Raw genomic sequence first — 57,671 nt, 5'->3', positions numbered from 1 at the left:
TGACATTGTCGTCCTCCAAGTTATCGTCTTAGTCATGGTTTTCCGTTACCATGCTGCGATGCAAAGATGTGTGGTGAGCGATTTTAGTTATGCCACTAATTTACCATATTCCATAAATTACGGCGCTTATGATTGTCTTCTCTTCCTTACAATTACGACGCGGCACTCGCGTACTCCTAGACAATGCTTCAGCAACCATTAATCCGGGCCAAAAAGTTGGCTTAGTCGGTAAGAATGGCTGCGGGAAATCGACCCTATTGTCGTTACTCAAACAAGAGATTAGCGCAGAAAGCGGTAGCGTTAATTTCCCGGCTAATTGGTCCTTAGCGTGGGTGAATCAAGAAACCCCAGCACTCGCGACGTCAGCAATTGATTATGTGATTGATGGCGATAGAGAATTCAGAGAGTTAGAGACTCAACTTTCAGCGGCTAACCAAGCCAACGAGGGTAATCAGATTGCGCTCCTTCACGGTAAATTAGATGCAATCCAAGCATGGAGTATCAATGCGCGAGCGGCTAGCCTGCTCTATGGGTTAGGCTTTTCCCATACTCAACTCCAATCGCCAGTGAAAGACTTCTCCGGAGGATGGCGAATGCGCTTAAACTTGGCGCAGGCGCTAATTTGCCGTTCAGACCTTTTGCTATTGGATGAACCCACCAACCACTTAGATCTTGATGCCGTCATTTGGCTAGAGAAGTGGCTGAAAAGTTATACTGGAACCTTAATCCTCATCTCTCACGACCGGGACTTCCTCGACCCTACCGTAAGCAAGATCTTGCATATTGAGCAAGAAAAGCTTATGGATTACACTGGCAACTATAGTGATTTTGAGCGGCAGCGCGCAACTAAATTAGCGCAACAACAGTCGCTATACCAAAGCCAGCAGACTAAAGTCGCACATCTTCAGCACTATATTGACCGTTTCCGCGCCAAAGCGACCAAAGCCAAACAAGCACAAAGCCGCCTAAAAATGTTAGAGCGGATGGAAATGATTGCCCCCGCGCATGTCGATAATCCTTTTACCTTCCAGTTCCGTGCGCCTGAATCGCTACCTTCTCCACTTTTAACGATGGAAAAAGTGACTGCAGGCTATGACGATAGAGTCATTTTAGATTCAATTAAACTGAATCTGGTTCCCGGCTCACGTATAGGTCTACTCGGTAAAAATGGCGCGGGCAAATCTACCCTAATTAAATTACTCTCTGGTGAGCTTATACCGCGATCGGGAACGGTGACGCTCGCTAAAGGTGTAAAGCTCGGCTACTTCGCTCAACATCAACTTGAATACTTACGAGCAGAAGAGTCACCGTTGCAGCATCTACAACGCCAAGCCCCGAAAGAGCTAGAACAACACCTGCGCGACTACTTGGGCGGATTTGGCTTTCAAGGTGATCAAGTGAAAGCACCTACCGCTCAGTTTTCAGGCGGAGAAAAAGCGCGTTTGGTATTAGCGCTAATCGTCTGGGAGCGCCCGAACTTACTATTACTCGATGAACCGACTAACCACCTTGATCTCGACATGCGTCAAGCACTGACGGAAGCGTTGATTGACTTCGAGGGCGCCTTAGTCGTGGTATCACACGACCGTCACCTACTGCGTGCGACAACCGATGACCTTTACCTCGTTCACGGCGGTAGGGTCGAAATGTTTGCAGGCGACCTTGACGATTACCAGCAATGGCTTGCCGACCAGCAAAAAGACAGCACCGCTACACAAAAAAGCGATACTTCTCGCGATAACAGCCAAAGCGCGCAAGCGCGTAAGGATCAAAAAAGGCGTGATGCTGAACTGCGTACTAAAACGCAACCCTTACGCAAGCAAATCGAGAAACTCGAAAAACAGATGAGCGAGTGCCAGCGGAAATTAGCGGAAGATGAAGAGAAGTTAGCTGACCCTGTAATTTATGAGGCGGCGCGTAAGAACGAGCTGACCGATACCTTACAGCACCGGACAACAGTTCAGTCACAACTTAATGATATAGAGCTTGCTTGGCTCGAGGCGCAAGAAGAACTTGAGACACTGCTTGCGAGCGAAGGCTAGCGCAGGGTAAATCCTATTTTGTATCATTACAACCAGATAAGGACCACGCTCAGGGCGGTCAATAATCCCATAATAATATTGAACTGCCGCCATGCGCGTGGGCTGTGCAACCACCGACCAATCACGGTGCCAAAGGCTAGCCAAATACATCCCGCAATCAGGTTGACTAAAAACATGGCTAAACTAATGCCAGCAATCGAGGTAATATAGGCCTTACCGCTTAGACTGAAACTGGCAACCGCTCCCAGCGACATCAACCAAGCTTTAGGATTGACGAGCTGTAGTACCGCACCTTGCCACAAAGGCAATGTCTTTTCTGGATGGTCTTTCACCTCAAGAGATTCATAAGCAGCCGTCATGATTTTCCAAGCCAACCACAGTAAATAAGCACTTCCTGCGATTTTTAAGAACAGATGTAACGCGGGATAAAGGATAATAAGATTACCGACACCGAAGGCGATGAGTAACAGCATGATTTGCATGCCAAACATAATGCCTAGCATCAATGGTATAGTGCGAACGAAACCAAAATTGGCGCCAGAGGTCGTAAGTAGCATATTATTGGGGCCTGGTGTAATCGCCGCGACCCACAAAAAACCAAATAATGAGAGAAAGAGACTGAGTTCCATAAAGTTACCATTATCCAGATTAACCTTTGAAACTATACAGTGAGTTATGGATCAGACAAGCCCTGAGAACCTGAATAATTATCATAATGACGAGCATGATTTTACCCCTGTTCGTTGTTTGAGAAATGCACATATTCAGACTCTATTACCCAGAATCTTACGCCGTATGGTCCGTATCAAACCTGTTTGGCAGCGATTAGAGCTACCCGATGGGGACTTCGTCGATCTTGCATGGAGCGAAGATCCGATGTTGGCCAAGCATAAACCTCGCGCTGTCATTTTTCACGGTTTAGAGGGCAGTGTAAAAAGTCCTTATGCTCATGGCCTACTCGCCTCTTTTCAGCAGAAAGGATGGTTGGGAGTCGTTATGCACTATCGCGGGTGCAGCGGTGAACCGAATCGATTAAAACAGAGCTACCACTCGGCGGATATTGAGGATGCCAGCTATTTCCTTCGTTGGATGAAAGAGAAGCTGGGCCCAGGCTGGACCTCCGCAACCGGATTTTCTCTCGGGGGTAACATGCTTGCTTGTCTAATGGGGAGCCAAGGTGACGAATGCTTACTCGATGCGGGCGTTATTGTCTCAGCACCTCTGATGCTCGAACCCTGCAGTGTGAAAATTGAAGACGGCTTCTCGCGCTTTTATCAGCATTACTTACTCACGCGCCTGAAAAAGAGCCTCCGCCGCAAGCTGAAAGCGCATCCACATCTTTTCTCTATCGCGCCGGGTGAGCTTAAAAAAATCAAGAAACTCCGCGAATTCGACGATAAGATTACCTCTCGCATTTATCATTTTTCTGACGCGCTAGACTACTATCGACAGGCAAGTGGTATGCCGTGGCTTGCCAGTATCACTAAACCCCTCTTGATTATTCATGCGGCAGACGATCCCTTTATGACCGACGATGTGATACCTCTACCGGAACAGCTATCGCCTACCATTGACTATCAATTAAGTGAATACGGTGGACACGTCGGTTTCGTTACAGGCAGCCTATTTAAGCCAGTAATGTGGCTTGAACAGCGCATTCCTCAGTGGCTTTCTACACAATTGGATACGACTTCATGATTATCCCCTGGCAAGAGCTGCCGACTGAGACGTTACAAAGCGTCATCGAGTCCTTTGTGCTACAAGAAGGAACCGATTATGGTGAGCAAGAAAAAACCTTATCCGAGAAAGTTGCTGATATCACTCGGCAACTTCAAGCAGGTGATATCGTTATTGTTTGGTCAGAATTACATGAGTCCGTCAGCCTGCGTGCTGCACGAGATATCCGCTGAAGGATAACTGTACGCCGTAGTTGTCGCCCCTAACCCGCTAAGGAGACCATCATGTCAGCCAAACATCCTATTATCGCCGTAACAGGTTCAAGCGGTGCAGGGACGACGACAACCAGTCTCGCCTTTCGTAAAATCTTTCAACAACTGGGTATACGAGCTGCGGAGGTGGAGGGCGATAGTTACCATCGCTACACCCGTCCAGAAATGGATATTGCCATCCGTAAAGCGAGAGATCTCGGTAAACATATTAGTTATTTCGGTCCAGACGCTAACGATTTTCTACTTTTGGAACAGACATTTAAGCAATATTCTGAAACCGGAACCGGCCGTTCCCGTAAATATCTTCATACCTATGACGAAGCGGTACCTTGGAAACAAGTCCCAGGGACGTTTACACCTTGGCAGCCTCTTCCTGAACAGACTGATGTTTTGTTCTATGAAGGATTACATGGCGCGGTGGTGACTGATGAGCACAATGTGGCTGATTTAGTCGATTTATTGGTCGGTGTAGTCCCTATTGTAAACTTAGAATGGATTCAAAAACTTATACGTGACATGCAAGAGCGGAGCCATTCTCGCGAGGCGGTGATGGATTCCGTGATTCGTTCTATGGAAGATTATGTAAATTACATCACGCCGCAATTCTCTCGCACCCATATTAACTTTCAACGCGTGCCAATGGTCGATACGTCGAATCCTTTTGCAGCGCACGCAATTCCGTCGATGGATGAAAGTCTGGTGGTGATCCACCTTCGTGGTGTCGAAGAAATTAATTATCCCTATCTCTTAGCCATGATCCAAGGATCTTTCATTTCCGCCATGAACACGTTAGTAGTACCTGGCGGAAAAATGGGCTTAGCGATGGAGCTTATCTTAACGCCTGTCATTAAAAAGCTCGCGGAAAAACGACAACAAACCTTATTTACGATCTAAGACTATGCAATGACGATCTCGTGGCTATGGGTGATTTCTACCGCTTGCCCCAACATGAGTGCTACTGAGCAATATTTCTCCGCTGAGAGGGAGACTGCACGCTCAACCGCTTTATCGGTTAAGGTCTTCCCTGTCACAATAAAATGCAGGTTAATGTGAGTAAAAAGTCGTGGCGCTTCCTCACGACGTTTGGAGGTCAATTTAACCTCGCATCCTTGAACCTGATAACGGCCTTTTTCTAAGATTGATACCACATCGATTGCACTACAGGTCCCCGATGACATCAGGACCATTTCCATTGGACTAGGCCCCCTTTCGCCACGGTTGCCATCCATCACCACTTGGTGACCCGATGCCGATTCTGCGACAAAACATAGCCCATCAACCCACTTTACCTGCGCTTCCATCAACACGTCCCCAGTTTCGGAATTTATTAGTTAAGATACTCTGAGGTGTATTAATTCGCAAACCACTCATTTGGACTCATACAATACAAGACAGTGGCGCTAACCTGTGCTAAAAACAGGGAAAGGATTATTTATTTCGTTAATCCCAAGATAAAATGCCTTGGAATAGGCTAAGGTAATTTTATCGTCCAATAAAAAAAGAAATGGCACTTGATGCTTTCATAGAGTCGCAAAGGCGGCTCACCCTGGTTTTATCCAGGTTCGATTACAATAGAGGATAGAAGCGAATGGTTCTCGGTAAACCACAAACAGACCCTACATTAGAATGGTTCCTCTCCCATTGCCATATTCATAAGTATCCGTCAAAAAGCACCTTGATCCATCAGGGTGAAAAAGCAGAAACGCTTTATTACATTGTTAAAGGTTCTGTCGCGGTACTGATTAAAGATGAAGAAGGCAAAGAGATGATCCTTTCTTACCTTAATCAGGGCGATTTTATTGGTGAGCTTGGCTTATTTGAAGAAGGACAAGAGCGTAGTGCTTGGGTCAGAGCTAAGTCCGCTTGTGAAGTCGCTGAAATTTCCTACAAAAAATTTCGCCAATTGATCCAGGTAAATCCGGAAATTCTTATCCGTCTTTCAGCACAGATGGCACGACGCTTACAGGTCACCTCAGAGAAAGTCGGTAACTTAGCCTTCTTGGACGTGACCGGTCGTATTGCGCAAACTCTGCTGCATCTTGCCCACCAACCCGATGCGATGACGCACCCTGATGGGATGCAAATAAAGATTACCCGTCAAGAAATTGGGCAGATCGTCGGGTGTTCACGCGAAACGGTTGGACGTATTCTCAAGATGTTAGAAGATCAAAACCTAATTTCGGCCCATGGTAAAACTATCGTAGTGTACGGTACACGCTAATCGATGCAGAAGGCAGGGAGCTACCCTGCCTTTTACCGATCACTCTCATTCATACAACAAATTGCAGTGGCAATGCTACGTCGACTTATTTATCATCCTGAAGTAAATTATGCCTTCCGCCAAACGTTAGTGCTCTGTCTACCGATCGCACTGGGCTGGCTGTTGGGCGATCTCCACTCAGGCTTACTTTTTTCTTTAGTCCCGTCCTGCTGTAATCTGGCTGGATTAGATACTCCACACAAACGCTTTTTTAAACGTCTCGTCGTTGGGGGATTACTTTTCGCATGCAGCAGTTTTTTGCTTCTTTGGTGTTTAGCGCAGCACTATCCCTTACCGCTCTTTCTATTCGCACTACCATTAATCATTGGTGTGACGGGGGAGATTAGTCCATTACACGGCCGGCTCTTACCCGCCTCACTGGTGGCAGCTGTGCTGTCAATTAGCCTGGCTGGACGCATGCCGATATGGGGTCCTCCCTTACTCTATCTAGGCGGGACAGTTTGGTACGGCGTGTTCAATTGGGCTTGGTTTAAGTTCTCGCAAGCTCAGCAACTTCGAGAAACACTCAGTTTGCTCTATCGCGAATTGGGAAACTACTGCGAGCATAAATATCACCGGATCTTTAGCGAAAATGACTCTCCCGAAAGCTTACAGGACCTTCTCAAGCGCCAACAGAAAGTGATTGACCTGATTACTCAGTGCTATCAACAATTACATATGTTACCGGCAGCGAGAAATCGTAATGACCGGTTCCTGATTCGCTATTTTTTGATGGCTCAGGATATTCAAGAGCATGTTACAGTTAGCTTGAATCAGCCGGATGAAATCAAAAAACTTTGCCACGATAGTTTTGGCAGAGAAATTTTAAATTGGAATGCGAATACTGTCACGGCACAACTCCACCGCTTAGCTGACGATATTTTATACCACCAATTTGTGAAGCCTTTTTCTATGAGCAAGCAAATTTCAGCATTGGAAAAGCTGGCTCAACAATTTCCCCACAATCCGGTCCCCCAATTTTGCTTTTATCACTTTACGCGAATTGCTCGCGTCTTACAGAATGAGAAACCCCTCTATCAACGTGACCTGATGCGCGATAGGCAGCGCCGTTTACCTTTATTACCTGCATTGAAAAGTTATCTATCGCTGAAATCGACTGCCTTGCGTTCCGCTACACGTTTTTCGATCATGTTGATGTGTGGTGGAATCGTCGGTATAGCGCTCAATATACCCAAACCTTATTGGATTTTGATGACCATAGTGTTTGTCAGTCAAAATAACTATAACGCTACGCGGGTACGTATACAGCACCGGGCATTAGGAACTTTTGCTGGATTAATCATTGCAGCAGTTACCCTCAATCTCCATGCACCTGAGTCTTGGATATTAATCATCATGTTACTGATTACCTTTTTCAGTAACTTGTTCAATCGACAATATTATGGCTGGGCAACGATTGGATTTACGGTGACGGCAGTTTATTCACTGCAACTTCTTTCCTTAAACGGGCACCAATTTATTGTTCCTCGTTTATTAGATACCCTACTCGGCTGCTTAATCGCCTTCGGGGGCACGCTTTGGTTATGGCCACAATGGCAGAGTGCGCTGTTACGCGATAATACTTTAGATGTGCTCAATGCCTATCAACAAGCCCTAAAAGTCTTGTTAGGTCCAGAGCAAAAAGATGAGGTTTTTGAAGCCGCGCGCGTAGAGGCAAACCAAAAACATAACGCGCTATTTAACGCCCTTAATCAAGCCATGCAGGAGCCTGGTTTCGATGATGAATATCTTGAAGAGATGCATTTATGGGTTAGCCATAGCCAGTATATCGTCGAACATATTAATGAGCTTACTGCTTTAGCCCGTGAGCACACGATGCTAACCCCAACGTTGGCCGAGCGCTATTTACAGGCTTGTGAGATAGGCTTACAGCAATGCCAACAGCGATTATTGTATGCCAACGATCAAGAGAACTATCACTCCACACATGTGATGGATGAAGCGACTAATTTCGATAAGGGGCCAAGCACAATTGTCGAGCGGCATATCGAGCGGATTCTTGTGCATGTGAAATCTATGCGGACGATTTCAGCGATTATCTGGACCCAGCGCCCAAAACACGGCGCATGGTTTTCCCGTGTGAATAAAAACCCTGAGCAGTAGACAACTCAGGGCAAGCAAGCTAACCGATAATTTGGGCAATGGCTCGCTGTAACTTAGCCATCCCTTGCTGCACATCCTGTTCAGAAATAATCAGTGACGGGGTAAAACGCAATACATCACTTCCCGCGGATAGTACGAGTAAACCGTGCTCTGCAGCCGCCTGGATGATATCGCGTAGACGCCCTGCATACTCCGGTGTTAATTGTGCACCGATAAGCAGTCCTTGGCCGCGAATAGCGGTAAAGAGGTGGTATTGTTGATTAATCTCTTCCAATCCATCGATAAACCATTGGTAACGCTGATCCACCCCCTCAAGCAACTGGGTGTCATTGATAATATCCAACGACGCCTCGGCCACCGCACAAGCCATTGGGTTGCCGCCAAAGGTAGTACCATGAGTGCCCGCAGTCATGACCTGAGCAATCGCTTCTCTCGTCAACATCGCACTGACGGGAAAGCCTCCCCCTAATGCTTTGGCTGTCGTGAGGATATCGGGAATCACCCCTGAGTGCTGATAAGCAAATAATTTACCTGTACGTCCCATGCCTGTTTGCACTTCATCAAACACTAATAATGCTTGGTGTTGATCACAAAGCTGACGTAAACCAGTCAGAAATTCCGGTGTAGCGGGGGTAACTCCCCCTTCACCTTGAATCGGTTCTACAACAATCGCACAAGTGTGGTCATCAATAACGGCTTTAACTGCCTCAAGGTCATTGAAAGGCACATGTACGATATCGGCGGGCTTAGGACCGAATCCATCGGAATATTTAGGTTGTCCCCCCACGGTGACGGTAAAGAAGGTACGCCCGTGGAAAGCATGATAAAAAGCGATGATTTTCGTTTTGTAGGGACTTATTTTTTGGGTGGCATAATACCGTGCCAACTTAAACGCAGCTTCGTTCGCTTCAGCACCGGAATTGGCAAAAAAGACGCGATCAGCAAATGTCGCCGCGGTGAGTTTTTGCGCCAAACGTAACGCGGGCTCATTCGTATAAATATTACTCAGATGCCAAATCTGTTCGCTCTGCTTTTGAAGGGCTTCGACCAAGGCAGGATGGCAGTGGCCTAATGCCGTGACCGCAATCCCACCGGCAAAGTCGATATACTCTTTTCCTTGCTGATCCCAGACTCGACTGCCTTGCCCTTTCACTGGAACAAATTGCGCAGGCGCATAAATAGGTAAAATTACTTCGTTAAACAGCTCACGAGTAATGGGGGTCTGTGTTACCGACATCTGAGATCCTTAGTAGGCGAGAGTGTGATGGAATAAATATACATTTATAATGCATATTAAATCAATTAATCATCGGCTAATAAAATTATTCAGTAACGATAAGCCTTGTTCACTCAGAATGCTTTCTGGATGGAATTGCACACTCTCTATCTCAAGGTGTCGATGACGAAGCCCCATAATCGTTGTTTTGCCTCCTTCTTCTTCCACCCACGCAGTGACTTCTAACTCACCAGGTAGCGAGGAGGTATCAACCATTAGAGAGTGATAGCGGGTAACGGTAAGAGGGTTTGGGAGCTGTGAAAATAGCCCTTGCCCATTATGACGAATCACCGAGGTTTTACCGTGCATGGCTTGATACGCACGGATTACTTTACCGCCAAATGCTTGGGCTATCGCTTGATGGCCCAAACAAACCCCTAAGATAGGCAACTTACCCGCAAAATATTGAATAGCCGCCAGTGAAATTCCTGCTTCGTTAGGCGTACAAGGTCCGGGCGAGATCACAAGGTGACTCATTCCCAGCGCTTCCATCTCTTGGAGTGTAATCGCATCGTTACGGATAACCTTTACTTCTATGCCGCATTGGCAGAAATATTGATAAAGATTCCAAGTAAAAGAGTCATAGTTATCTATGATTAACAGCATATGATTTCTTAGTTTGAGAAGGTAATCGTATTATCTGACGCTAAAGGTTCCAAGCACGCCCTAAGCAGTGCTTGGATATCTATTAAGGTAAGACTTTTACAGAAAGGATTGTGACAGGCTTAGCTGGTACATTTTGATAAGGCCCATTATTAGTCGTTTCGACATGGGAGATTTTCTCTGCCACATCCAGCCCTTTAGTCACTTTACCAAAGACGGCATAGCCGAAATCGCGTTGGCCATGATCAAGAAACGCATTATCAGCAACGTTGATAAAGAATTGGCTGGTCGCACTATCCTTATCCGCCGTTCTCGCCATAGAAATGGTGCCACGGGTGTTGCGTAAGCCGTTATCCGCTTCGTTCTTAATTGGCGCTTGGGTCGATTTCTGCTGCATATCGGCCGTGAACCCACCGCCTTGAATCATAAAGCTTGGGATTACACGGTGGAAAATGGTGTTGTTATAGAAACCACTGTTGACGTATTGAAGAAAGTTTTTAACGGTGACTGGCGCCTTGTCATCGTTCAAGGTTAATTCAATATTCCCTTCAGAGGTGGTCATTAACACATGCGTGTCAGCCATCGCATGTTGAGCCGTGGCGGCTAACGAAAGCAGTGTTAATGCTGTAGCCAGTGTTTTTTTTAACATAGGTGCGCGTGTCCTTAACTTAGATGGAATAAATACTGTGGGTGATTGTAAGGAGTATCAGCGCCCTACCGCTAGCGATTTCCTGACTTATATCTCGCTAACCACAGCATAAAATATGGCTAATAGTGTTTTTTCTTGCGTGGTGGTGTTAATTGATTAAATATTCTCGTCAATGTGAGCATCATTATTTATAAACCGATGCGATGGCATTACAATCGTGCGCTTCACTCTTCGGACTATTCCTTTAACGGATATTAATGATGATGCAAATAAAAAGAACCGGGCTCACCTGGATAAGCTTTCTTTCCTACGCACTGACAGGGGCGCTAGTGATTGTAACAGGAATGGTGATGGATAATATCGCTCACTATTTCAACGTCCCAGTGACGAGCATGAGCAATACCTTCACGTTTTTAAACGCAGGGATTTTGATCGCAATTTTCCTCAATGCTTGGCTGATGGAATTAGTCCCGCTAAAAAAACAGCTAATGTTTGGTTTTGTTTTGATGCTGATTGCAATCGCCGGGCTCGTGACCGCCCACTCTATCGCCATCTTCTCTGCCTGTATGTTTATACTGGGGGTCGTCAGCGGTATCACCATGTCGATAGGGACGTTTTTGATTACCCACCTGTATGAAGGTCGTCAACGTGGCGCGAGATTACTGTTTACTGACTCTTTTTTCAGCATGGCCGGAACGCTCTTCCCTATTATTGCCGCGGCGGTCTTATCACGTCAGTTACCTTGGTATTTAGTCTACTGTGCAATAGGCCTTATTTACGTCGCTATTTTTATCATTACCCTCTGCACCGAATTTCCAATTCTCTCCAAAAATACACAACAAAAAAACGAACCGAAAGAGAAATGGGGAGTAGGTGTCTTCCTACTTGCACTCGCGGCCTTATGTTACATTCTTGGTCAGTTGGGGTTTATCGCTTGGGTACCGGATTATGCGACGAAAACATTAGGTTTTGAACTAGGGCGCGCAGGCCAGCTGGTCGGTAATTTCTGGACAGCGTATATGGTCGGTATGTGGGTGTTCAGCGTGGTATTACGTTTTATCGATTCACAGAAATTACTGGTGATACTCACGGCATTAGCGTCCGTACTGATGTATTGGTTTAACCATGCACAGAACCCTAATATGCTGCATATCATCATCGCTGCATTAGGTTTCTTCTCTAGCGCGATTTATACCACCATCATTACCCTTGGCTCGCAACAAACCAAAGTCGCCTCGCCTAAATTGGTTAACTTCATCCTGACCTGCGGCACGGTTGGCACAATGTTAACGTTTGTCGTCACGGCCCCTATAGTGAGTCATGATGGACCACTCGCCGCGTTAATGACCTCTAATGGTCTCTACCTCACGGTATTTGTCTGCTGCTTATTACTTGGATTTGTTACTAAGCATCGCGCAAATCATTGATACAAAAAAGGCGGTAAAGAGAATTTACCGCCTTTTTTTATATTGAATGTACGTTGATATTAGGGACGCGCGACAAATCCAATCGCCTCATACACTTTATCAAGCGTTTGTTTAGCCTGTGCACTCGCCTTTTCCGCACCTTCTTTCATGATTTGATTAAGCAGAACTTCATCATTACGGAAATGGTGGTAGCGCGCTTGTAAATCAGTCAGCATCCCCGAGACAGCTTCCGCTACCGCGCCTTTTAAATGCCCATACATCTGGCCTTCGAATGCGCTCTCGAGTTCAGTGATCGATTGACCCGTAACTCCGGAGAGAATATCCAATAGGTTGGATACGCCAGGCTTATTTTTTACATCATAACGCACAACAGGTGGCTCATCAGAGTCAGTGACGGCACGTTTAATCTTCTTAACGACGGCTTTCGGCTCTTCAAGTAACCCAATAACATTATTGCGGTTATCGTCAGACTTCGACATCTTCTTGGTGGGTTCGAGCAGCGACATCACTCGAGCGCCCGATTTGGGAATAAAGGGCTCAGGAACTTTAAAGATATCGCCATAAATTGCATTAAAGCGTTGGGCAATATCACGGCTCAGCTCAAGATGCTGTTTCTGATCTTCGCCGACCGGAACCTGCTGAGTTTGATAAAGAAGAATATCAGCGGCCATTAAGACTGGGTAATCAAATAGCCCAGCGTTGATATTTTCTGCGTAGCGAGACGATTTATCCTTAAACTGAGTCATTCGGCTTAACTCACCAAAGTAGGTATAGCAGTTCAGCACCCAGGAGAGTTGCGCATGCTCTGGCACATGGGATTGGACAAAAATTGTTGATTTTTCAGGGTCGATACCGCAGGCAAGATATAGCGCTAAGGTATCGAGGGTAGCTTTACGTAAGGCTGTCGCATCTTGACGTACTGTGATCGCGTGTTGGTCAACAATACAGTAGATACAATGATAGTCATCCTGCATCTGCACCCATTGGCGTAGTGCACCCATGTAGTTACCGATGGAAAGTTCGCCGGAGGGCTGCGCCCCACTGAAGACGATTGGTCTTGTCATTAGTTCTTGTCCTGGAAATTACTTCCCTAAAAGGGAGATAAGCTGATCAAATTGGTGAATAACGTGGTCTGGGTGGCTATCTTCGATCGGTTCGCCATAGTTGTAGCCATAGGATAACCCGACCGATTGCACGCCCGCTGCTTTCGCCGCCTGAATATCGTTACGCGAATCCCCGACAAACAGTAATTGCTCGGTCAGTAATCCAAATTGCCCCAGTACCATAAAGAGTGCAGCAGGATGAGGTTTTTTAACAGGCACATCATCCCCACCAATAATTAAACTGAAATAGTGATCAATCCCTAAGCTCTCTAATAATGGACGAACAAAAGGCGTTGGCTTATTGGTGACAATCGCGAGGGGGATGTCTTCTGCCTGTAAGGACGTTAAGACATCAGTGACATGGTCAAACAACTGACTCCCCGTCTCTGCGGTCTGAAGATAGTGGTGGTCGAAACAGCTGCGTGCTTGAGCAAGCTGCGTGTCATCTGGGGCTTCACCAAGCGCCCAAGTGAGCGCCCGAGTGACCATAATATCGGCACCATTACCGATCCAACAGATAACGTTTTCAACGCCTGCAGCAGGAAGTTGCAGATCGGCAAGCATTAAATCGATAGCGCTGGCCAAGCCTGGCGCGCTATCGATGAGTGTGCCATCTAAATCGAAAGCGATACCGCGAATATCAGTGGAATGAGCCATGGGCTTTCTCCACTTCGCGACGCATTTCGGCAATGACCGTTCTGTAGTCTGGTTGATTAAAAATAGCGGAACCCGCCACAAACATATCCGCGCCAGCCGCAGCAATTTCAGCGATATTGTCGACTTTCACCCCCCCATCGATCTCCAGACGGACATCGTAGCCACTTTGGTCAATACGCTTACGCACTTCACGAAGTTTGTTTAATGTGGAAGGGATGAAACTTTGCCCCCCGAATCCAGGATTAACAGACATTAATAATACAATATCAATTTTATCCAACATGTAATCCAGGTAGGTAAGGGGTGTAGCAGGATTGAAAACCAGACCGGCCTTACAGCCATGTTCTTTAATCAATTGCACTGTGCGATCAACATGTTCGCTGGCTTCAGGGTGAAAAGTAATAAAACTTGCACCGGCCTTAGCAAATTCAGGAATCAGCGCGTCGACAGGCTTCACCATCAAATGTACATCAATGGGCGCGGTAATACCGTAATCGCGGAGCGCTTTTAACACCATTGGCCCCATCGTGAGGTTGGGGACATAGTGATTATCCATGACATCGAAGTGGACAACATCACCCCCGGCCGCAATAGCCTTGGCCGTATCTTCCCCTAATCGAGCAAAGTCGGCGGATAATATGGATGGCGCAATTAAATAATTTTTCATGCAATTCTCCGAGAGTATGATTTCCAGTTTCAGCATTGCTGAGTGACCGCGACGATATTAGGTGTAAAGTGCTAGCAATTCATCAATCTTAGTTCTGCCCTTTGCACTACGGCTAATAGAACGCCTAGCGGTAACAATATGAAGTGTAGCCTCTTCATACCATTTTCGAGTCAATTCCGTATCGTGGTTCGAGATTAACACAGGCACCGATTTCTTTTGTGCCAGCTTATGGGCTAATTCTGCGAGTAGAGCTTGCTCCTTAGCAGAAAAGCTATTGGTATGATAAGCCGTGAAGTTTGCCGTCGGTGAAAGCGGCGCGTAAGGAGGATCGCAATAAACCACTGATCCTCGTTTAACCTGAGAGAGTGTTTGAACATATGATTCGCACACAAACGTCGCTTGCTGCGCACGCAATGCAAACCACTCAAGTTCGGCTTGCGGAAAATAAGGCCTAACATATCGACCAAAAGGCACGTTAAATTGCCCGCGTAGATTATAGCGGCAGAGCCCGTTATAGCCGTGTCGATTCAAGTAAAGAAAGAGTAGCGCTCGATAATAAGGATCACTGCTCTGGTTGAACAAACTACGATGCGCGTAATAGGTCTCGGCATTGTTTGTTTCAGGCGTAAAAAAGCCGCGAGCGTCAGCAATAAATTGACTACTGCTGTGCTTGATTATGTTGTAGAGGTTAATCAAGTCGCTATTAATATCAGCAAGATAGTACTTTTTGAAGTCTGTATTGAGGAAGACTGACCCCGCGCCCACAAAAGGCTCTACTAAGCAGTCACCCTCTGGTAGATGGCGTTGGATATCGTCTAAAAGGAGATACTTGCCTCCCGCCCATTTTAAAAAAGCGCGATGTTTCTTCATGTTGTCGTATCAAAGATTAATTATGAGATGTTGCGGTTATCCGGACAACAGATTGGCGCTTAAATCGAGGGCTGCAATGAGCAGCCCTATTGAGATTACTGAGCTGATTCTTTACGAACTTGGCTCATTGGTTTAACCCATGGACTCTTAGCTTTTACCGCTTCTGGTAGAGATGAGATAGCACTTTTGGCTTCTGCAGGCGTATTGTAATTACCTGTCGTCAAGACATACCAAGCTTGTCCATTACGCGTCGTTTTATAAACTTGGTAGCTAGCAAGCTTCTGCTGTTTAGCCCAAGCATTTAGCGTATCTTCACGACTTGCGCCACTCAGCTGAAGGGTGTATCCCTTACCAGATACGACTTCCCGAGTCGGTGCAGCAGCGGCTGACGGCGCTTTCGCAGGCTGAGACGTCGTCGTCGTTACAGGAGCCTGCTTCTCGGCTGTCTTAACAGGCGCCACCGCTTTTTTCACTTGATTGTGTTCAGGCTGACGATGGCTAACTGACTCACGATGTTCCGGTACGACATGACGGACTTCAGAACGATGGCTCGGCTGGCGAGGCTCTGTATGCGTGACAGGTGCCTTAGCCCGTACAGGGTGTTCGTTCGGAGCATAACGATGCGCTGGCATAGGCGCTGACGCATTACTAGACGTCGGTTGCTGAGCCGTCTGCGTCGTATTGCTAAGTTTTGCATTACGATCCAATGTTGCCGCAGCGGTCGGTAGAGAAGCCGCAGCCGGTTGCTCTGCTGACGGTTGAGTATCTTGTGAGACGCCGTTCGTTGGTTCCATCGCCCCATTAGAGGTGGTGTCACTTGGCGCTACGGGCGTTTGCGCGGCAGGTTGCGTATCAGTCTGTTGTGATGACTGATCGTTCGCTGGAGCCGTTGAGTTATCTGCTGACGCATTACCAGAAAGGTCGATGTTCCTTTCGTTACCTTGCCCTGAAGCCGCCTCGTTAGGCTTAGACGAGCTATTCATTGCTGATCCAATGCCTAAAACCAGTAGCAGTAGTACCAAGATTCCTACAGCGATCATCAGATGCTGCTTGGAAATAGGTAGCTTAGAGGATGGTGCAGGTTTTTTACCACGAGGAGCAGGACGATCACTCGTGTCAGGTTTTAATTCATCTTCGGGTTGAAAGTCATCCATTGATCCACCTCATACGTATTCGGCTAAGTACCACTCACGTGGCCCCGCTGACATTATTAGTTATTGTCTTACCTTAGCTAACACTTAGTTATGGCAGCTAAAACAGTATCATGTCCCACTCCAGAACGCACCTCGGCCTTACCTAAACCGGTCGGTAAGACTAAACGTAGCTCTCCTGATAACACTTTCTTATCCCGCATCATATGCGGTAAGTAGTCTTCGGCCAACATCTGCTGTGGACCGTTAACCGGCAGTCCGGCACGCGTTAATAGCGTGATGAGCCGTTCTGTTAATGAGGCACTGAATGTCCCAAGTTGTTCGGCGGTACGTGCAGCCATGACCATACCTGCTGCGACCGCTTCACCGTGTAACCAATTGCCATAACCCATATGCGCTTCGATAGCATGACCAAAAGTATGTCCGAGGTTTAACAGCGCGCGATTACCCTGTTCCCGTTCATCTGCTGCAACAATCTCAGCCTTAAGTTCACAACAACGTCTAATACAATAAGCCAGTGCTTTTTGATCTAAGCGTCGAAGCGCCTCGATATTCTCTTCGAGCCATTCAAAAAAGGCATAGTCGAGGATTACACCATACTTGATGACTTCCGCTAAGCCAGACGATAACTCCCGTGCCGGTAACGTTGCTAAGCAATCAAGATCAATGACAACCGAGGTAGGTTGATAGAACGCGCCAATCATATTTTTCCCTAAGGGATGATTGACAGCAGTTTTGCCACCTACCGATGAATCAACTTGAGATAACAGCGTGGTAGGCATTTGAATAAAACGCACACCACGCTGGTAGCTAGCTGCAGCAAAACCGGTCATGTCACCAATCACGCCACCGCCTAATGCAATGAGTGTGGTGTCACGGCCATGTGGCTTTTCTAATAATGCAGTAAATACGGTATCGAGTACTGATAAGGACTTGTATTGCTCACCATCGGGTAATACCACGGAGTCAGCGTTAATCCCTAACGCGGCAAGTTGTGCTAAAACGGGCTGTAGATAGAGCGGTGCAATCGTTTCATTTGTCACAACCATGACGGATTGATGAGCAGTTAGTGGCCAGTAAGATGCAGAGTCACTGAATAAGCCCGCGGCAATCGTTATGGGATAGCTGCGTTCACCAAGTGAAACCATCATCTTCTGCATCATGTTACTGACCCTCAACTGATTTAACTGCGGTATATCAACTTAATTGTTTTCTAACATATGGATGATCTGATTGGCGACGACTTTTGCGCTCTGCTCATCAGTACGGATGGTCACATCAGCAATCTCTTCGTACAGAGGATTACGCTCACCCGCCAAATCTTCTAGAACATCACGCGGAGGAGAATCAACTTGCAGTAGAGGACGACGTTTATCACGTTGTGTCCGAGCCAGTTGTTTCTCAATAGTCGTCTCAAGATACACAACGACGCCACGAGCCGATAAGCGGTTACGTGTCTCACGAGATTTAACTGAACCGCCGCCTGTCGCTAAGACAATGCCTTGCTTTTCAGTCAACTCATTGATGATTTTTTCCTCACGATCCCGGAAGCCTTCTTCGCCTTCAACATCGAAGACCCAACCCACATCAGCCCCGGTACGGCGCTCAATTTCTTGATCGGAATCATAAAATTCCATATTCAGTTGTTGAGCTAACTGACGACCAATAGTGCTTTTGCCGGCACCCATAGGCCCAACCAGAAAGATATTACGTTTCTCTGCCATTTTTATCGGTACTACTAAGAATTCGTTGATGATACCCCATAGTCACTATAGACAACGGGACAGAAACTGAGACCTCATAAGCATGTAACAAGAGTCAGGTGAAAAATTATCTCAACACTCCAGACCATTTGGCAACCAATTAAATGATTTATCAGCAACTCTTCACCAGCATAGACCGGGAAGCGTTCCTGTCAGTCGCTCTTATAGTACTATATCCAGCCTCTTTGAGTGATGATTTATTAAACTCAGTGCTTAAGGTTCTTAAAAATTGATAACCTTTTATGCTAATTAGCGCTTTACGTCAACGGTGAACCTCAATCTATCCCGAATTTAAGGTATATTACCCATAGGTAACAGACGCGGTGTAATGAAAATCACCAACTCTCTTTTTTGATGTTGCCGCGCCTGCTTTCGAAATAGAACGCCTAATAGCGGTATCTTTCCTAACCAAGGTACTGCTGCTATTCCTTGTTGACGCTGTTGTTGAAACACTCCCCCTAACGCAAGGGTTGTCCCATTGGCGACTACTACTTCGGTCGTAATCTCCTGTTTTTCGATTGAGGGGGGGCCTTTACCATCACCTTGCAATACTTTTCCAGGAACATCTTGGTTAAGCCTTAGCCGTAAACGAATTGACTCTTGCCCAACTTGCTCAGGTGTTACCTCCATCCCGAGCACTGCCTCTTTGAAATTAATGACTGGGTTTTCATTTTTACCGCTTACCGTTTGATAAGGAATTTCTGTTCCCTGTTTAATGGATGCGGTCCGGCCTTGAGAGGTCACTAAATGGGGGCTAGCAATAATCTCTAGCTGGTTTTCTTGTTCTAACGCGGAGAGTTCGAGAAATAATAGTCGGCTATCGATGCGCGTAATAGCCGACTTAACCTGTAACGTTGGTGCTGCAACGCCTAATGACGTTGTAAACTCGTTCCTAGCTAACTTTCTAGGCTCAATATTTGATGGCTCGTTGAACCAGGACACGCCAAGCTCACGTAAATTCTCTTGGCTTATTGAAATCATCTGCGCAGTGATCTCGATTTGTGGCTGAGGGCGATCATGCAAGGCAACCCACTGCTCTATTTTACGGAGAGTCTCTGTATCGTCCCACACAATCAGCTGTTGTCGGTCATGGTCGACAAAACGTCGGCCTTTCCCACCCGATCGTATAAAGGGCAGTGCTGTTAACTGTTTTTCGAGTTTAGCTGCCTCGATAAACTTTACACTAAACACTTTTTGTTCCCATCCCGCTTGCCCGGATGAGAAAAGATCCCCCGTTTGATCGTTATCGTCGTCTTGAGAAGTCTTCTTACGCACCACTAAAATATTAGCGTGATGAGAAACCTCTACGTTGGTTAACTCCTGAATGATCGTTAACGCATCCTGCCATTCAACATCGACCAGATGCAGCGTTAACGATTGCTCAACTCCGGGATCGACGATGATATTGAGATCTTTGGCCGAGGCCAGTAAGGAGAATATTTGTGCAACTGGCGTATTCTCCGCATTAATCGATATTCTGCTACTCGCTGGCGTCTTGCCGGCAATAACAATCAGTAATATAAAAAAGAAGAATTTCGTTAAAGGCATCATAAAACTCCTGTAAAAGACAGGGTGGCCCGATTCGGCGGGCAAGGTGGTAATACGCTAAATTCAATATGCGTTAATTCGATCTGAGTGACCTGTCCATAAATAGAAAAAGGCTGAGAGGCTAATTCAACCTTTTTTATCCCCAATACTTTATGTGATATCAGTGCGTGGTGCTGGGAAGCGCTGATAAGCACAGCATTGAGTTGCCAACCATTGAGTTGCGTTGTGAATACCGCACATTGCGAGGCGTCGAAAGGCTGGAAAGGATCTTTCGCGACTGCGCGGTCCGCTATTATCAGTAACATAATAGTGAGGCAGTAAAGCGTCATATTATTTTTTGTCATACGTTAGCTTCACCAAAATAGGGCCATCCTGAGCCGAGAGTTGTAGTTGTTCAGGCGTCACCTTGCGGTTTAGCTGAGTTAAGTGTTGCCAAAACTGTAAAAAGTCCTGCCACCTGAGCACCAACGTAGCTTTTTGCTGGGAATCACTTTCCTGCCAATTCGCAACAGCCGTGCCATACGACAAAATGAACAGTGGGAATAGCTCCCCTTGGTCACCCTCAAGACGAGCCAGTTGTTTCGATAGCATGTAATTAGGTTTTGCTTGACGATAGAGTGTTAGTCGCCGGTTCACGTCATCGCGTACGCTGTGAAATAACGCTAACTGTCTGGTGTGGGAGTGATACGTGGGCAGTACAGCATAAAAAAGTAGAGAAATACCTGACAACATCACGGCTGCGAGAGTAACACCCCATTGTGTAGGCCTTGATGAGTGAATAATTTTTATCCAGATTTTATTTTCCATTCTTCGTGTTGTCCTCCCTCTCTGCTGAAAGGGTGAAACTGACTCTAAATTCGTAATACCAAGCTTCTTTTTTAAGGTCATTGAGATGTAATGCCCTAACCTGCTCAATGCTGAATAGTTGGTGAATAAACTGTTCAATCTCTTCCAACAGTAAACTTTGCCCAGTAAGCATCCACCCTGTTCGCCCTAAAGTCAGAGCGGTTAGCCACGAATATTCGGGTAAATGGTCAGTTAGCCACTGGAAAAAAAATCGGTAGGTATTCATTTCATCACGTACGCCTTCGGACTGCTGACGGTGCCGATCAGCTTGCTCCAATTGCTGTAGCCCCTGCTGCTGCTGTGCGAGCTGATCAGACAGTTGAGTCATCAGCGGTTGATAAAGCTTATATAGCGTGTCGAGTTCATGGAGATTTTTCTGGAGGGTATCAAGGCTATTAACAGTGCTTATCACTAAGAAAATCAGGAGTAGAACACCAGTAGACAAAATGTTGACACTGCGTTGGGACAACTTCTTGCGTCGCCATTCAAGTAAATTAATACCGCTCATAATTGGTCTGCCTCGCGTAAAGCAAGTCCCAAGGCCACGACTAAATCAGCTCGAGTGCTGATTACTGGCGGAAATTGAGCGATGGAACCAAGCAAACTAAAGACGTCGATATTTTTCGGCTGAATTGCATTTTGTATCCCCGCATAGAAATAGGATTCACTCTTGATAGTGAGCGAATTGGTCACTGCTTCAATAGTGGGGAAGTCGACGTTCAAACATTGCCCGTGGTGATAGCATTGCTGATGATAGGTTGCCCATAACCAGGTTTCGTCCTCTTCGACGATTAATGTACTGCTACGCTGGGGATCAAGTAACGAATACAACGCTGTTGAAGCAAGCTCTACGACGTCTAAGGTTAAGCCAGCGTCGTCGAATAAAGCACAATAGTCCTTCAGCACTTTATTCCTAGTCACCGTGATACTAATTTCCGCTGAGGTATCTGGTCCTAAACGGTAATCCCACGTCAACTCATGAAGGTGGGAGAATAAACGCTCCACAGAAAGTTGAACAAAACGCGCCAATGACAAGCCTTGTAAAGTCGTGCTGGGTAGCGCAATGGTCCGTAGTAGAACACATTGCACTGGGTAGCTTACGCGTAAGGAATAGCGGTAAGGGAAGTGATGACGAAGCGTTTGAAGAATTGATCTAAATTCTGGGGTAACGACTAACAATCCTGTTGGGGTGAAGACCGGCTCGTCTAACGGGAAGACCCACCAGCCCTGTAAGCACCATTTATGATGCTTCCATTTCACTGCCACGACACTGACTTGTGTCGTATTAATATGCAAACCTATTTGCCATCCTTGGCTAAACATTTTCCAACCTCCCAAGGTCGATAAGATATTTTGACGTATCAAAGCAACGTTGATGCCTTTATACTACGAGGCAATTGTTTATAAACTACCCAATACCGTTCGAGTGAGAGAGTTTAGGTGAAGTTCTTAAAGTATTTATTCATATTATTTATTTGCTGCATTTTTCTGGGAGTAGGCTCTATATATGGCTTATATAAATATATTGAACCTCAATTACCCGACGTAAATACCCTTAAAGATGTCAAAATGCAGACACCGATGCAGGTCTATAGCGCAGACGGTGAGCTTATCGCGCAATTTGGTGAAAAACGCCGTATCCCTTTGACCTTGCAACAAATGCCCCCAGACCTTATCCATGCGTTTATTGCGACTGAGGACAGCCGTTTTTATGAACATCATGGTGTAGATCCCATCGGGATTTTTCGCGCAGCATCGATAGCGCTATTCTCGGGCAGGGCGTCGCAAGGGGCGAGCACAATCACTCAGCAGCTTGCGCGTAACTTTTTCCTCTCTCCCGAGAAAACGCTGTTGCGTAAAATCAGAGAAGCCTTTCTCGCCATTCGTATCGAACAACTTTTTAGTAAAGATCAGATTCTCGACCTTTACTTAAATAAAATTTATCTCGGCTCACGTGCTTACGGTGTTGGTGCTGCCGCACATGTCTATTTCGGTAAAGACATTAATGAGTTGAGCTTAAGCCAGATGGCAATGATTGCCGGATTGCCGAAAGCCCCTTCTACGTTCAATCCGCTCTATTCTCATACCCGAGCACTTGCACGACGCAATGTCGTACTGGGGAGAATGTTAGACCAGAAATATATCAGTCAGCAGCAATATGAACAGGCAGTTAACGAACCACTCATTTCACAATACCATGGACCACAAGTTGCCTTTACCGCACCTTATATCAGTGAAATGGTTCGCCAAGAGATGGTGAAACGTTATGGGGAAGATGCCTATAACGACGGTTACCAAGTCACCACCACCATCACACGAACGCTACAAGAAGGTGCTCAGCAAGCCGTCGTCACAAATGTCTTGAACTACGATATTCGCCATGGCTACCGTGGACCGACTAAGGTCCTATGGCATGATGGACAATCTGCTTGGGACAACAAGAAGATTGACCAAACGCTGGCAAACTACCCCACTTACGGACCACTGATTCCCGCAGTTGTCCAGCAGGTTGACGGTAATGCCGCGCAGGTAAGATTAAAAAACGGCACGGAGCAGACGCTATCTCTCGCAGGGGTACGTTGGGCAAGGCCGTTTAAAAACGATAATTTACAGGGTGCAACCCCTCGCTCTGTCAGTCAAGTTCTCGCAACAGGGCAGCTGATCTGGGTGAGAGCTGTAGGTCAAGAGTGGTGGTTAGCACAAGTGCCTCAGGTTAACTCAGCACTGGTATCGTTGGATTCACACAACGGGGCAATTAAAGCCCTAGTCGGTGGTTTTGATTTCTCTCAGAGCATGTTTAACCGTGCCACGCAGGCATTACGTCAGGTAGGCTCTAACATCAAACCTTTCCTCTACACCGCTGCGATGGATAAAGGCCTTACCTTAGCCACTATCTTGAACGATTTACCTATCTCACGATGGGATGCTGGTGCAGGTTCAGATTGGCGTCCTCATAATTCACCGAACGTCTATGCAGGTCCCATGCGACTTCGTCAAGGACTCGGACTGTCTAAAAACGTCGTGATGGTACGTGCCATGCGGGCGATGGGTGTCGATTATGCAGCCAATTATCTCTTACGCTTCGGTTTTCCTGAGCAGAATATTATCCACACAGAATCATTAGCCTTAGGTGCTGCCTCCTTTACACCCATCCAAGTAGCGAGAGGCTACGCAATACTCACTAATGGTGGTTTCCAAGTGGAGCCTTGGTTGATCAGTAAGATCAGCGATCAACAAGGAACGGTATTGTTCCAAGAAAATCCTAAAGTCGCCTGCCCAGAGTGTAATTCCCCTACTCTCTATGCCAATACATCGGATGTTGCGCGATTGGACGATTCACAAACCGAAAATGTGGCCCATGCTGAGCTGCCCGCTCCGAATGGCGCCCCACAAACAGATTTACAAACTATCAATAAGGATTCAAATACTGATCCCTATGCACCTCATGTAATCAGTACCCCGCTCTCTTTCTTAATTAAGAGTGCAATGAACTCTAATATCTTCGGCGAACCTGGCTGGCAAGGTACTGGATGGCGTGCGGGGCGTGATTTACAACGTAATGACATTGGCGGTAAAACCGGAACCACGAATAGTTCCAGAGATGCATGGTTTTCTGGTTATGGTCCTGGCATTGCGACATCGGTATGGATCGGTTTTGACAATCCTAGTCATGCCTTAGGCCGTACCACCGCATCGGGAGCCATAGCCGATCAAGTCTCGGGTTACGAAGGGGGGGCTAAAAGCGCCCAACCGGCGTGGGATGATTATATGAAAGTTGCGCTACAAGGTGTGCCTTTACAGCCGTTAACACCGCCAGAAGGGATCACGACGGTTACAATCGATAGAACGACGGGTAAGTTATCACACGGTGGCGGGAACAGCCGTCCTGAATACTTTATCACTGGCACTGAGCCGAAAGAGTATTCGGTTCAGGAAACCAGTACAACGATAGGAACTGGCGCAGAGAGCCAAGACTTATTTTAATCCTCACAGTGGGCTAATGGATTAGCCCACCTCTTCGCTTAACGTTGAAGCCTGAGACGGCTTCGATAACCATTCCCTTAATAAAAACATCGCACTGATGTTCCGCGCCTCTTGGAATTGAGGGTGACTGAGCAGATCGATTAGCCTAGACACTGGCCAGCGGTGAATCACTAAGGGTTCGGGTTCATCGCCCGTTAGCCATTCAGGATAGAGATTCTCCGCGACCAAGATATGCATTCTGCTCGAGAAATACGAGGGTGCCATTGTAACCTGCCCTAACGACGTCAGTTTTTCAGCCCCCATTCCCACCTCTTCTTTCAATTCTCGCACGGCCGCTTGCTCGGGCGTTTCGCCTGGGTCGATCAATCCTTTGGGAAAGCCCAACTCATAGCCCTCAATCCCGACGGCGAACTCCTCAATCATCAAGACATTATCACCTTCCAGCGCGAGGATCATAACCGCTTCACGCCCAGCAGGCTTCATGCGCTCATAAACACGTTCAACACCATTACTAAAACGAAGCTGGACAGATTGAATAGTAAACAGCCTTGAGCTCGCGACTTCTGCAATACGCAAAATTTGCGGTTTTTTTAGCGCGGACATGGTTTACCTCGTAATGATGATCAGTATGCCGCTATTGAATCATAGCCAGCGAGAGGCAACCAGCCCAAATTTCGGGTCTTTACGGGTATGATTGCTTTTAAGAGGATAATAATAAGATTATCCTGATTTATTATTAGACTGCGCGAGACTAGATTGACACAGGATTATGCCAATAATTTAATTTATTGTTCCGCCGATATAGGTATCATTGAACTGGATCACTTTTACTGGCCATGAGGCCCATCACTTCTTTGCTCTGGGTAACGCATGAGTGTTTTTATTTTCTTACTGCTGGTAATTTTGTTCTGCATACTCTTTGTTTGGACGAAAATACTGCTACCCAAAAAACAGCTCCGCGCCCAACACCAAGAATTGAATACCTTAGACCAACGTCAGCTGACTGAAGAAGAAATAAGACTTTGTCATACCTACCTAAAACAGCGGCAACCTAAACCGATTGGACTACTTGAACGCTTATTAGACAGAGTTAACCTACCTCGCAACGCCTGTACGTTGCGTGGCAAATCAGTCTATAAGCTTAATCACTCCATTACACATTACAGTCTGTCAGCCAGTGTGCCAGAACGTAACCGCTACTATCTTGATGCGTACGAAGTGCATTTACCGCCCAATGGCCAACCTTTTATCACCGCTGATAATACTATCGAACTGGTCTACACCAATCAGTTACCCTTGATTGTGACCCTTAATGGACACCCATTATTGCACGACCTTGAATATACTGGCCCGCAAACAAACCTTTCTGCTGTCACAGATACCTCGATTCGTAAAGAGACCCGTGAACGCGTAGCCATTCTTAATGTTCGCCGTCAAACTCACGAAGAATATACCTTAACCCACGCAAATAATATCAGTGAAGCACTGATACTTTGCTGCGCATTATTGCTGATTTTTTGCAGCCTATTGACGCCATTAAAAGTCATGCCGTGGATCTTACTCGCCAGCTTACTCATTATTTTACCCTGCTTGTGGATTATGTATCGCCGCCCGCCGCGAAGCCACTTACAAGAAATTAGAACAATGCGTGGCCTACTTAAGCCTTGGGATCTTTTTGGCGAAGCCAATCCCAAACAGCAGAGCCTCTCCTTAGGGATCCTTGATCTCCATTATCCAGAACATTGGTATCCCTATATCCAACAAGATATTGGTAAAGAGGCGGTGATTGAAGTTGATAGTCAAAACCGCGTTGTACAACATGGTCCTTTGCTCTCCCTCACACAAGAGGTCAAAAAGTTTCCCCTACAAAATTGGCGTCATAATCTAACGTTAGCCGCGGGATCACTGCTCATACTGATTATGACCACCAGCTGGTTACCCACTGGCGTCTCTTTCAATATTGCCTTAGCGCGGCTACAAGGTGAACAGCGCGTCACCGTAACGGATGTCAAACAACTTACGCAGCATAAATTGCACGTGGGTGATGTTATCAATATCAAAGGAACCGGAAGGTGTGTTGTCCCGCAGACTTATCAGAGTAATCGAACCTATGACTTCTTACCTTTCGATTGTTCTGCCATCTATTGGAATAAACAGTTACCCAATACTTTCCCCTCCTCACCTATCATTGAGCAGACGCAGGCATTGCTGGCAACCACTTCACAGCAGCTTGCTCCCGAGAATGATCTGAAAGGGATCAACCCACAGCTTGCTTCCGCGATACAGAAGTCAGGGATGATCTTACTGAATAATTTCTCCGATATTGTTTTAAAAACTGCACAGCTTTGCTCTGCCGAAGATGATTGCCTGCGCTTGAAGAGTGCCTTGGTGAACCTTGAGAATGCGAAAGACTGGCCTCTTCTCGTTGACCAAGCAAAATCCGGAAAACTTGATGGCTTAAATGTTCTGCTTCGGCCAAACAGTGCTCAAAACTTAACGAATCTTGTCGATGCAGCCACGACAACGTTTATGAGCAACGAGACACGTAAAACCATCGAATCCCTTAGCCACCTACCTAAGAATGGCTACCTCTTTGTTAACGGCCAAGGTCAGCTCTTGGTCGATCAAGAACAGCCAGATACCTCACTCTTCGATTTAGCGCCGGCGGCGCAATGGAGAGAGCTACAGCGTATTTCCCGACAATTGTTAAATACACCTTTTGCTTTATCCGGCATCATCACGTCCTTACAACACGATAACCAAGGGACGATTCATGTTGTCGTCCACCAAGAACCCAACACCCATGCTTTATGGCGTTATGTCGTCACAACACTGTTCTTAGCCTGCTTAGTTATCTTGGTGGTAGTCAACACCGTCTTAGGGATTCATCGCCTGCGCGCACATTTCTCACGTAGTACACGCATTCAAGAAGACTACAATGCCTCGATAGCAAATGCCTCTCCGCTTCTCTTACGTCACTTTAAAGAATGATGGTTAAGGTTAAGTCTTACTGCTAAGCTTATGCTAGTTTGTCTCTAGGAGGCACACATGCAAACGACCCAGACACACTCTGCTCCCGATAAAGTTAGGCTCGATAAATGGCTTTGGGCTGCGCGTTTTTATAAGACGCGGGCCGTTGCCAGACAGATGATCGAGGGTGGGAAGGTTCAGTATAATGGCCAACGGAGTAAACCCAGTAAATGGGTGGAACCTGGCGCTCAGGTACAAGTCAGACAAGGTAATGATCTGCGTACCGTCATCGTCGTCTCTCTTAGTGAACATCGCCGTAGCGCACCCGAAGCTCAGCAACTCTATCAGGAAACTGCAGAGAGTATCGCTAAGCGCGAATCGATCGCACAGGCACGCAAGATGAACGCATTAACGATGCCACATCCAGACCGTCGCCCCGATAAAAAAGAGCGCCGTGATTTAATTAAATTTAAGATAACGGGCGAATAACTACGCCCTAAAGAGAAAATAATGTCCGTCCAAGATCAACTTCACCGTTACTTATTTGCTGATGCCGCCGTTCGTGGAGAATTGGTGAATGTCAGCCATACGCTACATGCTATCCTCGAAGGTCATGACTACCCTGCTGCGGTTAAGAAACTGATGGCAGAAATGTTGGTGACCACGAGTTTAATGACGGCTACGTTAAAATTTGAGGGCGATATCACCGTGCAATTACAAGGTGAAGGTCCCTTAGCTATGGCAGTGATCAACGGTAACGATAAACAAGATTTACGCGGCGTTGCACGGGTTCGTGGTGAGATAGACGATGACGCTACCCTCGCGCAAATGCTAGGTCAAGGTTACCTGGTGATTACTATTACTCCAGCCAAGGGTGAGCGTTATCAAGGTATTGTCGCGCTAGAAAAACCGACGTTTGCAGAGTGTATTGAAGAGTATTTCCTACGTTCAGAACAGCTTCCAACACGGTTAATTATCAGAAATAATACCCAAGGTGCAGCTGGCATTTTACTGCAAGTGTTACCTAGCGAAGATAAAGACAGTGAAGCCCTCACCCACTTAGCGACGCTTGCTACAACGGTAACGGAAGAAGAGCTTATTGGTTTACCGGCCAACGATGTTTTATGGCGTCTGTTCCATCAAGAAGAGGTAACTGTCTACGATCCTCAGCCGGTACAATTTAAATGCAGCTGTTCTCGACAACGCTGCGGCGAAGTTCTAAAGACCGTTTCGGTAGAAGAAATCGACGCCATTCTAGCTGAAGATGGAAAAATCGATATGCATTGCGATTACTGCGGCAGCCACTATCTCTATGATGCAGTAGACGTGGCCAATATCCGTAACGACGTACCGTTAAGTAACTCCTCAATCCATTAATGAGCAGTAAGCGGGGCGATAACCCCGCTTGCTTCTCTGCGTTCCCTTTGAATAATTCCCTTTTTTCAGTAGTAATTTAACGCTGCTCACACTTTACTGCCTCCCTGCTTTTCCCCCCGACGATTCAGGGTACACTTTTCTGACATTGACGTATTTTTGCTAAGCCACTTTTTTATCGAAGGAGTTGCGACTCATGTCAGCCACACCCCCGCTTCCCGATCTGAGTGCTATTGGGATCACTGGTTCTATCGAAATTGTCCATAACCCCTCATATGAACAGCTGTTTAAAGAAGAAACATCACCCGATCTTGAGGGTTTTGAGAAAGGTATAGTCACCCAATCTGGTGCTGTCGCGGTCGATACAGGAATTTTTACAGGCCGGTCCCCGAAAGATAAATATATCGTCCGTGATGCTACCACCGAGAAAACCGTATGGTGGAACGACACTAGTGCTGCCAAAAACGCTAACCAACCGCTCTCACCCCAAACATGGGATCACTTGAAGGGGCTGTTATGTGAACAGCTTTCAGGAAAGCGATTATTTGTTGTGGATGCCTTTTGCGGGGCTAACCCTGAAACACGCTTGAGTGTCAGATTCGTGACCGAAGTCGCTTGGCAGGCCCATTTCGTCACCAATATGTTTATTATCCCAAGCCCAGAAGAATTAGCAGTCTTCAAGCCAAACTTCGTCGTCTTGAATGGTTCAAAGTGCCATAACCCATCGTGGCGTGAGCAGGGGCTTAACTCGGAAAACTTTGTGGCCTTCAACCTCACCGAGCGTATGCAGCTTATCGGCGGAACTTGGTACGGCGGCGAGATGAAGAAAGGTATGTTTTCGGTCATGAACTACCTGTTACCTCTGCAGAATATTGCGTCAATGCACTGCTCTGCCAATGTTGGTAAAGACGGAGATGTGGCGGTATTCTTCGGTCTCTCCGGCACGGGGAAAACGACGCTCTCTACGGATCCGCTACGCCAGTTGATTGGTGATGATGAACACGGGTGGGACGATGATGGAGTGTTCAACTTCGAGGGAGGTTGCTACGCCAAGACAATCAATCTCTCGCAAGCTGCTGAACCTGAAATCTATAAAGCAATCCGTCGCAACGCTTTACTTGAAAATGTCGTCGTTAATCAAGATGGGAGTGTTGATTTCAACGATGACAGTAAGACCGAGAATACCCGAGTTTCTTATCCGATAAATCATATCGATAATATTGTTCGGCCCATCTCGAAAGCTGGCCATGCAAAAAAAGTTATCTTTTTAACGGCTGATGCCTTTGGTATTTTCCCACCGGTATCAAGATTGACCCCAGAGCAGACGCAGTATCATTTCTTATCAGGCTTTACAGCAAAATTAGCGGGCACAGAGCGCGGTGTAAAACAACCCACACCAACGTTCTCTGCCTGTTTTGGCGCGGTATTTTTAACGCTACACCCTACACGCTATGCGGAAGTATTAGTCAAACGTATGCAGGCAAGTGGGGCGAAGGCATACTTAGTCAATACCGGATGGAACGGACAAGGGAAACGCCTGTCGTTGAAAGATACTCGTCGATTAATTAATGCCATTTTACATGACGAATTAGATCATGCTGAATGCCATACCCTGCCGCTCTTTAACTTACAATTTCCCAAACATATCCAAGGCATTGATCCTTCAATACTTGACCCTCGATCGAGTTGGAATAATGCTCTAGAGTGGGAATCGAAAGCAGAAGCGTTGGCGAAACAATTTATCGATCACTTCGCGCCTTATACGGACACTGAGGCCGGTAAAGCGTTGGTCAGCGCGGGGCCGCAACTTCACGCATAATCTTCCACTCACTCCCGTTTTAACGGGAGTGAGTAGTGTATTAAACGTTTTCAGATACCGCAGGCTGTTTACTGGAAGGCAAAGGTAGCCATGCTCTAATCTTAAGACCACCCTTTTCACTGGTATCGAAACTTAGTTCCCCTTGATGTGCATCGATAATTCTCTGCACTATCGCAAGTCCTAATCCCGTACCACTAGTGGTTCTCGCACTATCCCCCCTCACAAAGGGCTGAAGAAGATGGGCGATTTGCTCTTTATCAATCCCAGGGCCGTCATCCTCGACTTGGAACCAAGCACGGTCTAGTTCGCGCCCGCTGCTTATCCGGATCCAGCCATTCCCATAACGCGCAGCATTTACTACCATATTCGCTACGGCCCGTTTAATGCCCAGAGGATTAATATCAAGTAATAGTTCGTTACTCATCACGTGATTATCGATTTCACGTTCGTATCCACTTTCTGCGGCCACGACTTCGCCTAAAACGGTATTAAGGTCAACGCGTTCCTTCTGAATCTCTTGCCCTGTACGTAGATAGTCAATGAACTGCTCAATAATGGCATTACACTCTTCAATATCTTTATTAATAGAATCGGCAAGATATTGTTCATCTGCACCTATCATCTCTGTCGCTAAGCGAATACGTGTTAAGGGGGTACGCAGGTCGTGGCTAACACCGGCCATCAACAGGGTTCGGTCATCAGCTAGCTGCTTTACACCCGAGGCCATTTGGTTAAAAGCACGTGTTACCGAGCGGACTTCCGATGCACCATACTCTCTCAGCGGCGGCGGAATTTGACCCCTACCGACCTGCAGTGCGGCATGTTCAAGCGCAACCAATGGTCGATTTTGCATACGGATAAATAGCCACGCCCCGACGATAGCCAATAACATGATCATCAAGGTATATCGGAATAATGGGGAGAAATCGCCTTGATGGATTTCGGTCAAGGGTACTCTGACCCAGATATTCGGGGATAACCAGGTTTTTAACCACACCACAGGGGTTTTCTTATTCACTTCAACACGAACATCTGTCGGCCCCCCCAGTTGGTGTGCCATCTGTTCGCTTAAGAATTTATAATGCTGCGCCCAACGTAGCCCGCTCTCTTCTGCGGCAGAGTTGGTATAGAGTGAAATACCTAGCTCACGATAGATTTCCCGTCTGAAAGCCGGAGGAACTTCGAGTTGCGTACCGTCTTCAAGCTGCAGCTTATCCGTCATGAGCATTCTCACTTCATAGGCGAGAACCTTATTAAACTGCTGCAAGCTCGGTAAAATGGCGAAGTTAAGGACGACTAGATAGGTCGTCACCAAACTGACAAAGAGAAGTGAAACGATGAGGAGCAACATCCGCGCAAAAGAGCTGCGCGGAGAGAAGCGAAATTTCTTCATGCTTTACTGCCATCGGGAACAAAGACATAGCCCAGACCCCAGACCGTTTGAATATAACGGGGATGAGCAGGATCTTCTTCAACCATTCTTCTCAGTCGTGAAATCTGAACGTCGATAGAACGTTCCATTGCACTGTACTCACGACCACGCGCTAAATTCATGAGCTTATCTCGAGAAAGCGGCTCGCGCGGGTGGCTCACCAGTGCCTTAAGCACCGCAAATTCCCCACTGGTCAATGGCATAGGCTCGTCTTCACGGAACATCTCGCGCGTGCCTAAGTTAAGTTTAAACTTACCGAAAGTAATCACCGCCTCTTCCTGAGAGGGCGCACCAGGTAGTTCATTCGCTTGACGGCGTAAAACAGCACGGATACGAGCCAATAATTCGCGTGGATTAAACGGCTTAGGAATATAATCGTCGGCACCGATTTCTAACCCAACAATCCTATCGACCTCTTCACCCTTCGCCGTTACCATAATAATCGGCATTGGATTACTCTGGCTACGCAAGCGGCGGCAGATGGATAGCCCATCCTCACCCGGTAACATCAAGTCTAGTACCATCAGGTGGAAAGATTCACGGGTTAACAAACGGTCCATTTGTTCAGCATTCGCTACGCTGCGCACTTGGAATCCTTGCTCAGTGAGGTACCTTTCAAGCAATGCCCGTAAACGCATGTCGTCATCGACAACTAAAACTTTGTAATTTTCCTGCATTCTAATGACTCCCAAAGGCATTATCGCCAGCTATGCTATTTTTAAAAATAATGCGTACAGTGACAAATTTTATTGGTTTATATTCTTATTGAAATTGTTACAAAGCATATTTAACAGTATGTTAAGTAAAGATCTAACTATAGGTGATAGAGGACAATAGTGTGAAAACCCAACTTATCACTCGTGAAGGCTACAATAAGTTAAAACAAGAACTCGACCAACTGTGGCGAGAAGAGCGTCCGGAAGTCACAAAAAAAGTCACTTGGGCCGCAAGCTTGGGCGATCGCAGTGAGAATGCTGACTATCAATATAATAAAAAGCGTTTAAGAGAGATTGATCGTCGAGTCCGCTATCTTCGTAAGAGCCTCGAATCACTCCGTATTGTTGACTACTCCCCACAACAAGAGGGAAAAGTTTTCTTCGGTGCACAAGTGGAAATTGAAAATGATGCCGGGGAAATTCTCACCTTTCGCATTGTAGGGTATGACGAAATTTTTGGTCGTAATGACTATATCTCGATCGACTCGCCAATGGCTAGAGCCTTACTAAAAAAAGAGGTCGGTGACAGTGCTACCGTTCAGACACCGTCAGGCCCGGCCGTATGGTACGTCAATCATATCACTTATAGCCGTGCGCCTCAGGAAAATCCTTAATCTGAACGTCCAGACTGGAAATTCACAGAGCATCGCCGTATAACTGTCAGAAAATTTACCTCCTATAAGCTACGAATCACAATGAAAAAGCCGCTAAGTCAGATCATTGCCAACGAATTGCAGGTCCGCATCGAACAAGTTGATGCTACGATACAACTCTATGACGAAGGTAACACTGTCCCTTTTATCGCCCGCTACCGTAAGGAAGTCACTGGTGGCTTGGACGATACCCAACTGCGTCAATTAGAAACACGTTTAACCTACCTGCGAGAACTTGATGAGCGTCGGCACACCATCCTTAACTCCATTTCAGAGCAAGGAAAATTAACCGACGAGCTGGCTCAATCCATTGACGCCGTATTAAGTAAGACTGAACTCGAAGATCTTTATCTACCTTATAAGCCTAAGCGCCGTACGCGCGGCCAGATCGCGATTGAGGCGGGTCTTGAGCCGTTAGCTGATAAGTTATGGACCTCTCCTCAGCTTGATCCGGAAGCAACCGCTGCAGAGTTCATTAATGCCGATAAAGGTATCTCTGATATACGCGGCGCTTTAGATGGCGCTCGCTATATTCTAATGGAAAGATTTGCAGAGGATGCCTCACTGCTAGCAAAAGTCCGGCAGTATCTGTGGAAAAATGCGCACCTTGTTTCGAAAGTGGCCTCAGGAAAAGAGGCCGAAGGCGCGAAGTTTCGCGATTATTTCGATCATCACGAACTCTTGGCGACAACGCCTTCCCACCGAGCACTCGCCATGCTACGCGGGCGCAACGAAGGTATCTTACAACTGTCTCTCAACCCAGACCCTCACAGTGAAGAGACGCCCAAAGAGAGCTTCGGTGAAACGTTAATTAGCGAACACCTTAATGTGCGTATCGCCAATGCACCGAGCGATAGTTGGCGTAAGTCGGTGATTAGTTGGACGTGGAAAATTAAAATCCTGCTGCACTTAGAAACGGAACTGATGGGCTCGCTACGTGAACAAGCGGAACTTGAAGCCATTGATGTGTTCGCGCGTAATCTTAATGCACTATTGATGGCCGCCCCCGCCGGCATGCGAGCCACAATGGGGCTTGACCCAGGATTACGTACCGGCGTAAAAGTGGCGGTCATAGACGCTACCGGTAAGCTAGTCGCTACCGATACGGTTTATCCTCATACCGGTCAAGCGGCTAAATCCGCCACGGCCGTCGCGATGCTTTGCCAGCGATATAACGTTGAGTTGGTGGCGATTGGTAACGGTACTGCTTCTCGGGAAACTGAGCGCTTTTTTGTTGAACTCAAAAAACAGTACCCTGGCGTGACTGCCGAAAAGGTGATTGTTAGCGAAGCTGGCGCGTCCGTCTATTCCGCTTCTGAACTTGCAGCCTTAGAGTTTCCAAATCTCGATGTCTCCTTACGAGGTGCTGTCTCGATCGCCAGGAGGCTACAGGATCCTCTGGCTGAATTAGTGAAAATCGATCCTAAATCGATTGGGGTGGGCCAATATCAACATGATGTGAGCCAGACGCAACTGGCCAAGAAACTCGATACGGTGGTGGAAGATTGTGTGAACGCCGTAGGGGTTGATTTGAATACCGCCTCCGTACCGCTATTGACCCGTGTTGCGGGGTTAAGCCGAGTGATTGCGCAGAATATTGTGCAATGGCGCGACGACAATGGTCGCTTCATGAACCGGCAACAGCTTCTCAAAGTGGCCCGTCTTGGACCCAAAGCTTTTGAGCAATGTGCTGGTTTTTTACGTATCAACCAAGGGGATAATCCACTGGATGCCTCAACGGTCCACCCTGAAGCCTATCCGGTGGTTGAACAGATCATCGCGCAGACTCATGAACAACTCGCTTCTCTTATGGGAAATGGTAAGGCTATACGTGCGCTTTCCGCTTCTCAGTTTACTGATGAACGATTTGGGTTACCGACTGTTACTGATATTCTGAAAGAGCTTGAGAAGCCAGGCCGCGATCCCCGCCCAGAGTTTAAGACGGCTACCTTTGCAGAAGGTATCGACACGATGGATGATCTTACTCCGGGCTTAATTCTGGAAGGTACCGTCACTAATGTGACCAATTTCGGCGCCTTTATTGATATTGGTGTTCATCAAGATGGCTTAGTCCATATTTCTTCATTAGCCAACCGTTTCGTCAGCGATCCTCATGAAGTAATTAAGACGGGTGAAATTGTCAAAGTGAAGGTGCTCGAAGTCGACCTTGGGAGAAAACGTATCGCGTTAACCATGCGTCTAGATGAACAGCCCGGCGAGACGCAATCGCGCCGTAGCGCAGCCCCTGAAAAGGCTAGCCCCAAGCAAGCTCGCCAGCCATCACGCCAAGCCTCAACGCAAAGCAATAGCGCGATGGGCGATGCGCTCGCCGCCGCATTCAAGAAAAAGTAGTCCGCTATCAATCCTGCCCGAGGGCAGGATTGAAACGGTTATCACTCTGCAAGCGTTTTCGTTACCACCACTTCCAGTTCTGCTAATCCATCGATCTCAGCAAGAAGCGTTTTGAATGGGGGTTGCTGCATGTGTGTATCCAGCGCTTCCTGACTGCTCCAGCACTCCAGCATGACATAACGACGGGGTTGTTGAATATCCTGAGTCAAGACGTAAGATTGACAACCTGCTTCAGCTTGCACTGCTTGCTCTGCTGCTTTGAGCGCACGCTCTACAACAGTTTCATGACCAGGCTTTGCGGTAATGTAAGCTATAACATTAATTAGGGGATTCATCATTTTCTCCTCATTAGGACTTAATCGTCTCATCACTATAGAATAATCATCGCTCATATTCATGGGCGATAATGCTAATGCGTAAATTTTATAACTGCTTCACAAAACTGTTCCGGATGTGAAATAAATGGTGCATGTGCGGCGTGTTCAATCACTATCGATTGGCTGGTTGGCCATAACTTGTCCGTTAGCGGAATACTTTTACGAGGGACTAAGCTATCTAAGGCACCGTAAATGCGTAGGGTCGGCGCAGTTATCGATGGGAGTTTTTGACGTAAATCGTCGTTCTGTAAAATAGTTAGCCCCTTATTTAATACTGCTAATGAGGCTTGAGGTTGGTCGACGATCGCCTGCTTCAACGTTCTAGTGTTTAACGAAGCATTTTCAGTCCCCAAACTTTGTAAAGCAAGAAAGCGCTCAATCGTTCGGCGAAAATCCGTTGCTAATTGCGTTTGAAAGTTACCGAGAACCTCTGGGCTAATTCCCGGCCATTGTTCTCTTTGACTAAAACAAGGTGAAGAAGCGACAAAGATAAGCTGCTTAACTTTCTCTTTGAAGTCGATGGCTAATTGTGCTGCCACCAATCCTCCAAGGGACCAACCTAGTACGACGCTTTCTGAGGGGATATGCGGCGCAATATGGCTAGCCATCTCGTCGAGACTCAATGTATCGAAGAATTGACTGCGACCGTAGCCAGGGAGGTCGATCAGGGTAATTGAAAAATGAGGACTGAGTGGCGATAAAATGAAATCCCACACCTGGGAATTCAATCCCCACCCGTGGAGTAGCACAAGTGGCTGATTACCTTGTCCGATGTGTTGTGTAAATAAGGTCATAATCTCTGTTCTCTTGGAGGGATAGCCTATGTTAACAATCAAAAGTAGGTGTTGGATATGTATGCTACCCGTTTGGCATGCATCAGTAGGAATTTGTTCTTGGTGCGAACGGCAACTATTGCTCGACCAACCACGTTGTTTACGCTGCGCTTTACCGGCTGAAACCGTTTGTAATGCCTGTCACGCGTGCCAACAAAGCCCTTTTCCATGGCTAGGTACGATTGCGGCGGCCAATTACCTTCCTCCTCTTAGTAAGCTACTTCACCAGTTCAAATTTTCGTCACAGACCGCACTTGCCGCCATGCTTTCGAGGCTCATTTTGCTAAACTACTTACGATATCGACGGCATTACTTGTGGCAGAAACCCGATATTGTTGTCGCCGTTCCCTTACATCCTAAGCGTTATCAACAACGGGGCTTCAACCAAAGCGATCTTCTCGCTAGACCTCTAGCTCGTTGGCTCGCTTGTCAATATTGGTCCAATGCCATACGTTGTACAAAATTAACAACAATGCAACACACTCTCGATAGAGCGAGCCGTCAACACAATCTCGGCCAAGTGTATGAAGTGACTGCCTCACTGGGTGGTAAACATGTTGCGCTCGTTGATGATGTCGTAACGACAGGTGCCACAGCTCGAGAAATCGTTAGGCTTTTGCAGCAGCAGCAGGTTGCTAGCGTGCAGGTGTGGTGCCTGTGCCGTACCTTGTAGAGTGGCAGTGATGCGCGTAAGATGACTTTTAACATAGATAACATTGAGCGATGTCTTATGATTCATATAACCGATACAGCCCAACAACATTTTGCGAAATTGCTCACTAAACAAGAGCCCGGAACACAGATCCGTGTCTTCGTCATTAATCCCGGCACGCCTACCGCGGAATGTGGCGTGTCGTACTGCCCGCCAGATGCAGTTGAAAGCACCGACACGGAATTAAAATACGAGTTTCTCACCGCTTACGTCGATGAGTTAAGCGCGCCCTATTTGGATGAAGCAGAGATTGATTTCGTCACCGACAATCTCGGTTCGCAACTGACTTTAAAAGCGCCTAACGCTAAAATGCGTAAAGTGTCTGACGATGCACCATTGATTGAGCGTGTAGAGTACCAGTTACAAGCTCAAATCAATCCACAACTAGCCAGTCATGGCGGAAAGGTTTCCCTTATGGAGATCACGCCGGAAGGTTACGCCATTCTACAATTTGGCGGCGGATGTAACGGCTGTTCAATGGTCGATGTCACGTTGAAAGAAGGGATTGAGAAGGAACTTCTTGCTACCTTCCCTGAGCTTAAAGGTGTACGAGATTTGACCGAGCACCAGCGTGGCGAGCACTCTTATTACTGAGTGAAAATTCTGCCCGATATTCGGGCAGAGTGATTAACATATTTCAAGCTTGACCGTATGCTTAGACAGCAGATGTAGAATAGGCTCTGGTGGCAACTTATCTGTAAAGAGTGAATCCAACATCTCCACTCCCCCTAAACTTACCATCGCTTTACGCCCAAATTTTGAACCGTCGGTGACCAACATAACGCATCGCGAGTTTTCAATAATCGCACGTTTAGTCCGTACTTCGTGATAATCGAATTCTAACATCGTACCGGCTTCATCAATTCCGCTAATACCAATTACGCCAAAATCGAGCCGAAATTGCGAAATAAAATCCATCGTCGCTTCACCAATAATCCCCCCATCACTGGCACGCAAGGTTCCCCCAGCAATGATGACGCGAAAATCTGTCTTGGCCATCATCAGTTGGGCGACATTAAGGTTATTCGTCACGATTTGTAGATTATGGTGGCCCATTAGGGCGTGAGCCACCGCTTCTGGCGTGGTACCGATATCGATAAAAAGGGTTGAACCATCCGGTATTTGCTGGGCGACTTTCGTGGCAATACGCGTTTTCGCACTGGAGTGCATCATCTTACGATCGTGCCAATCAGTATTCTCGGCACTTGAAGGTAGCGCAGCGCCACCGTGATGGCGCTGAATAAGGTTTTTCTCCGCTAAATCGTTGAGATCGCGACGAATTGTCTGGGGAGTGACTGAAAAAAACTCCACCAACTCTTCAGTACTGACGTATCCTTGCCGTTTCACAAGCTCCACAATAGCATCATGTCTCTGCGTCTGTTTCATTAAACGTCCTTCACTTACGCTTTTTCAGCGCCGCTTGGCTATCAACGAAAGCCATCGCCAGCCCAATGACGAGTCCAACAATATAGGCCATATTACTCATTGGGTTACCAAAGACACCGTAATAACCGGCCGCTAACCACAGCAGAGCAAACACGATCAGACCACGTTCTAGATAGATACCACTATCAGGGTCACGTTCACCTCGTAACCAGCTATAGCCCATTAACGCGTAAACGACGCCAGAAAGGCCACCGAACCAAATACCGCTAAACTTAGCTTGCATCCAGCCGGATAATAACGCTGAGATGACCGTAATCACAAATAACTTACCACTACCCAGACGCTTCTCAATCACGCCACCGAGGTACCACCACCACATCAAATTGAAGACAATTTGCAGCAGACTAAAGTGGATAAAGATATGGCTCACCCAGCGCCAGACCTGAAGCCCTTGCTCACTGTTGGCAGGCCAACTCAGCCAATAGAAAATCGGCTGTTCGCCAACAAACATGAGTAACAAGTAGGCAATGACGACTAATGCCATAACAGTCAGCGTCAGCGGCCCTGCACGATCTTTAATGTTCCGCCATAACTCTGCTTTAGGATAACCTAACCGGGTTCCTGCACGGCCGCTCTGCCAACTAGCGGCAAGATAGCGCGGGTTGGAAGGCTCGCGAATAAATTGCTGTAACGCAGTGTTAACGTCATCCAGTTTTTGCTCATCTTCGAGAAATAAGACGTAATTCTGCTGCTGTTCAATAGTTAATTTAATCCCTTGCGTCGCCATATAATCAACAAATGCATAGGCCATTCGCGGGTTTGTAAATTCGGTGATTCGAATCATATCATCCTCAATACCAGGTTTAAGGGGACTAGATCTCTTTGATCACTTGATCGGGAAAACGTGCATACCATGCATCAAACCCACCATCCACACTATAAACTTGGTCAAATCCTTGGTTAATCAAATATTGTGCCGCACCTTTGCTGCTATTACCGTGATAACAGAGGACTAGCACCGGTTGGTCATAATCACTGTCTTCTATAAACAGATTCAACGAGCCGTTCGTTAAATGAAATGCTCCTCGAATATGCGCTTTTTCAAAACTTTGAGGATCACGAATATCAACCAGACGCGCCCCTTCTTGTAAGTACTTTTCTGCGGCCAGTACATCAATGCACTCGTAAGTATCCATAATTGCTCTCAAAATTATTGCAGGTCTTTCATATTGTACCTGTAATTTCGTCTCGATTAACCCTTTCCACTTCACCATTGAGTTTACGTTCCACTTAAATGTTATTTGTATCACGCTAATATGTTTTTTTACGGTTAAATATTGGCAAATATGTTTGATTTCGATTATTATATTTTCGAAAACGAACATTATTGATGGCCAATAAGTGAGGAGTGCACGTGGAAACCAAAGACTTGATTGTGATCGGAGGCGGTATTAATGGGGCTGGCATCGCGGTCGACGCGGCTGGCCGCGGACTATCTGTATTGCTGCTCGAAGCAAAAGACTTTGCCTGCGCGACCTCCTCTGCCAGTTCGAAACTCATTCACGGTGGCTTACGTTATTTAGAGCATTATGAATTCCGTTTAGTGAGCGAAGCGTTAGCGGAACGTGAAGTGTTATTAAAAATGGCACCGCAACTCGCCTTCCCTATGCGCTTTCGCTTACCCCACCAGCCCCATCTTCGTCCCGCATGGATGATCCGTGCTGGCCTATTTATGTATGACCACTTGGGTAAACGCACAAGCTTACCTGCCAGTAAAAGTCTCAAGTTTGGTACACAATCCGCGCTGAAACCCGATATTACGAAAGGTTTCGAATACTCGGATTGCTGGGTTGATGATGCGCGGATGGTCGTCGTTAATGCCCAAGAGGTGGTTGAAAAAGGGGGCGAAGTCCGCACCCGTACAAAAGTCACCCGTGCATGGCGTGAAAAAGGTTTATGGCAGGTTGAAGCTGAAAATGTCGATACTGGCGAGGTACTACATTGGCAAGCAAAAGGCTTAGTCAATGCGGCAGGCCCATGGGTTAAGGATATTTTCGATAACCAATTAGCCATCAAATCGCCTTACGGTATCCGCCTGATCAAAGGAAGCCATATCGTTGTCCCGAAAGCCCACGATGAGAAACAAGCTTATATTCTTCAAAACGAAGATAATCGTATCGTTTTTGTTATCCCGTGGATGGATGAATTCTCAATCATCGGTACGACCGATGTGGAATATAAAGGCGACCCCCTGGCCGTTAAGATCGACGAGAAAGAGACCGCGTATCTACTCAAAGTCTATAATCAATACTTTAAACGCCAATTAGGTACCGAAGATATTGTCTGGAGCTATTCCGGCGTACGTCCATTATGCGATGATGAATCAGACTCTCCTCAAGCGATAACACGTGACTACACTCTGGATGTGCACGATGAGCGAGGTCGTGCACCGTTACTTTCTGTATTTGGTGGGAAGTTAACCACTTATCGTAAATTGGCGGAGCATGCTTTAGAGAAGCTAGCAAAATACTATCCCAGTATTGGGCCAGCCTGGACCAAAGAGTGCGTATTACCGGGCGGCCACTTTACGGGGACTCGTGAGGCGTTTACGCAAAACCTTCGCAAGCGCTACCCTTTTATCAGTACAGAGATGTCGCGTCATTATGCACGCACCTACGGCAGCGATACGGATAAGCTACTTGAGGGCGTGACGAGTATTGAACAATTGGGCCACCACTTCGGTCACGATTTTTACGAAAAAGAGCTTCGTTATCTAGTCGATAACGAGTGGGTTCGCACAGCTGAAGATGCACTATGGCGCAGAACAAAACAAGGTATGTGGCTCTCACCGGAGCAACAAGAAGAAGTCTCCCGTTGGCTAGAACAGCATCTCTCTTGATCTGCCGAGTAACCGACTCGCTGGTATAGAAATACCAGGCGAGTGAAGTGACCCCGATAGTTGGATAATCTACTATCGGGGGGTCTTTATTAACCGACCAATTGGCGTAACATTCTTCTTAGCGGCTCTGCCGCGCCCCAGAGCAACTGATCCCCCACGGTAAAGGCGGAGAGATATTCAGGCCCCATATTTAATTTACGAAGGCGTCCAACCGGCGTCGTGAGAGTACCAGTCACGGCTGCTGGTGTCAGTTCGCGCAACGTCAGCTCACGGTCATTGGGAATAACTTTAACCCAAGGGTTATGTGCCCCAAGCATCAGCTCAATATCCGCCAATGGAATATCTTGCTTCAATTTGAGAGTAAAGGCTTGGCTATGGCAGCGTAAAGCCCCCACACGCACACACAGTCCATCAACAGGGATGATCTGCTGGGTTGCCAAAATTTTGTTAGTTTCGGCTTGTCCCTTCCACTCTTCTTTGCTTTGACCGCTCGGCAGTTGCTTATCGATCCACGGAATAAGGCTTCCCGCCAAGGGTACTCCAAAATTATCCGTAGGTAAGGTCCCCGAGCGAGTAAAATCGGTGACACTGCGTTCAATATCAAGGATAGCCGAAGCAGGATCCTGTAATGAGGTTGCCACGTGATCATGGAGCATACCCATCTGCGTCAACAACTCACGCATATGACGTGCACCACCGCCCGATGCCGCCTGATAAGTCGCCACAGAAGCCCATTCAACAAGACCTTGTGAGAACAGCCCACCCAGCGACATCAACATTAAGCTGACGGTGCAGTTACCCCCTACGAAGGTTTTGACGCCACGATTAATCCCATCGGTAATGACTTGTTGGTTTACCGGATCAAGGATGATGATCGCTTCATCGGCCATACGAAGCGTTGAAGCCGCATCAATCCAATAGCCTTGCCATCCAGCTTGACGCAAACGAGGATAAACGTCACTGGTATAATCCCCACCTTGGCAGGTAACAATAATATCGAGGCTCGCTAAGGCATCAATATCATACGCGTCCTGTAAGCTCCCTTGGCTGTGTCCGCCAAAAATAGGCGCTGGCTGGCCATGCTGTGAAGTCGAAAAAAAGACTGGATTAATGACAGAGAAGTCATTTTCCTCAATCATACGCGACATCAGCACGGAACCCACCATGCCACGCCACCCGATAAACCCTACATTTTTCATGTTGTGCCTGCTGTAATAATAAATATGCTGCATACCGATAAACGGATATGTCTGCACTCCCGCCGATGGGAATGATACTATCAAACTCTACAAAAACTGGACGTACTAGCAAGTGAAAAAATCGATATTGCTCGATTAATTTATCATCTGGCTAATATTAGCCGCCTAGAAGGACGACGATAAGTCATGACTGAACTTTTTTCTGCCGCAGTATTGCTGGTTTTGATTATGGACCCGCTGGGTAACCTACCGATCTTTATGTCGGTTTTAAAACATATTGATCCTAAGCGTCGACGAGTCATCATTATTCGTGAATTACTGATTGCCCTCGTGATTATGCTGCTGTTTTTATTTACCGGCGAAAAAATGTTGGCCTTTCTGAATTTACGAGCAGAAACGGTCTCCATTTCTGGTGGGATTATTTTATTTTTGATCGCGATAAAAATGATTTTTCCCTCACCAGAATCCACGACTTCCGGTTTGCCCGCGGGCGAAGAACCTTTCTTAGTTCCCTTAGCCATTCCCCTGTTAGCAGGTCCTTCGCTGCTTGCGACCTTAATGCTGATGTCGCATCAGTACCCTGGAGATATGGGGATGCTGATCATCGCGCTCTTCATCGCATGGGGAATCACTGCAGCCATCCTGATGATGTCCGGGCTATTTCTAAGGCTGTTGGGGGCGAAGGGCGTGAATGCGCTTGAGCGACTGATGGGACTCATTCTAATAATGATTGCCACACAGATGTTTTTAGATGGGATTCGAGCCTATTTAAAACTCTAGTAAAAACAAGGGTCGATATCTCGACCCTTTTTGTATTAGGACAGTAATTCGAAGGCAATCATACCAATAATCCCCCCCGTCACCCCGAGGATGGTTTCCATCATCGTCCACGTCTTAAGGGTCTCCACTTCTGTCGCCCCCGTAAAACGTCCAAATAACCAAAATCCTGCATCATTGACGTGACTCACAATAATTGAACCCCCACCGATACAGATCGAAAGAGCCGCCAGCTGAGCGCCGCTATAATGTAACGGTTCAATCACTGGCATGATCAGTCCTACTGCGGTCAAGCACGCTACCGTTGCCGAGCCTTGAATAATACGAACCACCCCAGCCAAGATGAAGCACGAGAGGGCGACAGGTAAGCCTAAGCCTGTTAAGGAGTGACCAAGCGCTGGACCGACACCTGAATCAACGAGGACTTGTTTAAAAACGCCCCCTGCTCCAATAACCAGTAAGATAATCCCTGCGGGTTGTAACGCTTCACCACAAATCGCCATCACTCGAGACTTATCCATACCTTGGCGATAAGCTAAACCGTAAATCGTGATTAATACGGCAATGAGAATCGCAATAAAAGGGTGGCCAATAAATTCGAAATATTCATAAAGACGACTTCCCTTATCGATAAAGTTGGCCGCTATCGTTTTTAAACCGACCAAAATTAGCGGGAAGAGGATCAGCGATAAACTGAAACCAAAAGAGGGTAGCTTATCTTTCGCCACTTCAGGAAAACTATCTGCTGCTGGGGAGGCAAATTGTACACGTTTTGCAATGAAGTTACCGAAGAGAGGACCCGCGATAAGCATTCCAGGAATTGCCGCGCAGAGACCGAGTAAAATCATCCAGCCAAAATCCGCATGCATTTGCGAAGCCAGTAGCATCGGTGCAGGCCCTGGTAACACAAAAGCCGCTGCCGCCGCAACGCCGGCGAACAACGGGATGACCAGCTTCACCATGTTGTCGTTAGTGCGACGCGCGACCGCAAAAGCAATGCTGATCAATAATACAATCGCAACTTCGAAAAAAAGTGGCAGTGCACAGATAAAGCCTGCGGCCCCCATAGCAAAGTGGGAACGCTTTTCTCCAAAGGTTTTCAACATCCGTATCGCTATTTGGTCAACAGCGCCAGTTTCATGCAAAATTTTACCGAACATCGCACCGAGTGCGACCACTACGGCCAGGAAGCCTAAAGTGCCCCCCATCCCTTTTTGCATGGTGTCAGTAATTTTATCCAGTGGCATCCCTGAAAAAATACCGGCACCCACGGAAACGAGCATGAGTGCGACAAAAGCATGCATCCGCGCTTTCATGACTAAAAATAGAAGCAGTATGACAGAGCCTGCTGCCGTTAAAACGAGTGTTGCCGTGCTCATGACTTAACCTTATTGGATATTATTTTTTATCGTTGCAACTGTCTCAGCAATGACATCATCGAGTGAGCGGCTAATATCAACGACTAACACATCAGATTCTGAACCGTTAGGTTCTTCCAAGGTATCGAATTGAGTCACTAGCATGTTTGTTTTAAAGAAGTGGCCTTTACGGGTTTTGAGGCGCTGTTCGATGGTCTCAAAGTCCCCTTTCAAATAAATGAACTTGAGATTCTTGTTACCGTTACGCAGAATATCTCGATAACTTTTCTTTAAGGATGAACATACGATGATAGAGACTTTTTGCGTACGCTGCATAGCAAACGCAGCATCGTTAATGGCTTGAAGCCAAGGGGCTCGATCTTGATCGTTCAGTGGCTCGCCTTCAGCCATTTTTAAAATATTAGATCGAGGATGCAAGAAGTCACCATCGAGAAAAGCCGTCTGCAGCTTTTGTGAGACTTGATTAGCAACAACTGATTTTCCGCTACCTGAGACACCCATCAGGACGAACACGTAATGTTGAGAAGAGGCTTCTGTCATAACTGCTCCAACCTTAGTCATTCACAATGTTACCGATAACAATTTAATAACTATTGTTATAGCTTGTCGGTTGAAGCGCAATCTATTCGTTAACAAAAGGCTTAAAATGTGAACTCAATCATAAAAATGATTAAATACTACCGCCCATTCTAAGTGAAAATCCTAAATCAATGCAGTGAGACTCACATGTCTTTCCCGCCAAACGGGTGAGCAACATTTCTGCGGCGATTGTGCCCATTTTTTTCCTAGGCGTCACAACCGTAGCTAAGGTGGGTGAGACGTTCTCTGTAATGTCATGGCCATGAAAACCGGCAATCGCCATTTGAGTAGGCACAGCGATACCTTGTCGCTGACACTCGAACATTGCACCGATTGCAAGGTCATCATTAGTACAAAATATCCCGTCAACGTCTGGATAACGCTGCTGAGCCAGTTTTAATAGTTCGCCTCCCGTACTAAATGAAGAAGGCTGCTCGCTCATTACCGTGCGAGGAACTAACCCAAACTGCTCCATTGCCTCAATATATCCGGCTTTTTTCTGCAACGTTCGTTCGTCTAACCGAGCGCCAAGATAGACAAGATGCCGGTGGCCTTGAGCGATCATGCTTGCGGTCATTTGACGAGCTGCCGCGATATTATTAAACCCCACTGCCATGTCTAAATAAGGCGAAGACGAGTCCATAATTTCGACAACAGGGATCCCGGCTACCTCTAGCATACGTAATGTACCAGGGGTATGTTGGCGCTCCGTTAAGATCACCCCGTCAACATTCCAGCCTAGTAACGAGCGAAGTTGACGTTCCTCTTTCTCAGCATGATAGCCAAAGTGCGCAACTAACGTTTGATAACCGGCTTGGTCAGTGATGGATTCGATACCTTGAAGTACATCGGCAAAAACGTGGTTTGTTAAGGAAGGCAGTAATATCCCAATCGCTCGGCTTGTAGCATTTGACAGCATATCGGGTACACGGTTAGGAATATAACCGAGCTCATCGAGCGCAAGGGCAATCCTTTCGCCAAGCGGGGCAGACACTTGCTGTGGATTGCGTAGATAACGGCTAACCGTCATTTTAGTCACACCAACGCGATCGGCAACATCTTGTAATATTGGCCTTTTTTTCTTCATTGCGCTCAATTAAGTAGGAAGTAAGAGTAATTTAATAGTAACACTATTTTACACTACCTAAAAAAAAGAGACGGCTATCTGGAAGCCGTCTCACATTACCCATAACTTTTTACACTGGCGGTAAGTCGAAAATTAAGAGTTCCGTGGGTTGATTGGCAGAGAAAGTAAGACGTTTTTCATCCCAAACGGCCGCCGCATCGCTGGTCTCGAGAGATTGATCGTTAACTGATACATCGCCTTTGACCACTTGGACCCAAATTTTACGTGAGGGATCGATATCAATATTCCCTACCTCTCCAGCAGAAAGTACCCAGCGTGATAAGGTCATATCCTGATGGACTTTTAACGAGTTTTCTCTCGCATCCGGTGTCAGGATAAATTGCCGTCCGGGTTGCTCAGCAAATTTTCGCTGTTCATAACGAGGAGTAATATTCTGCTGATCAGGCATGATCCAAATTTGATAGAGATGCAGAGCCTGTTGAGGGTCGGGATTATATTCTGAGTGACGAACGCCAGTCCCCGCACTCATAATCTGGAACTCCCCTGCCGGAATTTGTTCTTTATTGCCCATGCTATCTTGGTGTTCGACAACGCCGGCGAGAACATACGTAAGAATTTCCATATTTTGATGAGGGTGAGTGCCAAATCCTTTGCTTGCCGCAATAGTATCTTCGTTAATCACGCGCAGTGCAGAAAATCCCATAAAATTCGGATCGTAGTAGTCAGCAAACGAAAATGTATGCCAGCTATCTAACCAGCCATGATGAGCATGGCCACGTTCTTGCGCTCTACGGATATAAATCATGGAAACCTCCTCAATATTTTCTATAGTTTGAAGAGATGTTGAGAAAAAGAATAGCTGAAAAACTTCACCGCTCTATTCAAAATTTATGAATAACAGTGAAAAAAAAAGCCAGCACGAGGCTGGCTAAATACTGGAAGCAATGTGAGCAATGTCGTGTTCCGTTGAGTGTCAGTCTCATCGGAACAACTGAATGTTAATCGCAATCATTATCATTTGCAATAACATTATAAAAATAATTGAGGTTTTTTTTATGAAAAGATTATGTGTCCTGATGGTGCTACTCAATTCTATAGCGGCCTTTGCTAACAATCTCTCAACGCCATCGCCGCTATCGCCTTCGGTAACCCAGCAGCGTTTGCAAAACCAGATGTCCACACAGCAGCAGCTTCACTCCCAACAACTCCAGCTAGAACAACAAAATAGTGCTCAACAACTACAGCAAGAAAATGAGCTCCATCAACAGAAAATGTTACGTAAAGTCCAAGAAGACCAACCCTAATTGGGGAAATGTGGGCCAATCTGATCGATACAATCTGTACAAATTGCATCCACTCCAAGGTCTAATAATGCGCGAGCCTTATGCGGGTCGTTGACGGTATAAGCAAGAATATGCAACCCCGCCTGCTTAATTTGCATAATTCGTTCTGGGGTTAATAGACGATAATTGAGATGCAGGGAGACGCAAGCTAATTGCTGAGTAGTCTTCAGCCAATCGTCCTGCCACTCATGCATTAAGTAACCACGGGGAAGATCTGGCCGTTCCTGCATAGCGGCAAATAGCGCAGTAAAAGAAAATGAAGACAGTAGCGGTGCCGTCATCTCTCGCCAATAGTCGGCCGCGGCGCGGGCAACCAAGGTACCGGTAGCGGCTTCTAAACCTGTTGTCGGTTTAATTTCGATATTGGCGAAGAGTCCATATTGCTGACAACGTTTCGCGACATCAGCAAGATGTGCCAGTCCCTCTCCTGCAAACTGCTCAGAAAACCATGAGCCAGCATCTACCTGTTGTAAGGTCTCCCAAACCATCTCACCTGCTACCCCTTGGGAATGACTCGTACGAGTGAGGGTATCATCGTGAAGTAAAAAGACTTGCTGATCAGCTGAGAGTTTAGCGTCAAACTCAATCATGGTATGACCATAACGATATCCGCAGTCTATGGCCGCTAGGGTATTCTCTGGTGCTAAATTTCCTCCGCCCCGATGAGCGACAATTCTTGGGTAGGGCCAATCTTCATTAGTCATCTAAACGCTGTCCTGAGGTGGTATCAAAATAATGTAAGGCATCGGCGGGTAACGTCACCCTTATCAGTTCGCCTACTTTTGGGCTGATCGATTGCGCAGCACGAATCACTAAAGGTTGCGTTCCAATTTTACCATGAATGATATTATCAGCACCGAGCATTTCTACCGCATCGACTTCAATTATTATGCCGTCCCCGTTTTTGGTAACTGACTCAACCTTAATATGTTCTGGACGTATACCGAGCGTTACTGACGGCTTGTTAGGTTTAATTGCCAAGGAACCTATGGGAAGAGAAAAACGGCTCTCTATTCTCCACGTGTTACCGTCCCCGCAGAGTTCAGCAGAAAGTAAGTTCATCGCGGGCGCACCTAAAAAGCTGGCGACAAAAGTAGATTGTGGTCGCTGGTAAACTTCACTGGGCGAACCAAATTGTTCCACAACGCCTTTGTTCATAACCAGTACACGATCTGCCAAGGTCATGGCCTCAACTTGGTCATGCGTGACGTACAAACTGGTTATATTCAAGCGTTGATGTAATCGCTGGAGTTCGAGGCGCATCTGCCCACGTAATCGAGCATCCAAATTGGACAGCGGCTCATCGAATAAAAAGACTGAGGGTTCGCGTATGATGGCTCTTCCCATTGCGACACGTTGGCGTTGCCCTCCCGATAGCTCTCGAGGGCGTCGCGAGAGCAGTAAATCAAGCTCTAAGCTTTTCGCTACCGTCAGAACACGTTGACGGATCTCAGCCTTACCCATGCCCCGGATCTTAAGTCCATAGCCCATATTCTGCTCAACCGTCATATGGGGGTAAAGTGCATAATTTTGAAAAACCATCGCGACTTGGCGCTCTTTGGGCGCTTTATCCGTCATACGCTGATCATTAATCCAGACATCACCGCTGGTTGCGGTTTCGAGTCCAGCAACCATCCGTAATAATGTCGACTTTCCACAACCTGAAGGACCGATAATCACCACAAATTCGCCAGGGTTAATTATCGCATTAAGTGGCTTAATGATCTGGTGCTTACCATCATAGCTTTTGGTTAACGCTTGCAGTTGTACACTTGCCATCACTTATTTCTCACTCTCAACTAATCCTTGAACAAAGGCTTTTTGCATGACCAGGACGACCATTAAAGGAGGCAGTAAAGTCAACAAGACCGCCGTCATGACTTGATTCCAGTGGGATACCCCGTCCCCACTGCTAATCATGCCGCGAATAGCGGCGACAGCAGTCGTCACATGGCTATCACTGGTAATCACCAATGGCCATAAGTACTGATTCCAACCAAAAATAAAAATAATCACGAACAAGGCGGCTAAAGGCGTCTTCGAAAGAGGCAATACAATATGGATAAAAAATTGCCATGGGCTCGCACCATCAATACGTGCCGCTTCCATCAGTTCATGTGGTAAGGAAAGGAAGTACTGCCGCAATAAAAACGTCGCAGTAGCCGAAGCTAACATCGGTAAAATCAGCCCAGCAAAGCTATTATCCATCCCCAACTGCGTCACAATACTCACCGTCGGAAAAATACGTACTTCCACAGGTAACATTAACGTAATGAAAATGAGCCAAAAGCAGAGGTTGCGGAAAGGGAACCTAAACCAGACCAGCGCAAAAGCCGAAAGCGTGGAGATGACTATCTTGCCTGCGGTAATCCCTAAAGCCATCAGTAAGCTATTGAACAGGAGGTGGTAAAGCGGCAGATTTTGGCCACCGACACCTTGTACCAGCAATTGCTGGATATTCTCGATAAAGTGTCCGCCAGGAGTTAGAGGGAGCGGCATTTGTGCCGCTTGCTGATCACTGAGTGTCGCGGTAACCACCACAATGTAAAGAGGAAAAAGGATAACCAATCCCGATAGCCAGAGTACAAGATGGCTGAAAATCGTTAGTTTTCGATGCTGTTCAATCATTGATAACGTACCTTACGGTCGATAAACCTAAACTGGGCGACAGTCAATAAAATGACTATTGCCATCAGAATGACGGACTGAGCGGCTGAGGAGCCAAGGTCTAATCCCGTAAATCCCTCTCGATAGATTTTATAAATTAAGGTCGTTGTCGCTTGGACAGGCCCTCCCTGAGTGATCGCGTCAATCTCTGGGAAAGTATCAAAGAAAGCATAAATAATATTCACGACCAACAAGAAGAACGAGACCGGTGCCATCAAAGGTAAGGCAATATGGATAAAGCGTCGGATTGGCCCTGCGCCATCAAGTGCTGCAGCTTCTATCAACGAACGTGGAATCGACTGTAGCGCGGCAAAAAAGAACAGAAAGTTATAACTGATCTGTTGCCATACCGACGCGAGAACCACTAGAAATAATGCCTGCTGGCTATTTTGCGCGCTGTTCCAATGGTAGCCCAATTGGCCTAACCAGTGACTGACAATACCTGGCCCTGGGCTGAACAAGAACAGCCACATCACCGCAGCAATGGCGGGGGCGATAGCATAGGGTAATAAAAAGAGCGTTTGATAACATTTTTTCCCCCGCCATATGTGGTTCACCAGTGCCGCCAATACTAATGCAATGACTAAGCCCGACCCCGTCACGAGTCCACTGAAAATAAACGTTGTTTTAAAGGACTCAAGGTAATAAGGATCGTCAAAAAGGTTTTGGAAATTTAGCCAGCCACTGAAGCGACTGCTAAAGCCGAAAGGATCGCTGGTCTGTAACGATGACCACAATGCTTGTGCTGCCGGCCATAGAAAAAATATAAGGGTAATGACCAGCTGGGGCATCACCAATAGATAGGGAAGTACTGATGACTTAAAGGTAGGAGGTAAAGAAGTCGCCATAACGGAGTCTCTTAAACAGTTGGAGAGGTTGCCCTCTCCACGCTTTAGTTTACTTGCTGATGAAAACGCTGTAATTGCTGATTGCCGCGGTTGACCGCACTGTCTAACGCCGCTTTAGCGGTTTTCTTACCCGTCCACACAGACTCTAACTCTTCATCGACGATAGCGCGTATTTGCGGCATATTGCCTAGGCGTAATCCCTTGGTATAGGGCAAGGGGTCTTTGTTCAACATCTGTTTAATGGCGGTTTCTGCTTCCGGATTACGGCGATAAAAACCTTGTTGTTGCGAGAGTTGATAGGCCGCTGTTGTAACCGGTAAATAGCCGGTTTTTTGGTGCCACTCTGCGGCAATATCGGACTGGGTCAAAAACTTAAGAAATTCTGCGACGCCTTGATATACCTCAGGCGTTTGGCCTTTCGTCACCCATAAGCTTGCTCCGCCGATGATGGCGTTTTGGGGGGCATGAGGCGTTCCTTGTTGGTAAGGCATCGGCGCGACACCATAGTCAAATTTTGCGGCATGTTTAATATCAGCCAATGAGCCAGAAGAGGCCGTGATCATGGCACAGTCTCCTGAATAAAATGCTTTGGTCGGCTCATCCGTTCTTCCGAGATAACTAAAGGTTCCAGCATTCTTCATACGGGCCAATTGTTCGATATGTTGAACTTGTAAAGGTCCATTGAAGAGCAGTCGCACATCCGTACTATCGAAGCCATTATTCGCGGTAGCAACTGGTAACCCATTCCATGCACTGAATTCTTCCAACTGGATCCAGCCTTGCCACCCACTGCTGTAGCTGCATGCTTGTCCAGCTTTCTTTAATGCTATGGCATCGGCCTCAAGTTCTTGCCATGTTGAGGGGGCTTTATTGGGATCAAGCCCAGCACGTTTAAAAGCCTCTTTATTAAAATACAAAACAGGTGTCGAGCTATTAAAGGGCTCGGCAACCATGTGGCCCGTTTTAGCATCAGAGTAATAACTGACTATTGAGGGGACAAATTGCTGTTCATCTAACGGGACTTTTGTTTGTTGGAATAATTGCCAAACAGGAACGATAGCATGGGAGGCCATCATGGTGGAGGTGCCCACTTCATAGACTTGTAATAAGGCAGGCGCATGGCCCGCACGGATGGCAGCGATACCCGATGCCAAGCTTTGTGAATAGTTACCTTTATAAACTGGCGAAATATGATACTGACTGTGTGTTAGGTTAAATCGCTGCGCAAGGCTATCGACCTCAGCCCCTAGCTCTCCTTCCATCGAGTGCCAGAAAGGAATGTCTACCGAGGCATTCGCGCAAGGGATAAAGGTGGCGAAACACAGCGCAAAAAGTGAATGGCGTATAGTCGTTGGTAACATAGTGATATCCCAATAGATGCAATAAACGATGACAAATATTGGTCATAACCATGACAGCGGAGCGTGACAGAAAAAGGACAGATTAAAGGCAGTTTTATGACAGTAAGGTTTTTAGCGCATAAAAAAGGAGATGGCTGAGCATCTCCTTTAATCATAAGGTTATATCACTATGCTTCGATAGCAACACGTAGCTTTTTCATCGCATTTTTTTCAAGTTGGCGAACTCGTTCTGCCGACACCCCATACTGATCAGCTAACTCTTGTAGGGTAATCTTATTGTCGTCGTCCAACCAGCGAGCACGGATGATATTTTGACTCCGCTCATCAAGCGTCATCATCGCATCACTGAGCTTGTCTGCTGCGTGCGAATCCCAGTTATCTTCCTCGATACCGTCCGCAAAGTCAGAGGTTTTATCTTGAAGATAAAGTACTGGCGCCTGCGACTTACCTTCTGCATTATCATCGTCAGAAGTGAGGTCGAAGGTCATATCTTGGGCAGCCATCCGAGATTCCATCTCACGCACATCTTTACTGCTTACCCCTAACTCACGTGCGACCATTTCAACTTCATCTTGGTTAAACCAACCGAGACGTTGTTTGGTTTTACGCAAATTAAAGAATAACTTACGTTGTGCTTTAGTGGTCGCAACTTTAACAATACGCCAGTTACGTAACACGTACTCGTGGATTTCCGCTTTGATCCAGTGCACAGCGAAGGATACCAACCTTACGCCAACTTCTGGATTGAAGCGACGTACTGCCTTCATTAGACCGATATTACCTTCTTGAATGAGGTCAGCCTGAGGCAGACCGTAACCAGAATAGTTCCGAGCAATGTGAACCACAAACCGCAGATGTGACAGGATCAGCTTTTTCGCTGCATCCAGATCAGACTGGTAATGCAGCCGTTCTGCTAATGCTTTTTCCTCTTCGGCCGACAGCATCGGACAGCCGTTGGCAGCTCGGACGTAAGCATCCAGATTACCTAAAGGAGCAATAGCTAAAGCTTGCATTTCGTTGGTCATTCAAACCCTCTCAATTAATTATGCTGTTCATCCTTAAACAGACTAAACCCTAACGCTAGCGTTGGTTGATCACCCTAAACAGCTGGTGCTATAGGATTAGAGCACAAACTTATCCACAGGTTCATTATTTCTTGTGAATAATTTATTCTAGCGTTTATCCCTGCAATGCCGACAGCGTCGGCCTGATAACAAATAATAGTATAACAAAAAATATTTCTGTGCGTTAATCCGGTGTAAAACGGCGTAAATGCTGTACTGTCGCTAGCCAAGCGGCTAACCAGCCTATCATCGCTGAAACTAATAGCAATAGTAGCGCTTCGTCCCATGAGAAGCCGGAAAGATCAAATGAGGCACTAAACACCGATGCGACATGTGATACCACCGACTCTAACCGGAAGACCAAAATTTCAGAGAAAATGAGTGAAAGGAATGCGCCACTCAGTCCGAGCATTGCCCCACCATACACAAAGGGTCTTAAGATGAAACCGTCGGTAGCACCAATGAGCTTCTGAACATTTATCGTATCGCGGCGAGAGAAAATACTTAACCTCACACTGTTACCGATCACTAAGAAGACGGCGACGACCATCAACATACCAATCATTAACGCGACATGCCCTGCTAATCCGGTCAATGCAGAGAGTCGGGCAAACCAACTGTCATCCATACGTACTTCGTCAATACCGTTCATCTTGGTAATGCGATCACGCAGCGTGTTCATGGTATCCGCATTTTGGAAGTCAAGCTTAGGGGTCACGACGGCAACGGCAGGTAGTGGATTCTGCTCTAGCATATCCATTGCGCCACCGAAACCTGACCAATTACGAAACTCACTTAAACTTTCTTCACGAGAGAGATAATCAACGTGCTGCACGCCTTCCAACTGTTTTAGTTGCTGAGTGACGTTCTCCGCAGCGCTATCATCAAGGGTTTTAGAAAGATAAACGGTTAGCTGAGGCGCTGGATACCATTGCTTAGCGGCTTGGTCGACGTTCTTCCACACGATGTAGCAGACGCTAGGTAACGTTAATGAGATAGCAATTACGGTGACCGTTAACAGCGTTGCCAAGGGCTGGCGTAGCATATCAGCCAACATTCCTCGCCAAGCGTAATGCAACTGTTCTTGCCAGCCTCCACGCAAAGCTCGCTGCTTAGACACTTTCTTTTGTTTGGGTGCTCCCGGTTTTTTCAGGCGCTTATTTAATTTATTAGCCGCTTTCATTCCTCGCCCCTGTATAACCGACCTTGGTTAAGATTCATCACGTTATAGTTACGTCTTGCGATAAGAGAAATATCGTGCGTCGCCATTAATACTGTCACGCCTACTCGGTTAAACTCTTCAAATAGGCGTAAAATATCTTCCGATAGCGCATGGTCTAGGTTACCCGTTGGTTCATCCGCAAGCAGCAATGCCGGTTTATTGACTACCGCACGAGCGATACCAACCCTCTGTTGCTCCCCCCCGGAGAGCTGAATCGGATAGTTTCTTGCCTTATCCAATAGGCCCACTTTATCAAGCGCTGCGGAGACTCTGCGTCGAATGTCTTCTTCGCTGGCTCCAGAAATAATCAGTGGAATCGCGATGTTGTCATACACCGTCCGATCCATCAGCAGGTGGTGATCCTGAAAGATCATTCCGATTTGACGGCGCAAGAACGGAATTTCACTGTTTTTGAGACGGGTAATGTTGTGCCCGCTAAACCATATTTGGCCCGCGCTTGGCCGCTCAATGCCACAAATCAGCTTGAGTAACGTACTCTTACCTGCACCAGAATGCCCGGTTAGGAATGCCATTTCTCCTTGGCGTAAATGAAAATCCACGCCCTGAAGGGCCTGACGCCCTCCTAAATAAGCTTTACTGACCTCTTCAAAGCGAATCATTCCATTATTCCTCTCGGGCGAATAGCGCCTCTATAAAATCTTCAGCCTGGAATGGCCGTAAGTCATCAATTCCTTCGCCCACACCAATGTAGCGAATGGGAATACCAAATTGGTCAGCAATACTGAAAATCACGCCGCCTTTCGCCGTCCCATCGAGTTTCGTTAAACTTATCCCAGTGAGTCCCACTGCTTCATTAAATAATTTAGCTTGGCTAATGGCATTCTGCCCAGTACTGGCATCGAGCGTCAGCATCACCTCATGCGGCGCATCTTCATCTAAACGGCCCATCACACGGGTGATCTTCTTAAGCTCTTCCATTAAGTGCGATTTATTTTGCAAACGTCCAGCAGTGTCAGCAATCAGTATATCTACGCCACGAGATTTTGCCGCTTGAATGGCATCAAATATTACCGAAGCAGAGTCAGCGCCAGTATGTTGAGCAATAACAGGAATATTATTACGCTCGCCCCATACTTGTAGCTGCTCGACGGCTGCAGCTCGGAAGGTATCTCCCGCCGCTAACATGACCGACTTACCCTCGGATTGATATTGTTTAGCCAGCTTCCCAATGGTAGTGGTCTTACCGACGCCATTGACACCAACCATTAGAATAACAAATGGATTTTTCCCTTCAACAGACAATGGTTGTTCAACTTTATGCAAGATTGCAGCCATCTCTTCTTTGAGAATGCCATACAGCGCTTCAGCATCTTTGAGCTGCTTACGGTTAGCTTGGGCCGTTAAAGAGCGAATAATTTTTTGAGTGGTATCCATCCCGACATCAGCGATAAGTAATTGTTCTTCAAGCTCTTCGAATAGCTCGTCGTCAATTTTTTTACCACGGAATAGCCCAACGAAGCCGCTCCCTAAGTTCTGCCGAGTCTTGACTAAACTGCGCTTAAGACGGGCGAAAAAACCCTCTTTTGACGGCCGTTCTTGTTCTTTGGCTGGCACGATTGGCGCTAATTCGGTCACATCTTCCAGACTATTCTGAGGCTGCGCTTCGGCGGTACCCAATACGTCATTATTATCAATTTCTTCAATATCTTGGAGAGGTTCAGCGACATCAGCAGTGATCTCTG

The 57,671-nt window shown here is 46.8% G+C and carries 59 protein-coding genes (1 of these 59 running past the window's edge); 19 read left to right on the top strand and 40 right to left on the bottom strand.

Going from position 1 to position 57,671, the window contains the following annotated elements:
• A protein-coding gene (gene kefG, locus MKR94_RS09235; RefSeq protein WP_241646646.1) for a glutathione-regulated potassium-efflux system ancillary protein KefG crosses the window boundary here: on the bottom strand, positions 1–6 show its 5' portion. 558 nt of this gene lie to the left of the window's left edge; the window shows 6 of its 564 coding nt (coding positions 1–6); it begins with the start codon at positions 4–6; its stop codon lies beyond the left edge, outside the window.
• Between the two features lie 122 nt (positions 7–128).
• On the opposite strand from kefG, the gene MKR94_RS09230 reads away from it, so the two are divergent.
• On the top strand, positions 129–2,042 hold the full coding sequence (locus MKR94_RS09230; protein WP_241646645.1) for an ABC transporter ATP-binding protein: 1,914 nt from the start codon (positions 129–131) through the stop codon (positions 2,040–2,042).
• Between the two features lie 26 nt (positions 2,043–2,068).
• Here the strand turns inward: MKR94_RS09230 and MKR94_RS09225 are convergent, their stop codons facing one another.
• On the bottom strand, positions 2,069–2,671 hold the full coding sequence (locus tag MKR94_RS09225; RefSeq protein WP_241646644.1) for a LysE family translocator: 603 nt from the start codon (positions 2,669–2,671) through the stop codon (positions 2,069–2,071).
• A 46-nt stretch (positions 2,672–2,717) separates the two neighbouring features.
• Between MKR94_RS09225 and MKR94_RS09220 the strand changes: the two genes are divergently transcribed.
• Genes MKR94_RS09220 through MKR94_RS09210 form a run of 3 tightly spaced genes read left to right on the top strand, consistent with a single transcriptional unit; the run spans position 2,718 to position 4,885 of the window.
• The gene (locus MKR94_RS09220; protein WP_241646643.1) at positions 2,718–3,740 is read left to right on the top strand and encodes a hydrolase; all 1,023 of its coding nucleotides are present in this window, start codon (positions 2,718–2,720) and stop codon (positions 3,738–3,740) included.
• Positions 3,737–3,952 carry a YheU family protein gene (locus tag MKR94_RS09215; protein WP_241586320.1) on the top strand — a complete coding sequence of 72 codons (216 nt, stop codon included), beginning with the start codon at positions 3,737–3,739 and terminating at the stop codon, positions 3,950–3,952. The genes MKR94_RS09220 and MKR94_RS09215 overlap by 4 nt, the downstream gene beginning before the upstream one ends.
• A 51-nt stretch (positions 3,953–4,003) precedes the next feature.
• Positions 4,004–4,885 carry a phosphoribulokinase gene (locus MKR94_RS09210; protein ID WP_241646642.1) on the top strand — a complete coding sequence of 294 codons (882 nt, stop codon included), beginning with the start codon at positions 4,004–4,006 and terminating at the stop codon, positions 4,883–4,885.
• 2 nt (positions 4,886–4,887) lie between these two features.
• On the opposite strand, the gene MKR94_RS09205 is transcribed toward MKR94_RS09210, so the two are convergent.
• Positions 4,888–5,292 (bottom strand): OsmC family protein, encoded by a 405-nt coding sequence (locus tag MKR94_RS09205; protein WP_241646641.1) that lies wholly within the window; start codon positions 5,290–5,292, stop codon positions 4,888–4,890.
• 287 nt (positions 5,293–5,579) lie between these two features.
• On the opposite strand from MKR94_RS09205, the gene crp reads away from it, so the two are divergent.
• Positions 5,580–6,212 carry a cAMP-activated global transcriptional regulator CRP gene (gene crp, locus MKR94_RS09200; protein ID WP_048912889.1) on the top strand — a complete coding sequence of 211 codons (633 nt, stop codon included), beginning with the start codon at positions 5,580–5,582 and terminating at the stop codon, positions 6,210–6,212.
• Positions 6,213–6,284: 72 nt separating this feature from the next.
• Positions 6,285–8,375: a YccS/YhfK family putative transporter gene (locus tag MKR94_RS09195; protein ID WP_241646640.1), complete on the top strand. Its 2,091-nt coding sequence runs from the start codon at positions 6,285–6,287 to the stop codon at positions 8,373–8,375.
• A 19-nt stretch (positions 8,376–8,394) separates the two neighbouring features.
• Here the strand turns inward: MKR94_RS09195 and MKR94_RS09190 are convergent, their stop codons facing one another.
• From MKR94_RS09190 to ppiA, 3 genes are all read right to left on the bottom strand, one after another.
• Positions 8,395–9,612, bottom strand: a complete 1,218-nt coding sequence (locus MKR94_RS09190) for an aspartate aminotransferase family protein (RefSeq protein WP_241646639.1) — start codon at positions 9,610–9,612, stop codon at positions 8,395–8,397.
• 69 nt (positions 9,613–9,681) lie between these two features.
• A complete protein-coding gene (locus MKR94_RS09185) occupies positions 9,682–10,257 on the bottom strand; it encodes an anthranilate synthase component II (RefSeq protein WP_241646638.1) in 576 nt (191 codons plus the stop codon).
• An 82-nt stretch (positions 10,258–10,339) separates the two neighbouring features.
• Complete coding sequence (gene ppiA / locus MKR94_RS09180) at positions 10,340–10,903, bottom strand: peptidylprolyl isomerase A (RefSeq protein WP_241586330.1); 564 nt, start codon at positions 10,901–10,903, stop codon at positions 10,340–10,342.
• Between the two features lie 260 nt (positions 10,904–11,163).
• Here ppiA and tsgA point away from each other — a divergent pair, with 260 nt between their 5' ends.
• Positions 11,164–12,330: an MFS transporter TsgA gene (tsgA, locus tag MKR94_RS09175; RefSeq protein WP_241646659.1), complete on the top strand. Its 1,167-nt coding sequence runs from the start codon at positions 11,164–11,166 to the stop codon at positions 12,328–12,330.
• A 59-nt stretch (positions 12,331–12,389) separates the two neighbouring features.
• On the opposite strand, the gene trpS is transcribed toward tsgA, so the two are convergent.
• The 12 genes from trpS to MKR94_RS09115 all read right to left on the bottom strand — a co-directional run bounded on the left by trpS (position 12,390) and on the right by MKR94_RS09115 (position 22,258).
• Positions 12,390–13,394 carry a tryptophan--tRNA ligase gene (gene trpS, locus MKR94_RS09170; protein WP_241646637.1) on the bottom strand — a complete coding sequence of 335 codons (1,005 nt, stop codon included), beginning with the start codon at positions 13,392–13,394 and terminating at the stop codon, positions 12,390–12,392.
• A gap of 18 nt (positions 13,395–13,412) precedes the next feature.
• Positions 13,413–14,090: a phosphoglycolate phosphatase gene (locus MKR94_RS09165; RefSeq protein ID WP_241646636.1), complete on the bottom strand. Its 678-nt coding sequence runs from the start codon at positions 14,088–14,090 to the stop codon at positions 13,413–13,415.
• Positions 14,074–14,757, bottom strand: a complete 684-nt coding sequence (gene rpe, locus MKR94_RS09160; protein ID WP_099823268.1) for a ribulose-phosphate 3-epimerase — start codon at positions 14,755–14,757, stop codon at positions 14,074–14,076. The genes MKR94_RS09165 and rpe overlap by 17 nt, the downstream gene beginning before the upstream one ends.
• A 57-nt stretch (positions 14,758–14,814) precedes the next feature.
• Positions 14,815–15,627, bottom strand: a complete 813-nt coding sequence (dam, locus tag MKR94_RS09155) for an adenine-specific DNA-methyltransferase (protein WP_099823266.1) — start codon at positions 15,625–15,627, stop codon at positions 14,815–14,817.
• A 95-nt stretch (positions 15,628–15,722) separates the two neighbouring features.
• Positions 15,723–16,781: an SPOR domain-containing protein gene (locus tag MKR94_RS09150; RefSeq protein ID WP_241646635.1), complete on the bottom strand. Its 1,059-nt coding sequence runs from the start codon at positions 16,779–16,781 to the stop codon at positions 15,723–15,725.
• A gap of 77 nt (positions 16,782–16,858) precedes the next feature.
• A complete protein-coding gene (gene aroB / locus MKR94_RS09145; protein ID WP_241646658.1) occupies positions 16,859–17,938 on the bottom strand; it encodes a 3-dehydroquinate synthase in 1,080 nt (359 codons plus the stop codon).
• 42 nt (positions 17,939–17,980) lie between these two features.
• Positions 17,981–18,502: a shikimate kinase AroK gene (gene aroK / locus MKR94_RS09140; protein ID WP_048912898.1), complete on the bottom strand. Its 522-nt coding sequence runs from the start codon at positions 18,500–18,502 to the stop codon at positions 17,981–17,983.
• Positions 18,503–18,832: 330 nt separating this feature from the next.
• Positions 18,833–20,092, bottom strand: a complete 1,260-nt coding sequence (gene pilQ / locus MKR94_RS09135) for a type IV pilus secretin PilQ (RefSeq protein ID WP_241646634.1) — start codon at positions 20,090–20,092, stop codon at positions 18,833–18,835.
• Entirely contained in the window at positions 20,089–20,433 is a 345-nt protein-coding gene (locus MKR94_RS09130) for a hypothetical protein (protein ID WP_241646633.1), read from the bottom strand. The genes pilQ and MKR94_RS09130 overlap by 4 nt, the downstream gene beginning before the upstream one ends.
• Positions 20,420–20,896 (bottom strand): hypothetical protein, encoded by a 477-nt coding sequence (locus MKR94_RS09125; protein WP_241646632.1) that lies wholly within the window; start codon positions 20,894–20,896, stop codon positions 20,420–20,422. The genes MKR94_RS09130 and MKR94_RS09125 overlap by 14 nt, the downstream gene beginning before the upstream one ends.
• Entirely contained in the window at positions 20,886–21,443 is a 558-nt protein-coding gene (locus MKR94_RS09120) for a hypothetical protein (protein WP_241646631.1), read from the bottom strand. Before MKR94_RS09120 ends, MKR94_RS09125 begins: the two co-directional genes overlap by 11 nt.
• On the bottom strand, positions 21,440–22,258 hold the full coding sequence (locus MKR94_RS09115) for a type IV pilus biogenesis protein PilM (protein ID WP_241646630.1): 819 nt from the start codon (positions 22,256–22,258) through the stop codon (positions 21,440–21,442). The genes MKR94_RS09120 and MKR94_RS09115 overlap by 4 nt, the downstream gene beginning before the upstream one ends.
• A 117-nt stretch (positions 22,259–22,375) precedes the next feature.
• On the opposite strand from MKR94_RS09115, the gene mrcA reads away from it, so the two are divergent.
• Complete coding sequence (gene mrcA / locus MKR94_RS09110; protein ID WP_241646629.1) at positions 22,376–24,919, top strand: peptidoglycan glycosyltransferase/peptidoglycan DD-transpeptidase MrcA; 2,544 nt, start codon at positions 22,376–22,378, stop codon at positions 24,917–24,919.
• Positions 24,920–24,940: 21 nt separating this feature from the next.
• Here mrcA and nudE read toward each other — a convergent pair whose 3' ends face one another.
• Complete coding sequence (gene nudE / locus MKR94_RS09105) at positions 24,941–25,522, bottom strand: ADP compounds hydrolase NudE (protein ID WP_241646628.1); 582 nt, start codon at positions 25,520–25,522, stop codon at positions 24,941–24,943.
• A gap of 267 nt (positions 25,523–25,789) precedes the next feature.
• On the opposite strand from nudE, the gene MKR94_RS09100 reads away from it, so the two are divergent.
• The 4 genes from MKR94_RS09100 (at position 25,790) to pckA (ending at position 31,082) form a co-directional block, all read left to right on the top strand.
• Complete coding sequence (locus tag MKR94_RS09100) at positions 25,790–27,910, top strand: IgaA/UmoB family intracellular growth attenuator (protein WP_241646627.1); 2,121 nt, start codon at positions 25,790–25,792, stop codon at positions 27,908–27,910.
• Positions 27,911–27,967: 57 nt separating this feature from the next.
• Positions 27,968–28,378, top strand: coding sequence for a ribosome-associated heat shock protein Hsp15 (gene hslR / locus MKR94_RS09095; RefSeq protein ID WP_048912903.1), 411 nt, complete (start codon positions 27,968–27,970; stop codon positions 28,376–28,378).
• 21 nt (positions 28,379–28,399) lie between these two features.
• The gene (gene hslO / locus MKR94_RS09090) at positions 28,400–29,266 is read left to right on the top strand and encodes an Hsp33 family molecular chaperone HslO (protein WP_241646626.1); all 867 of its coding nucleotides are present in this window, start codon (positions 28,400–28,402) and stop codon (positions 29,264–29,266) included.
• A gap of 193 nt (positions 29,267–29,459) precedes the next feature.
• Entirely contained in the window at positions 29,460–31,082 is a 1,623-nt protein-coding gene (gene pckA / locus MKR94_RS09085) for a phosphoenolpyruvate carboxykinase (ATP) (protein ID WP_241646625.1), read from the top strand.
• A gap of 40 nt (positions 31,083–31,122) precedes the next feature.
• Here pckA and envZ read toward each other — a convergent pair whose 3' ends face one another.
• Together envZ and ompR are read right to left on the bottom strand one after the other, a co-directional pair.
• Positions 31,123–32,475: a two-component system sensor histidine kinase EnvZ gene (gene envZ, locus MKR94_RS09080; RefSeq protein WP_241646624.1), complete on the bottom strand. Its 1,353-nt coding sequence runs from the start codon at positions 32,473–32,475 to the stop codon at positions 31,123–31,125.
• A complete protein-coding gene (ompR, locus tag MKR94_RS09075; protein WP_048912907.1) occupies positions 32,472–33,191 on the bottom strand; it encodes an osmolarity response regulator transcription factor OmpR in 720 nt (239 codons plus the stop codon). The genes envZ and ompR overlap by 4 nt, the downstream gene beginning before the upstream one ends.
• A gap of 161 nt (positions 33,192–33,352) precedes the next feature.
• Between ompR and greB the strand changes: the two genes are divergently transcribed.
• A complete protein-coding gene (gene greB / locus MKR94_RS09070) occupies positions 33,353–33,844 on the top strand; it encodes a transcription elongation factor GreB (RefSeq protein ID WP_241646623.1) in 492 nt (163 codons plus the stop codon).
• 81 nt (positions 33,845–33,925) lie between these two features.
• Positions 33,926–36,235, top strand: coding sequence for a Tex family protein (locus MKR94_RS09065; RefSeq protein WP_241646622.1), 2,310 nt, complete (start codon positions 33,926–33,928; stop codon positions 36,233–36,235).
• Between the two features lie 41 nt (positions 36,236–36,276).
• On the opposite strand, the gene MKR94_RS09060 is transcribed toward MKR94_RS09065, so the two are convergent.
• Together MKR94_RS09060 and bioH are read right to left on the bottom strand one after the other, a co-directional pair.
• A complete protein-coding gene (locus tag MKR94_RS09060; protein WP_241646621.1) occupies positions 36,277–36,573 on the bottom strand; it encodes a putative quinol monooxygenase in 297 nt (98 codons plus the stop codon).
• 71 nt (positions 36,574–36,644) lie between these two features.
• Complete coding sequence (gene bioH, locus MKR94_RS09055) at positions 36,645–37,409, bottom strand: pimeloyl-ACP methyl ester esterase BioH (protein WP_241646657.1); 765 nt, start codon at positions 37,407–37,409, stop codon at positions 36,645–36,647.
• Between the two features lie 25 nt (positions 37,410–37,434).
• Between bioH and MKR94_RS09050 the strand changes: the two genes are divergently transcribed.
• Positions 37,435–38,118: a phosphoribosyltransferase family protein gene (locus MKR94_RS09050; protein ID WP_241646620.1), complete on the top strand. Its 684-nt coding sequence runs from the start codon at positions 37,435–37,437 to the stop codon at positions 38,116–38,118.
• A gap of 57 nt (positions 38,119–38,175) precedes the next feature.
• Positions 38,176–38,751, top strand: coding sequence for a Fe-S biogenesis protein NfuA (nfuA, locus tag MKR94_RS09045; protein ID WP_048912912.1), 576 nt, complete (start codon positions 38,176–38,178; stop codon positions 38,749–38,751).
• Between the two features lie 33 nt (positions 38,752–38,784).
• Here nfuA and MKR94_RS09040 read toward each other — a convergent pair whose 3' ends face one another.
• The 3 genes from MKR94_RS09040 to glpE are packed head-to-tail and all read right to left on the bottom strand — an operon-like array spanning position 38,785 to position 40,739.
• On the bottom strand, positions 38,785–39,543 hold the full coding sequence (locus MKR94_RS09040; protein ID WP_241646619.1) for a DeoR/GlpR family transcriptional regulator: 759 nt from the start codon (positions 39,541–39,543) through the stop codon (positions 38,785–38,787).
• 10 nt (positions 39,544–39,553) lie between these two features.
• On the bottom strand, positions 39,554–40,384 hold the full coding sequence (glpG, locus tag MKR94_RS09035; RefSeq protein WP_241646656.1) for a rhomboid family intramembrane serine protease GlpG: 831 nt from the start codon (positions 40,382–40,384) through the stop codon (positions 39,554–39,556).
• A 31-nt stretch (positions 40,385–40,415) separates the two neighbouring features.
• Positions 40,416–40,739 (bottom strand): thiosulfate sulfurtransferase GlpE, encoded by a 324-nt coding sequence (gene glpE, locus MKR94_RS09030; RefSeq protein ID WP_241646618.1) that lies wholly within the window; start codon positions 40,737–40,739, stop codon positions 40,416–40,418.
• A 218-nt stretch (positions 40,740–40,957) separates the two neighbouring features.
• Here glpE and glpD point away from each other — a divergent pair, with 218 nt between their 5' ends.
• Positions 40,958–42,442: a glycerol-3-phosphate dehydrogenase gene (gene glpD, locus MKR94_RS09025; RefSeq protein ID WP_241646617.1), complete on the top strand. Its 1,485-nt coding sequence runs from the start codon at positions 40,958–40,960 to the stop codon at positions 42,440–42,442.
• 89 nt (positions 42,443–42,531) lie between these two features.
• Here the strand turns inward: glpD and asd are convergent, their stop codons facing one another.
• Positions 42,532–43,641, bottom strand: a complete 1,110-nt coding sequence (gene asd, locus MKR94_RS09020; RefSeq protein ID WP_241646616.1) for an aspartate-semialdehyde dehydrogenase — start codon at positions 43,639–43,641, stop codon at positions 42,532–42,534.
• A 186-nt stretch (positions 43,642–43,827) separates the two neighbouring features.
• On the opposite strand from asd, the gene MKR94_RS09015 reads away from it, so the two are divergent.
• Positions 43,828–44,421: a YhgN family NAAT transporter gene (locus MKR94_RS09015; protein ID WP_241646615.1), complete on the top strand. Its 594-nt coding sequence runs from the start codon at positions 43,828–43,830 to the stop codon at positions 44,419–44,421.
• A gap of 35 nt (positions 44,422–44,456) precedes the next feature.
• On the opposite strand, the gene gntU is transcribed toward MKR94_RS09015, so the two are convergent.
• The 4 genes from gntU to MKR94_RS08995 all read right to left on the bottom strand — a co-directional run bounded on the left by gntU (position 44,457) and on the right by MKR94_RS08995 (position 48,268).
• The gene (gntU, locus tag MKR94_RS09010) at positions 44,457–45,797 is read right to left on the bottom strand and encodes a gluconate transporter (RefSeq protein WP_241646614.1); all 1,341 of its coding nucleotides are present in this window, start codon (positions 45,795–45,797) and stop codon (positions 44,457–44,459) included.
• Between the two features lie 9 nt (positions 45,798–45,806).
• Complete coding sequence (gene gntK, locus MKR94_RS09005) at positions 45,807–46,337, bottom strand: gluconokinase (protein ID WP_241646613.1); 531 nt, start codon at positions 46,335–46,337, stop codon at positions 45,807–45,809.
• Between the two features lie 130 nt (positions 46,338–46,467).
• Positions 46,468–47,463 (bottom strand): gluconate operon transcriptional repressor GntR, encoded by a 996-nt coding sequence (gene gntR / locus MKR94_RS09000; protein WP_241646612.1) that lies wholly within the window; start codon positions 47,461–47,463, stop codon positions 46,468–46,470.
• A 109-nt stretch (positions 47,464–47,572) separates the two neighbouring features.
• On the bottom strand, positions 47,573–48,268 hold the full coding sequence (locus tag MKR94_RS08995; RefSeq protein ID WP_241646611.1) for a pirin family protein: 696 nt from the start codon (positions 48,266–48,268) through the stop codon (positions 47,573–47,575).
• Positions 48,269–48,518: 250 nt separating this feature from the next.
• Here MKR94_RS08995 and MKR94_RS08990 point away from each other — a divergent pair, with 250 nt between their 5' ends.
• Entirely contained in the window at positions 48,519–48,767 is a 249-nt protein-coding gene (locus MKR94_RS08990; RefSeq protein ID WP_241646610.1) for a hypothetical protein, read from the top strand.
• On the opposite strand, the gene ugpQ is transcribed toward MKR94_RS08990, so the two are convergent.
• The 9 genes from ugpQ to ftsY form a co-directional block, all read right to left on the bottom strand.
• Entirely contained in the window at positions 48,764–49,510 is a 747-nt protein-coding gene (gene ugpQ, locus MKR94_RS08985) for a glycerophosphodiester phosphodiesterase (protein ID WP_241646609.1), read from the bottom strand. The two genes, MKR94_RS08990 and ugpQ, sit on opposite strands and share 4 nt — an antisense overlap.
• On the bottom strand, positions 49,503–50,585 hold the full coding sequence (locus MKR94_RS08980) for a sn-glycerol-3-phosphate import ATP-binding protein UgpC (RefSeq protein WP_241646608.1): 1,083 nt from the start codon (positions 50,583–50,585) through the stop codon (positions 49,503–49,505). The genes ugpQ and MKR94_RS08980 overlap by 8 nt, the downstream gene beginning before the upstream one ends.
• A gap of 3 nt (positions 50,586–50,588) precedes the next feature.
• Positions 50,589–51,434, bottom strand: a complete 846-nt coding sequence (gene ugpE / locus MKR94_RS08975) for a sn-glycerol-3-phosphate ABC transporter permease UgpE (protein ID WP_241646607.1) — start codon at positions 51,432–51,434, stop codon at positions 50,589–50,591.
• Positions 51,431–52,321, bottom strand: a complete 891-nt coding sequence (ugpA, locus tag MKR94_RS08970) for a sn-glycerol-3-phosphate ABC transporter permease UgpA (RefSeq protein WP_241646606.1) — start codon at positions 52,319–52,321, stop codon at positions 51,431–51,433. The genes ugpE and ugpA overlap by 4 nt, the downstream gene beginning before the upstream one ends.
• A 44-nt stretch (positions 52,322–52,365) precedes the next feature.
• The gene (gene ugpB / locus MKR94_RS08965; protein ID WP_241646605.1) at positions 52,366–53,682 is read right to left on the bottom strand and encodes a sn-glycerol-3-phosphate ABC transporter substrate-binding protein UgpB; all 1,317 of its coding nucleotides are present in this window, start codon (positions 53,680–53,682) and stop codon (positions 52,366–52,368) included.
• A gap of 167 nt (positions 53,683–53,849) precedes the next feature.
• Positions 53,850–54,707: an RNA polymerase sigma factor RpoH gene (gene rpoH / locus MKR94_RS08960; RefSeq protein ID WP_048911294.1), complete on the bottom strand. Its 858-nt coding sequence runs from the start codon at positions 54,705–54,707 to the stop codon at positions 53,850–53,852.
• A gap of 223 nt (positions 54,708–54,930) precedes the next feature.
• Positions 54,931–55,929 (bottom strand): permease-like cell division protein FtsX, encoded by a 999-nt coding sequence (ftsX, locus tag MKR94_RS08955; RefSeq protein WP_241646604.1) that lies wholly within the window; start codon positions 55,927–55,929, stop codon positions 54,931–54,933.
• Positions 55,926–56,588 (bottom strand): cell division ATP-binding protein FtsE, encoded by a 663-nt coding sequence (gene ftsE, locus MKR94_RS08950; RefSeq protein WP_048911292.1) that lies wholly within the window; start codon positions 56,586–56,588, stop codon positions 55,926–55,928. The genes ftsX and ftsE overlap by 4 nt, the downstream gene beginning before the upstream one ends.
• A 4-nt stretch (positions 56,589–56,592) precedes the next feature.
• Positions 56,593–57,671 (bottom strand): signal recognition particle-docking protein FtsY (gene ftsY, locus MKR94_RS08945; protein WP_241646603.1); only part of this gene is annotated, 1,079 nt, incomplete at its 5' end.

Origin of the sequence: Rosenbergiella metrosideri (assembly GCF_022602565.1) — a bacterium.
In the GTDB taxonomy this organism is placed as follows: domain Bacteria; phylum Pseudomonadota; class Gammaproteobacteria; order Enterobacterales; family Enterobacteriaceae; genus Rosenbergiella; species Rosenbergiella metrosideri.
Note: the sequence above shows the minus strand (reverse complement) of the source record. Positions and strands in the feature narration are given on the sequence as shown.

Bases quoted from the DNA above. Each gene is read 5' to 3' on its own strand.
- MKR94_RS09230 (WP_241646645.1), top strand. From the start codon at position 129: ATGATTGTCTTCTCTTCCTTACAATTACGACGCGGCACTCGCGTACTC.
- MKR94_RS09225 (WP_241646644.1), bottom strand. From the start codon at position 2,671: ATGGAACTCAGTCTCTTTCTCTCATTATTTGGTTTTTTGTGGGTCGCG.
- MKR94_RS09220 (WP_241646643.1), top strand. From the start codon at position 2,718: ATGGATCAGACAAGCCCTGAGAACCTGAATAATTATCATAATGACGAG.
- MKR94_RS09215 (WP_241586320.1), top strand. From the start codon at position 3,737: ATGATTATCCCCTGGCAAGAGCTGCCGACTGAGACGTTACAAAGCGTC.
- MKR94_RS09210 (WP_241646642.1), top strand. From the start codon at position 4,004: ATGTCAGCCAAACATCCTATTATCGCCGTAACAGGTTCAAGCGGTGCA.
- MKR94_RS09205 (WP_241646641.1), bottom strand. From the start codon at position 5,292: ATGGAAGCGCAGGTAAAGTGGGTTGATGGGCTATGTTTTGTCGCAGAA.
- crp (WP_048912889.1), top strand. From the start codon at position 5,580: ATGGTTCTCGGTAAACCACAAACAGACCCTACATTAGAATGGTTCCTC.
- MKR94_RS09195 (WP_241646640.1), top strand. From the start codon at position 6,285: ATGCTACGTCGACTTATTTATCATCCTGAAGTAAATTATGCCTTCCGC.
- MKR94_RS09190 (WP_241646639.1), bottom strand. From the start codon at position 9,612: ATGTCGGTAACACAGACCCCCATTACTCGTGAGCTGTTTAACGAAGTA.
- MKR94_RS09185 (WP_241646638.1), bottom strand. From the start codon at position 10,257: ATGCTGTTAATCATAGATAACTATGACTCTTTTACTTGGAATCTTTAT.
- ppiA (WP_241586330.1), bottom strand. From the start codon at position 10,903: ATGTTAAAAAAAACACTGGCTACAGCATTAACACTGCTTTCGTTAGCC.
- tsgA (WP_241646659.1), top strand. From the start codon at position 11,164: ATGATGCAAATAAAAAGAACCGGGCTCACCTGGATAAGCTTTCTTTCC.
- trpS (WP_241646637.1), bottom strand. From the start codon at position 13,394: ATGACAAGACCAATCGTCTTCAGTGGGGCGCAGCCCTCCGGCGAACTT.
- MKR94_RS09165 (WP_241646636.1), bottom strand. From the start codon at position 14,090: ATGGCTCATTCCACTGATATTCGCGGTATCGCTTTCGATTTAGATGGC.
- rpe (WP_099823268.1), bottom strand. From the start codon at position 14,757: ATGAAAAATTATTTAATTGCGCCATCCATATTATCCGCCGACTTTGCT.
- dam (WP_099823266.1), bottom strand. From the start codon at position 15,627: ATGAAGAAACATCGCGCTTTTTTAAAATGGGCGGGAGGCAAGTATCTC.
- MKR94_RS09150 (WP_241646635.1), bottom strand. From the start codon at position 16,781: ATGGATGACTTTCAACCCGAAGATGAATTAAAACCTGACACGAGTGAT.
- aroB (WP_241646658.1), bottom strand. From the start codon at position 17,938: ATGCAGAAGATGATGGTTTCACTTGGTGAACGCAGCTATCCCATAACG.
- aroK (WP_048912898.1), bottom strand. From the start codon at position 18,502: ATGGCAGAGAAACGTAATATCTTTCTGGTTGGGCCTATGGGTGCCGGC.
- pilQ (WP_241646634.1), bottom strand. From the start codon at position 20,092: ATGATGCCTTTAACGAAATTCTTCTTTTTTATATTACTGATTGTTATT.
- MKR94_RS09130 (WP_241646633.1), bottom strand. From the start codon at position 20,433: ATGACAAAAAATAATATGACGCTTTACTGCCTCACTATTATGTTACTG.
- MKR94_RS09125 (WP_241646632.1), bottom strand. From the start codon at position 20,896: ATGGAAAATAAAATCTGGATAAAAATTATTCACTCATCAAGGCCTACA.
- MKR94_RS09120 (WP_241646631.1), bottom strand. From the start codon at position 21,443: ATGAGCGGTATTAATTTACTTGAATGGCGACGCAAGAAGTTGTCCCAA.
- MKR94_RS09115 (WP_241646630.1), bottom strand. From the start codon at position 22,258: ATGTTTAGCCAAGGATGGCAAATAGGTTTGCATATTAATACGACACAA.
- nudE (WP_241646628.1), bottom strand. From the start codon at position 25,522: ATGTCCGCGCTAAAAAAACCGCAAATTTTGCGTATTGCAGAAGTCGCG.
- MKR94_RS09100 (WP_241646627.1), top strand. From the start codon at position 25,790: ATGAGTGTTTTTATTTTCTTACTGCTGGTAATTTTGTTCTGCATACTC.
- hslR (WP_048912903.1), top strand. From the start codon at position 27,968: ATGCAAACGACCCAGACACACTCTGCTCCCGATAAAGTTAGGCTCGAT.
- hslO (WP_241646626.1), top strand. From the start codon at position 28,400: ATGTCCGTCCAAGATCAACTTCACCGTTACTTATTTGCTGATGCCGCC.
- pckA (WP_241646625.1), top strand. From the start codon at position 29,460: ATGTCAGCCACACCCCCGCTTCCCGATCTGAGTGCTATTGGGATCACT.
- envZ (WP_241646624.1), bottom strand. From the start codon at position 32,475: ATGAAGAAATTTCGCTTCTCTCCGCGCAGCTCTTTTGCGCGGATGTTG.
- ompR (WP_048912907.1), bottom strand. From the start codon at position 33,191: ATGCAGGAAAATTACAAAGTTTTAGTTGTCGATGACGACATGCGTTTA.
- MKR94_RS09065 (WP_241646622.1), top strand. From the start codon at position 33,926: ATGAAAAAGCCGCTAAGTCAGATCATTGCCAACGAATTGCAGGTCCGC.
- MKR94_RS09060 (WP_241646621.1), bottom strand. From the start codon at position 36,573: ATGATGAATCCCCTAATTAATGTTATAGCTTACATTACCGCAAAGCCT.
- MKR94_RS09050 (WP_241646620.1), top strand. From the start codon at position 37,435: ATGTTAACAATCAAAAGTAGGTGTTGGATATGTATGCTACCCGTTTGG.
- nfuA (WP_048912912.1), top strand. From the start codon at position 38,176: ATGATTCATATAACCGATACAGCCCAACAACATTTTGCGAAATTGCTC.
- MKR94_RS09040 (WP_241646619.1), bottom strand. From the start codon at position 39,543: ATGAAACAGACGCAGAGACATGATGCTATTGTGGAGCTTGTGAAACGG.
- glpE (WP_241646618.1), bottom strand. From the start codon at position 40,739: ATGGATACTTACGAGTGCATTGATGTACTGGCCGCAGAAAAGTACTTA.
- asd (WP_241646616.1), bottom strand. From the start codon at position 43,641: ATGAAAAATGTAGGGTTTATCGGGTGGCGTGGCATGGTGGGTTCCGTG.
- MKR94_RS09015 (WP_241646615.1), top strand. From the start codon at position 43,828: ATGACTGAACTTTTTTCTGCCGCAGTATTGCTGGTTTTGATTATGGAC.
- gntU (WP_241646614.1), bottom strand. From the start codon at position 45,797: ATGAGCACGGCAACACTCGTTTTAACGGCAGCAGGCTCTGTCATACTG.
- gntK (WP_241646613.1), bottom strand. From the start codon at position 46,337: ATGACAGAAGCCTCTTCTCAACATTACGTGTTCGTCCTGATGGGTGTC.
- gntR (WP_241646612.1), bottom strand. From the start codon at position 47,463: ATGAAGAAAAAAAGGCCAATATTACAAGATGTTGCCGATCGCGTTGGT.
- MKR94_RS08995 (WP_241646611.1), bottom strand. From the start codon at position 48,268: ATGATTTATATCCGTAGAGCGCAAGAACGTGGCCATGCTCATCATGGC.
- MKR94_RS08990 (WP_241646610.1), top strand. From the start codon at position 48,519: ATGAAAAGATTATGTGTCCTGATGGTGCTACTCAATTCTATAGCGGCC.
- ugpQ (WP_241646609.1), bottom strand. From the start codon at position 49,510: ATGACTAATGAAGATTGGCCCTACCCAAGAATTGTCGCTCATCGGGGC.
- MKR94_RS08980 (WP_241646608.1), bottom strand. From the start codon at position 50,585: ATGGCAAGTGTACAACTGCAAGCGTTAACCAAAAGCTATGATGGTAAG.
- ugpE (WP_241646607.1), bottom strand. From the start codon at position 51,434: ATGATTGAACAGCATCGAAAACTAACGATTTTCAGCCATCTTGTACTC.
- ugpA (WP_241646606.1), bottom strand. From the start codon at position 52,321: ATGGCGACTTCTTTACCTCCTACCTTTAAGTCATCAGTACTTCCCTAT.
- ugpB (WP_241646605.1), bottom strand. From the start codon at position 53,682: ATGTTACCAACGACTATACGCCATTCACTTTTTGCGCTGTGTTTCGCC.
- rpoH (WP_048911294.1), bottom strand. From the start codon at position 54,707: ATGACCAACGAAATGCAAGCTTTAGCTATTGCTCCTTTAGGTAATCTG.
- ftsX (WP_241646604.1), bottom strand. From the start codon at position 55,929: ATGAAAGCGGCTAATAAATTAAATAAGCGCCTGAAAAAACCGGGAGCA.
- ftsE (WP_048911292.1), bottom strand. From the start codon at position 56,588: ATGATTCGCTTTGAAGAGGTCAGTAAAGCTTATTTAGGAGGGCGTCAG.